This is a genomic window from Streptomyces flavofungini, assembly GCF_014650815.1.
GTDB lineage: Bacteria > Actinomycetota > Actinomycetes > Streptomycetales > Streptomycetaceae > Streptomyces > Streptomyces flavofungini.
In genome coordinates, this window is record NZ_BMVR01000007.1 from 246,319 (window position 1) to 303,037 (window position 56,719).

The window sequence follows — 56,719 nt, forward strand, 5'->3', positions numbered from 1 at the left end:
GGCCGTCCGGGGTGTGCAACGCGGCCTCGCCACCGACCCCGCGCCGTCGGGCGGCCGCTTCTCGCACCTGGAGCGCCCGCTGTGGCAGTTCCAGCGTTATCTGGCGGAGCGCCTGGCGGGGGTGGGCGCCGTGACGCCCTGAGCGAGGGGGCCGCGCTCTGATCAATATGAACGCAATCGCCAAGCGCTCGAACCTCACTTCCCCCGTGCCTAGCATCAAGCCCTCCGCGCGAGGGCCGCGTCCGGAGGCCCGGGGAAGGACGACTCATGGGCAATTGGCTGACCGCTCGACGACCACGCCGTTCCGGCACATCCCACCGGCGGGGGTACGCCTCCGTCCTCGCCGGTGGCGTCGCCGTGGTCCTCACGGCGGGCCTCGCCGGACCCGCACCTGCCACCGCGGCCGACCCGGGAGGGCCCCGCCCCGCGGACTGCCCGACGAGCATCGGCGCGAAGGCCACCTGCTACACCGGCAAGGACGCCCAGGGCGCGTACTACACGATCGCCGTCCCCCGGAACTGGAACGGCTCGCTGGTCCTGCACGCGCACGGCGGCCCGGACCTCGGCGCACGCTCCGATCCGCAGCGCAGCATCGACGACCTGGGCCGCTGGTCGGTGATGGTGGACGAGGGGTACGCGTGGGCGGGCTCGTCGTACCGTCGCGGCGGCTACGGCACGCGGATGGCGGCCGAGGACACCGAGAACCTGCGGAAGCTGTTCGTGCGCGAGTTCCGCAAACCGCGGAAGACCTACCTCCACGGCCAGTCCTGGGGAGGCGACGTCGCCGCCAAGGCCGTGGAGACGTACGGCTCGCGCGGCAGCCGCCCCTACGACGGCGCGCTGCTCACCAACGGCGTCCTCGGGGGCGGCTCGCGGGGCTACGACTACCGCGTGGACCTGCGCGTCGTCTACCAGTACTACTGCCGGAACCACCCCCGGCCGTCCGAGCCCCCGTACCCGCTGTGGAGCGGGCTGCCGAAGGACTCGACGATGACGGGCGGCGACCTCGAAGCCCGCCTGCAGGAGTGCACCGGCCTGAGCTCGGCCCCCGCGGACCGCACGGCTCGCCAGCAGCGCAACCTCGACGACATCCGCGCCGTCACCCGGATCCCGGAACGCACCCTGGAATCCCACCTGAAGTTCGCGACCTTCACCTTCCGCGACATCGTCGACAAGCGCCTAGGCGGCCGCAATCCCTTCAGCAACAAGGGCGTGCGCTACGTCGGCTCCCACGACGACAAGGCCTTGAACGCCGGGGTCCAGCGATTCTCGGCCGACCCCACGGCGGTCCGCGACCTGTCGTACGACGCCGACCTCACCGGAAAGGTCTCGATCCCCGTACTGACCCTGCACGCCATCGACGATCCGACCGCCTTCGTCGAACACGAGGCGGCCTACCGCGCCACGCTGCGCGGCGCGGGCCGGGCCCGGCACCTGGTGCAGACGTTCACGCGGGAGAACGAGCACAGCGGGCTGAGCGCGGCCGAGTACGCCAACTCCCTTGCGGCGCTGGACGGGTGGGTGCGCAAGGGCAAGAAGCCCACTCCGGCTTCCGTGGCCGCTTCGTGTCCCGACTTCGACGCGACGTACGGGACGGGCTGCTTCTATGACCGCCGGTTCGTGCCGGGGGAGTACGCCTCACGGGTGCGGGCGCGGCCCGGCGGGCATGCCTGGCCTGCGATGACGGCGGCGCAGGAGCGGGTGTGGGGGCGGGTGCCGGGGGTGGGGATCGCCCCCTGACGTCCGGCCCGGCAGCAAGGGGAGGTCGTGGGCGGCGGGGCAGCGGCGGCTGATCGCGCTTTGTCCTGGCTCAAGAAAAAGTCGCGTTCTTTGTCACGCAAGGGCTTCCGGCTTCGACGAAAGCTGACTAGCGTCCCGCCCCAATTCGCCCGCTCCACTCCACCCGCCTCAGCACCTGCCGGGAGCAGCAATGAGCGCACGGTCGCACCGAAGACTCCGAACTCGCCTGAGCTTATTGGCCGTCGGGTCCCTCCTCGCCGGGATCACCGGGGCCACGGGGGTGACCGGAGCCGCCTGGGCGGCCCCGGCCACCACCGCCGACGATCCGAGCCCCTTCGTCGAACTCCCGCCCCAGGAGCCCGGGGTCACGCAGCGCGTCTACGACATGCAGCAACCGCTGCAGAAGCTCTGCGAGCTGAAGCCGGGGCAGACCCCGAACGTCGACGAGCTGAAGCCGGTCATCGACTGGAAGGAGGCCGGGGACTTCGGCGGCCTCGCCGACAACTTCGTCTCGCACACCATCGCCAACCTCAACGTCCCGCGGGACGGCACCTACACCTTCCGCCTCACCAGCGACGACGGCTCCCGGCTGCTGATCGACAACAAGCGGGTCGTCGACCACGACGGCCAGCACGGGCCGAGCCCCAAGGAGGGCACGGTCGAGCTGACGGCCGGGTACCACGCCCTGCTGATCGAGCACTTCGAGGCAGGCGGGGAGCAGCAGGTCACGCTCTCCTGGAAGCCGCCTGGCGCCGGTGACTTCGCCGTCGTACCGAACTCGGTGCTCAGTACCGACGCGGGCGTCGTGCGCGTCACGGCGCCGGGCCGCAAGGAGTGCGCGAACTCCACGGAGACGCCGGGCGACGGGCTGCCGCTGACCGGCGTCCACCCCGACTACCGGCTCACCGACCTCAGGCCCAAGGGGTTCGAGCCGCAGGTCTCCGCGATGGACTGGCTGCCCGACGGCCGCCTCGCCGTCGCCACCTGGGGCGGCACCGACAACACCAAGGGCGAGGTCTACCTCCTCGACAACGTCACCGGCAGCACCGGCCCCGAGAAGGTGACCACCAAGAAGGTCGCCGAGGGCCTCAAGGAACCGATGGGCCTCAAGTACGTCGACGGGTCGCTGTACGTCTCCCAGAAGCACGAGCTGACCCGGCTCAAGGACGCCAACGGCGACGACGTCACCGACACGTACGAGACCGTCGCCACCTGGCCGTTCGGCAAGAACTTCCACGAGTTCGCCTTCGGCCTGCTCTACCGGGACGGCTTCTTCTATCTGAACCTGTCCGTCGCCATCAACCTCGGCGGCGCCACCACCGACCCGCAGCCCGCGAAGAACCGCGGCACCACCATCAAGGTCAACCGCGACACCGGCGCGGTCTCCTACGTCGCGGGCGGCCTGCGCACCCCCAACGGCATCGGCTGGGGACCCGACGGCGATCTCTTCGCCACCGACAACCAGGGCGGCTGGCTGCCGTCGTCGAAGCTCCTGCACGTCAAACAGGGCCGCTTCTTCAACCACCACACGAACCCCGACGGGCCTTACGACGACAAGCCCGTCACGCGGCCCGTGCTGTGGCTGCCGCAGAACGAGATCGGCAACTCGCCGAGCAACCCGATCCTGCTGAAGGAGGGCACCTTCGCCGGGCAGTTGCTCTTCGGCGACGTGACCTACGGAGGCGTGCAGCGGGCGTCCCTGGAGAAGGTCGGCGGCGAGTACCAGGGCGCGGTCTTCCGTTTCACCCAGGGACTTGAGGCCGGGGTCAACCGGATCAGCACGGGTCCCGACGGCGCTCTGTACGCCGGTGGTCTGGGTGCCGGTGGCAACTGGGGCCAGCCGGGCAAGCTGAAGCACGGCCTGCAGAAGCTGACGCCCCAGGGCGACGACGCCTTCGACATCAAGGCCATGCGCGCCACGCGGACCGGTTTCGAGATGGAGTACACCAAGCCCGTCTCCCAGGCGACGGCCGACAAGCTCGCCGCCCGCTACCAGGTCGAGCAGTGGCGCTACGTGCCGACCGCGGCCTACGGCGGCCCCAAGGTCGACGAGGAGACCCTGCCGGTGCGCTCGGCGACGCTCTCGTCCGACCGCAGGAAGGTCACACTGGAGATCCCGGGGTTGAAGCCCGACCGCGTCGTCCACGTACGCTCGCCCCGCCCCTTCACCGCCGAGGGCGGCAAGAGCCTGTGGAGCACCGAGGCGTGGTACACGCTGAACCGCATCCCCGGCGCGCAGCCCGCCCCGCAGTCCCGCTACGAGGCGGAGGAAGCCCGGCTCGACGGCGGCGCCAGGACCAACGACAACCACGCCGCGTACTCCGGCAGCGGCTTCGTCGACGGCTACGGCACCAAGGGCGCCAGCACCACCTTCGACGTCCGGGCGAAGAAGGCGGGCACCTACGACGTCGGCCTGCGCTACGCCAACGGACCGCACCCGGCCGCCGGGACCAAGACGTTGAGCGTCCACGTCAACGGCACGAAGGTGCGCCAGACGAAGCTCCTGTCCACGGGGACCTGGGACAAGTGGTCCACGCGGACCGAGCGGCTGAAGCTGCGGGCGGGCGCCAACACCATCACGTACCGCCATGACGACGGCGACACCGGCCACCTGAACCTGGACCTGCTCGCCGTCCACCCGCAGGGGGCCACGACCACCCTCTTCGACGGCGCCGACCGCTCGCCCTGGCAGCACACCGACGGCCGCACCCCCCAGTGGCCGCTCGTCGGGGACCGCGCGATGGAGGTCTGCTGCGGCGACATCCGCACCAAGGAGGCGTACCAGGACTTCAAGCTGCACGTCGAGTTCTGGCTGCCGAAGCTGCCGCCCGACGTGACCGGTCAGGACCGTGCGAACAGCGGCGTCTATCTGCAGGAGCGGTACGAGATCCAGATCCTGGACTCCTACGGCGACGACTCCCCGGCCAACGACGAGGCCGGCGCGATCTACAAGAAGAAGGCACCCGACAGCAACGCCGCCAGGCCACCCGCGACGTGGCAGACCTACGACATCTCCTTCCGCGCGGCCCGCTTCGACGACAACGGCAAGAAGACGGCGGACGCCCGCCTCACTCTGGTGTGGAACGGCGTCAAGGTCCACGACGACGTGGCCATCGACGGGCCGACCGGAGCGGGGGAGGCGGAGGGCCCGACGGCGGGAGCGATCCGGCTGCAGGACCACGCCAACGCGGTGCGGTACCGGAACATTTCGATACAGCCGCTGTAGGCCGCGCGGGCGTCGCGGACTCCGGAGGGAGGACATCCACCACGAGCCGGACGAGCGGCGACATCCAGGAGGCGGCGGCCTGGTCGACCAGGCCGGGCAGGTCGACCAGGCCGGGCATCGGCCCGCGGTGGGCTACCCGGCGTGGTGACGGTCGCCGCCGAGGTTCCAGGCGTCGACGTCGCGGTACCGGATGGGGCCCGGGCCCCGGCCGATGTTGCTGGCGACCAGGTGCAGTCGCTCGGTCTGCCAGGGGCGGCCGGTGAACCCGCGCAGACCGGCGGCGGCCTCGACCGCGCAGGAAGGCGTGTCGCGGCGGGCCCGGGCCAGGGTCAGATGCGGGCGCAACGGCCGCTCCACGAAGCTGATTCCGCACTCCTTGACCACGGCTCGCACCTCGGTGGCGAGCAAGGACAGCCCGTCGAGATCACCGTCGATCCCGCTCCACAGCACCCGCTCGTCGAAGTGCCCGCCGCCGCGCAGGGCCAGCGTGAGCGGGCGGTGGGCGGCCGCGAGGTCCGCCAGCGGCGGGCGCAGCACCGGCACCGCCGCCTGGGAGACCTCGCCGAGGAACGCCAGGGTGATGTGCCAGTCCTCGATGCGGTTCCAGCGCATCCGCGGATACGCGCGGTAGGCGGGGGCGAGTTCCTGAGCCAGTTCCTCCTTCGCGTCGTCGGGCGGGGAGAGCGCGATGAACACACGCACGGTCTCGGCTGGGATCTCTTGGTTCACACAGAGTTCGTACCGCACCCGGGTGACACGACGGCCATCGGCCCCGCCCGTGACCGCGAAGGACGCGCGCCCCATCCCCCTCCAGGGCCGACGCGGGCATAGGGTCCGACGGCATGCAGCCCTCACGCCTCGCGATGTCATGACCGGCCGCCGCAGCGCCGGACTGCTCCTCTACCGCCACCCGGGCCCCGCGCCCGAGGTGCTCATCGGCCACATGGGCGGCCCGTTCTGGGCCCGCCGTGACCAGGCGGCCTGGTCGATTCCCAAAGGCGAATACGGCGACGACGAGGAACCGCTGGCCGCCGCCGTGCGCGAGTTCGAGGAGGAACTCGGCCTGCCCGCCCCCGCCGCGCCCTATCAGCCGCTGGGCGAGGCGCGGCAGACGGGCGGGAAGACGGTGACCGTCTGGGCCGTCGAGGCCGACCTCGACCCGGGGACCGTGGTGCCGGGCACGTTCCGCATGGAGTGGCCGCGCGGCTCGGGCCGCGTCCAGGAGTTCCCCGAGCTGGACCGGGTGGCGTGGCTCCCGCTGGACCGGGCCGGGGACAGGCTCGTGGCGGGGCAGCGGGTGTTTCTGGAGAGGCTGGCTGAGCTGTTGGGCGCTTGAGCGGACGGTGGGCGTCGGGTGGCAGACCTCGGGCGTCGGGGCGGTGGTGCGGGGCCGTCTCGGTCAGTCGTCGTCTGGTTCGCGCCGCACGTCCCGCACCGACAGGTCGCCGTGCTGGTTCATGAAGACGCGCCCGTGGCCCTCCGCCCGGCCGTGTTGCTGGTACGTCGTCGTGGTGGGGTGCCCGGGCGGTGCCAGGGCGGCGATCGCGGCCTGGAGTTCCCCGGCCGCGTCAGGGTGTTCCGCCAGGAGGCGTTGGAGGAGGACGCGCCAGTCGTGGCGGGCCTGCGCCAGGTCCGCCTCGGCGTCGGGCCGCCGCGCCAGTTCCCGCAACGCGTCCAGACGCCGGGCCGCCGTATCGGTGCGGTCCGGGTCGTCCCGGCCGAACAGGCGCAGGAAGCGGTCGCGGGTGGTCTGCCAGGCGTCCGTACCGGCGGCGCCGACCAGCCCGGCGGCGCCTGCCGCAGCGAGGGTGGCGAGCCATTCGGGAGTCATACGGGTCCTCCTGGGGTCGGGCGTGGCTGCTCCGGGCCGTCAGTCGGCCCGCCGGGCGTCCCACCAGCCCGCCGCCCCCCGGCAGCCCGTGGCGAACTTGCCCTTCATCGAGTCGCCGTGGACGGTTCCGGTGAAGGTGATGGGCGCGGTGCCGGACCCCGAACCGAACGTGATGCGGTTGTCCTTGAGCGTGCCGGTGAGGGCGCCGCCCAGGTTGCAGCCGCCGGTGCCGAGCACGGTGAGACGGCCGGTGAGGCGATCGCCGTCCGCCTTCAGCTTCGCGTCGAAGGAGCCCGTGGCCGAGCCGATGGTCCAGGTCCCGTCCCAGTCCCCGTTCACCTGCGCGGTGTCGGTGGAGCCGGGCCCGGAGGACGCGGCCCCCGAGGGGGTGGGCGGTACGGACGGGGTGACGTCGAGGCCGAAGTGCGAATAGCGGGCGGTGAGGGCGGGGCTGCCGCCCGGCTGTCCCACGGAGGAGACGGTGAGGCGGACCAGGCGTCCACGGGTGTCGATGCGTGCGGTGAAGGGGGCCGAGGTGAGGGCGGGGGGTGTGGGGGGTGAGGGCTTTGGTGTGAGTATGGGTGTCGAGGGCTCTGGTGCGGGTGGGGCTGTGGGTGGGGTTGTGGGTAAGGGTGGGCTTGGGGTGTCGTTCGTGGCGGCCGTCAGGTCCTGCTTCTCGGCCGCCGGCGCGATCTTCTCGGCTGCCGGCGCGTTCCCCTCCGTCCCGGCCGGTCCACCCCACGCCCGCCTCGTGGCCCGCGCCCGCTCCGACGCCTTGCCGCGCGGCCCCGCCAACGTCCCCGTGAAGTCGCAGCCGGCGCGCTCGGCGGTGGACACCGACTGCACCAGCCGGGCGGCGGCGGTGGGGTCGACCGCGTCGGTGAAGGCACCGTCCGGCCGGACCAGGCCGTTGTCCGCCCCGGCGGGAGCGGTCGTGGCCTTGGGCAGCGTGACCTTGCCCCGCTCGATGGTTCCGGCCACGGCCGGTCCCTCGCCGACCTGTTGGGTGAACCAGGCGGAGCGGGCCCTGGGGTCGGCCGCGCCGATCACGCGGTGCGTGCCGCGGGTGACGGTGAAGCGGTAGCTCGTCAGGCCCGTGCGCCGGGCCGCCTCGGCCAACACCGTCGGCGCGGAACGGCCGTTGACGACGGAGTCGCACGAGGCGCGCTCGACGTTGCGGGTCACGACGACGGTCACGGTCGTGACGGCGACGACCACGACCGTCACCACGGTGACGACAGCCGGCACCCCGACCCCTCCGGCGCCCACGCCGAGGAGCGATGCGGCCTTGCCGATCACGGTCGAGGCGGAGGTGGCGACGGAGCCGCCCGAGACGGACGCTCCGGCACCCGCCGAGCCCCCGCCACCCGCCGAGCCTCCGGCGCCCGTGGCAGGCGGTGCGGACGGCGGTCCGCCGGTGGCATCAGGCGGATGGACGGATGCGGCGGGGTCGGCCAACGGTCCCTGCGGGAGATCATTCGCCCCCGCCTCGGCGGCCTCCTCGGCCAGGGAGCGCCGTGCCACCGCGACCCCGGCCCCTGCGGCCCCCAGGCCCGCGACACCGGCCACCGCCCCCGCGGCACCCCGACTCATCCGCCGTGGCCGCGCAACCTGGCCGAGCACGACTTGGTGGTAAATGTTGCCGTTCTGAACGGCGTTGACCGTGCCGTGATCCGTGGCGGTGGCGACCTGCGTGGCTCCTGTCTCCGCCGTCTCCGCCGCGCCCGGCGACGTCAGGAGCGCACGTACCATCTCCGTGAACTGCCGTGCCTGAGCGCTCCGTTGGGGATGCCCAGTGAGTGCCGACGTCAACGCCCCCTCCCAGCCGGGCACCGTGTCGAACAGGAAGTCGTCCCGCGCCGCGCCGTCGAGCCGCTCGGCCTCCGCGGCCCACGCCTGGACCCGCTCGGTCGCCGATCGTCCCGCTTCCCCGAGGAGGGCGGCCGCCCCGTCCCGGGCGACGGGCCAGGCGTCCGTACCGATCGCCGCGGCGAGATGCTCGGCCGCGTCGCCGGCCGCCTCCGAGGCCTCGTCTACAGCCAGGCCCGAGGCGGTGGTGGCAGCCAAGTCCGTGGCTTCGGTGGCAGTCACGGCCGCAGCCGCCTCCGCCCCTGCGGAGGCAACCACCTCCGAGCCCCGCTCACCCGTGCCGCGCGCTTCCTCCGTGCCACCATGCGTGCCTTCGCCCATCAACGCCGCCTCCCCCGATGCGCCACGCCGCCGACGTCGTGAAGCTAGCAGCCGTGGCCGAGCGCAAGGAGGCCCGTGGCGAGGCGCGGTCGGGCGGTGGCAGTGAAGGGGTCAGTGGAGCGCTCACGCAGGGCGGGAAGCGCCCTCTGATGGGGCGGGAGTGCGTGCTGCCGCGTGTGGGTACTGCTGGATGTTCCACCTGGACGCCACCGGCCCGCACGTGCCGGAAGGGGATACCTGGCCGCATGGCCCCGCGGAGCGCCCGGTCAGGAGGCGGGGATGTCGGGGGAGCCGCCGCGGTGGGCGAGGGCGCTCGGGGTGAGACGGCCGACGATCGCCGGGGCCTCCTGGACGAGCGCGTCGTCGATGAGGGCTTCGACCATGAACAGTGCGAAGTCCACCCGGCGCGTCAGGTCGCTGGCCAGGATCGGGTCGCCCACGTGTCGGCTCCACACGGGCAGGCCCTGGCTGTCGCCCTCCTTCAGGGTGCTGCCGCGCACCACGGTCCACCGGGTGTCGCTGGCGAACACCCGGCGGCACGCCTCGACTTGGTCGTCGATCTCGACGGCGCGGACGAGCTTGCCCAGGAGGGCGGCCACACGGACGCCGAGGGTGAACATCCGCGTGTACCGGTCCTTGCCGTCGCGCGTGATGTGCCAGCCGCAGGAGAAGACCAGGCGTGCGCCCGGCCGCGCGTGGTCGAGGACCGCCTGCGCCGTCCCCGACGCGTACTGCCGCACGCCCCAGGGCGCAAGGACCGTCAGCACCCCGTCGCACCCGGCGACCGCCCGCCGGATCACCTCCGGGTCGTCCGTGGGCCCGGGGACGACGGTCATCCGGCCTTCGAACGCGGTCAGCTTCGGCATGCTGCGCTCCCGGCACACGCCGACCACCTCGTAACCGCGCTCCAGCGCGTGCCGGACCAGGTACTGGCCGAGCTTCCCCGAAGCCCCGATGACGCAGACCTTCTTCACGTGATCCGTGTCCATGGCGCAGCCCTTCGCCGGAATGCGGACCTTATGGTGTAAGGCAAGCTAGCCTTATGCTGTAAGGCGGTCAAGGGGAGTGCTGAGGAGGTACGCATGCCTGAGACGGGCAAAGGGCGGCGCGAGACTCCGGCGCGCACTGAGCGCACTGAGCGCACTGAGCGCACTTCGCGTACTGAGCGCACTCCGCTCAGCCGTGAGCGGGTGATCCGTGCGGCGGTGGCGGTCGCGGACGAGAAGGGTCCGGCCGCGCTCACCATGCGGGCCGTCGCCGAACCGCTGGGCGTCGAGGCGATGTCGCTCTACCACCACGTCGCGGGCCGGGAGGACGTCCTCGACGGCATGGTGGACGTGGTGTTCGGCGAGATCGACCTGCCGCCGCGCGACACGGACTGGAAGAGCGCCATGCGCCACCGCGCGGCCTCCGCCCGCACCGTGCTCCGGCGCCACCCCTGGGCCGTCGCCCTGATGGACTCCCGTTCCCGGCCCGGCCCGGCGACCCTGCGCCACCACGACGCGGTCATCGGCGCGTTGCGCGCCGGAGGCTTCTCCGTCGCGATGACGGCGCACGCCGTCTCGCTGATCGACAGCTATCTGTACGGCTTCGTGATCCAGGAGCTGAGCCTGCCGTTCAGCGACTCGGCGGAACGGGACGAGGCCGCGGGCGCCCTCCTGAGTGACCTGCCGGCCGACACCTACCCCCACCTCACCGAGCTCGCCACCGAGCACGCCCTCAAGCCCGGCTACGACTACGCCGACGAGTTCACCTTCGGCCTCACCCTCATCCTCGACGCCCTGCACCCGGACGGGAGCGCGAGAGCCTAGGTGGTCTGCGCGACATGATCAACTCATCTGCGGGTTCTGATGACGCCGAGGTGGCGATAGCCGGGGCGCGTGCCGGCGCGGACGTGGTGCGGACCTTGTACGGTCAGCGGCTCACGCGCGTCGACAAGGGCGACGGGGACTTCGCCACCGCCGCCGACATCCAGGCGGAGCAGGCGATCCTCGACGTGATCCGGACCGCCCGGCCCGAGGACGCGGTGCTCGGCGAGGAGGGCGGCCGGCACGGCGCCGCCGACGCCGAGCGCCGGTGGCTGGTGGACCCCTTGTGCGGGACGTTGAACTACGCCGTCGGCAGCATGCTGGTGGCGGTCAACGTGGCACTGCGCGGCGGAGCGGCGGCGGTGGCCGACCCGTTCAGCGGCGAGGTGTTCGGCACCGACGGCACGTCCGCCTGGGTGCGGCAGGACGGCGCCGACGCCCCGCTGGTGCCGACGCCCGCCACGCAGTTGGTGGACGTCAACCTCGATCCGCCGTTCCCGGGCGCACCCGGGTTCCGGGCCGTCGACCTGCTCGCCCACCCCGACTTCAGCGCACGGTTCCGGCCACGGGTCGTGTCCACCACGCTGGCGCTGGCCTGGGTCGCGGCCGGCAAACGGGCCGCGTACGTCACCGACGGCGGTGACCTCTCAGGGAGCGTCCACTTCGCCGCCGGGATCGCACTCTGCCGGGCCGCGGGCTGCGTCGTCACGGGGATCGACGGCGCCCCGCTCGGGCAGGCAGGTCGCGGACTGCTCGCAGCCGCCGACGCCGACACCCACGGGCAGCTCATGTCGATGATCCGCGGCGGAGGCTGACGCGGCCTCAACGAGGCGGGTCACGAGTACGTCGACGTGGACGACTGGGCGGCGACAGCCATAGGTACGAACGACCGGCTGGATCGGGGTGGTCCGGTACTGCGGTGCGGGACGTAGGCTCGTGCGCCATGGGTGAACGCTCGCGCGTCCTGGGAGAGAGTTCGTGCGTCACGGGCGGGGGGCGACGCACGCGCCGCCTCGGCCTGGCGGCCCTGGTCGCGTTGCTCGTCACCGCGTTGCTGGGCGCGGGCCTGGCATCGGCCGAAGGGCGCGTACGCGGTGGCTCGACTGCCGGAGGCGGCGCCGGGATCGGGTCCGCCACCCCGGCCGCCGGCACCATCCCCCGTCTCACCGACGACCGAGGCCGCACCCTCACCCTGCGCGGCTGGAACGTCGAGGACAAACAGCACACCGGCCCGGACGCCCTCAGCGCCATCACCGAACGGCACTTCGCCGACCTGCGCGCCAACGGCTTCAACTTCACCCGTCTGCTGGTCTTCTGGGACGACCTGGAGCCGCGGCGCGGCCAGTACAGCGAGGCGTACCTGCGCAAGATCCGCCGGATCCTCGACTGGGCCGACACCTACGGGATCCACGTCCTCATCGACGCCCACCAGGACGTCTTCGGGCCGGCGTTCGGCCACCGCGGCATCCCGGCGTGGGCGACCCGCACCGACGGCCTGCCGTTCACGCCGCACCCCGACGACTGGTTCTCCGAGTACTTCGAGCCCGCCGTCCAGTGCGCCTTCACCCACCTCTACGAGGACGCCGACCTGCGCCGCGCCCAGGAACGCATGTGGCGCCTGCTGGCCGACCGCTTCGGCACCCACCCCGCCGTCCTCGGCTACGACCTGATCAACGAACCGATGGGGGAGCTGCGCGCGGGCGAGGACTTGGCGACCGCCGCCCGCCGCATCGAGGCCACGCACCTCACCCCGATGTACAACCGCCTCGCCGCCGCCATCCGCACCCAGGACCGCGAGAACTGGCTGTTCGTCGAGCCGACCCCGATCGTCGGCGAAGGCGTGCCCACCGGCCTCGGCCGCATCCGGGACAAACGGGTCGTGTACGCCCCGCACTTCTACAACGCCGCGATGGAGGCGGGCGCCGACTACGACCCCGCCGCGGGCTGGATCACGGCGTACGAGAACGCCGTCACCGCCTACCCGCGCCAGCAGTCGATCCCGGTCGTCGTGGGGGAGTGGGGCCCGCTGAACAGCGGACTGCCGAACATGCGCCGCTTCCACGACGACGCCCTCGCCTCGTTCACCCGCTACGCGTCGGGGTGGGCGGCGTACGTCTGGTGCTACGGCGGCGGCTACTGCGCCCTCGACGGCGACGGCCGCTTCCGTACGAACAAGGAGCGCACCGCCACGCCGTACGCCCCTGCGGTCGCGGGCGCGGTGCGGGCCGAGGCCCACGACGTGCGACGCGGCACGTACCGCCTCGCCTACCGGGCGGCGAAGCGGCCGGACACCACGTTGCTGTCCCTGCCGCCGAGCGCCGGCGGGTGGCGGATCGCCGTGTCGGGCCGCGAGGCGTGGGTCAGTACGCGGAGCGTGGCGCCCGGGCGGGCCCGGCAGGTGTGGGCTGGGGCGCCCGGCGGTACCGACGTGGTCGTGACGGTACGGCCGGGCGCCGCCGGACGTGACTGAGACTGCCCGCTCTCAGTGGCGGTGGTGGTCGCGCCGCACCCTGATCGACCCCGGCAGATGCAGCGACGACTCGCGCCGTCCGTCGGAGTTGATGGTGTGGTGCCCGTGCTTCCCGCCCAGCGTGATCGACCACTTGCGGCCGTTGATCTTCAGTCGGACACCCGGAAAGATCCGGAACGACTTGTGGAACGTGATGGACATGGCTCCCCCTCGAACTCCTATGACCGTACCGGGAGTTGCTCCGGCGCGGTGCATACCCCGTCCCGAACACCCTGGCGCACGCACCCCGCCCTGAGACGCTCCCGACGGAACCCGTAGCCAGCCCGTGACAATGCGTCGGGGCCTCGTCCTCGCTGTGGGCGTCCGCCGTCGACATCCCCGACGGCCGGCGCAGTCGGCCTGGTCAGCCGTTGTACGGGGCGGTGACGTCCAGGACCCAGGTCACGCCGAAGCGGTCGGTGAGCATGCCGTACAGCGGGGCCCACTGGGCGGGTTCCAGGGGCCGCACCACCGTCGAGCCCTGCGCCAGCCGCTGCCACAAGGTGGTGATCTCGTCGGCGTCGTCACCGCGTACGGAGACGAAGAACGGCTTGTCCCCCTGGTTCCACGGCAGCTCGGAGGGCACGTCGTAGGCCATGACGTGGAAGCCGTTGTCCCCGGCCACCTCGCCCCACATCACCCAGTCCGCCTCGTTCTCGTTCCGCACGTTACCGGCGTCCTTGTAGGTGATCGCGACGGTGCGGCCGCCGAAGACGGACTGGTAGAAGTCCAGCGCCTGACGCGCGTCGCCCCGGAAATTGAGGTGGGTGGTGGTCGTGACGGACATCTGGAAGCCCCTTGCTCTCGGTTCGATGGATGAGCGCCACACGCATACGTCCTCGGTGGCTGTGGTTCCACCGTCGCAGAGGTAGCGGACAGGATGTGTCCTGTACTGCGGGCACAATGGCGGGCATGCAGAAAACGTCCTCGCGGCTGCTCGCTCTGCTGTCGCTGCTTCAGGTGCGCCGCGGCTGGTCCGGCGCGGATCTCGCCGCGCGGTTGGAGGTCACCGAGCGCACGGTGCGCCGCGACGTCGACCGCCTGCGCGACCTGGGCTACCCGGTCGTCGCCTTCAAGGGGCCCGCCGGCGGGTACCGTCTGGACGCGGGCGCGGATCTGCCGCCGCTGCTGTTCGACGACGACCAGGCCATCGCGCTGGCCGTCGCCCTGCAAACCGTCACGGTCGGCGGTGCGGTCGCCCATGACGCCGCCCGCGCCCTGAGCACCCTTCAGCAGGTCATGCCGTCCCGACTGCGCCAGCGCATCGAGATGCTGTGTGTCACGGCCGTGCACCCGCCCGAAAGCCGGGACACGGCACCCGTCGACACCCAAGTCCTGGTGGACGTGGGCGCGGCCGTCCACGCCCACGCGGAACTCCGCTTCGACTACGCCGTAGACCGGGTAGCCGCAGACCGTCCAGCCGCCGACCGGCCATGCGCAGACGACCGGCCCCGCCGGGTGCAACCGCATCACCTGGTCACCTGGTACGGCCGCTGGTACCTCCTGGCCTGGGACCTGGATCGTGCGGACTGGCGGACCTTCCGCGTCGACCGTATCCACCCCCGCACGCCCACCGGCCCGCGCTTCACCCCGCGCGCACTGCCCGGGGGCACCGTGTCCGAGTTCGTCACCAGTCGCTTCCGCGGCAGCGACGGCACGAGTACTGAATGGCCCTGCACGGGCGAAGTCGTCCTCGACCTCCCCGCCCCCGCCGTCGCCGGCTTCGCCCGGGACGGCATCGTCGAAGCGCTCGCCCCCGGCCGCTGCCGCCTCGTCCTCGGATCCTGGTCGTGGACCGGCCTGGCCGCCGCCATCGGCCGCTTCGACGCCGACATCGAAGTCATCGGCCCGCCCGAACTCACCAGCGCGTTCGCGCACCTCGCCGAGCGCTACGCCAAGGCTGTCGGCAACTCCGTCGGCAACTCCGGATCGCGCACCGCCGGCTCTCGCATGCCCAACCTGCCCATAAATAAAGGCAGGTGACGGTTCCCGCATACGGGACGGCTCGCGCTGCGCCCGTACGCCGATCCGCACGCCGTCCGCGTCACGGGCGAGCTGGCCCGCGCGGCCGGGCTGGGCGCCCGCCAGGTGTTGGCGGTGGCGGAGGCGATGGAGCGCGGCCCTCGCGTCGCGGCGGCCCTGGCCGCGGCCCGCGGGCCGCGCGGACACGCCAGCCACCACGGCCCCGCTCACGCGCCGCGCGGACACGCCAGCCACCACGGCCCCGCTCACGCGCCGCGCGGACACGCCAGCCACCACGGCCCCGCTCACGCGCCGCTGACCCGGCTCGCGCAGGGCGCCGCCGGGTGACCCGGTCGCCCGTACGGGCCCGACGCTGGACTCTCCCACGGTGGGAAGGTCCACGATGAGGACGTGCACGACGACCTTCTCACCATCGGGCGCTTCGCCCGCCTGTGCCGGCTCAGCGTCAAGCAACTGCGGCACTACGACGACGTAGGGCTGTTGGCGCCGGTCCGCGTGGACGGCGCCTCCGGATACCGCTACTACGCGCCCGAACAGGCGGGGGACGCCCTGGCCATCGCCCTGCTGCGCGAGCTGGACCTCCCCTTGGCAGTGATCGCCCGGGCCCTGGCCGCCGGGCCCGAGGACAGGGCGCGGATCCTGCGCGCCGAGCGGGACCGGCTGGCCGAGCGGATCGGCCGGGACCAGGCGCGGCTGGGGCTTCTGGAGCGGCTGGCGGAGGGCGGCCTGCCCGGCTACGACGTGAGCTTGAGCAGGGAGCCGGAGCGACGCCTCGCCGTGGTGCGAGGGGTGTGTGCCCCCGCGGAGATCGGCGAGCGTTTCGCGGCGTGCGTGGGGCCGCTGTTCGCCGGGCTCGGCGCGGCGGGCACGGTGTGGGAGCCGCCGCTGTGGGGGCTGTACCCGCTGGACCTGGAGGACCGGATGGAGATCGCCGTCGGCGTGGAGCTGCCGCGGCACGGGGCGGAGCCGCCCGGCCAGGACGTCGAGACGCTGCCCGGCGCACTCGTCGCCGAGACCCTGCACCTCGGGCCCTACGCCCAACTGCCGTTGGCCTACAACGCGCTCTTCGCCGCCGTCCACGAGCGCGGCCTGAGCCCGCGGGCGCCCGTACGCGAGGCCTACCTCGTCGGACCGGCCGAGGCGCCGCCGGAAGAACTGATGACCCGGCTGATCGTCCCCGTAGAGGAAGAAGGCACGACATGACCACGGTCGGGGACATCGACGCCCGCGGTGGCCAGCACTGCGAGACGACGGCCCTGGGGGTACTGCTGCGCCACCAAGGCATCGATCTGTCCGAGCCCATGCTCTTCGGCCTCGGCTCCGGACTGTCCTTCCTCTACTGGGACAGCAAGAGCATGGGCTTCCCCTTCCTCGCGGGCCGGGTCAAGCCCTTCGACCTCACCAGGAACCTGGCCGCCGCCCTCGACCTGGAACTCCAGGTCGAGGAGACCACCTCGCCCCGCAAGGCCTGGCGGAACGTGGCAGCCGTGATCGACGCCGATCGCCCCGTGGGACTCCAACTCGACAGCTACCACTTGGAGTACTTCACGTCGAAGGTGCACTTCGGCGGCCATGTCGTAGCCCTCTACGGCTACGACGACCGCGACGCCCACCTGGTGGACACCGCTCAGCAGGGCGGAGCGGTGTCCACCAGTCTGACCAGCCTCGCCGAGGCCAGAGCTGCCCGCGGCCCGATGACCGCCGCACACCGCTCCTTCACCCTTACCGCCACCCGGAACCCGCCGCCCCCGCGAGAGCGGATCGTCCCCGCCATCACCGCGTGCGCCGACGCCTTCCTCGACCCTCCGATCGCCAACCTCGGCCACCGGGGGATCGAGAAGGCCGGGAAGCTCGTACGCACCTGGCTGCGGCGCGCCGACGACCCGCAGCGGGACCTGCCGCAAGCCGCCCTCCTCATGGAACAGGCAGGCACCGGAGGCGCCCTCTTCCGCAACCTCTACCGTGACTTCCTCGCCGCATGCACCCACCACCTCGACAGCGGCCACCTGCGCACCGGCCTCACCCTCTACACGGAGGCGGCCACGCTGTGGACGGAAGCAGCGACACTCATCGCGCGAGCGGGCACATCGGGCAGCGAGCAGGACCTCGTACAGGCAGGAGCCGTCCTCCACGACCTGTCACGAGTCGAGCGCGAGGCCATGCGGGCACTGAGCCGCCTGCGGCCCCGCGGGCCTCACTGAGCGTGACGTACGACTCCCGCAGCCGAGCGCGAGGCACCCACGGGCTTTTCGAGGAGCGTGAAGGACTTCGGCGGACCGCCCGGCTGCGGTTTGCCCTCCTTGCGCCCGACCACCTGGTAGCCGGCCTTGAGGTAATACGCACTGAGACGGTCGTTGCCGGCCAGGCAGTCCAGCCGGACCAGAGGTCGGCCGACCTCGGCGACGCGGCGCTCCGCGACGCGCAGCAGGTGCCGACCGGTCCCGGCCGGAACACTGCCGTGGTCCACCATCAGCCGGTGCACATAGCCGGCCGTCGGCGGCTGCGGCCCCCACGCGTCCTCGTCCTCCCACCACAACTCCCAGGCACCCACCACACGATCAGCAGCCTCCGCGAGCCACACCTCCCCGCGCTCCATGATCCGCCGGAAGTGTTCCGCACCCAGCTCACCGGGGCGCCACTGACCAGTAATGCCCTGGCCGATCATCCAACGGGCAGCGTCGTCACGGAGCCGGACGACAGCAGGGAGGTCGATGTCGTCAGCGAGACGGAAACGTAGATCATTCACGCCGCGATCCTCGCACAGGCGTTCATCCGCCCGTCTGTTGATCGCTCCTTGATCGCTCCCTGATCGCTCCTTGATCCGACGGGCGGACCGGCTTCCACTCGTCGTGACGGCGAGCAGACGCTCGACATCGGCGCCGTGCCCGTGGCGGTCGTCGCGCCAACAGCGGCAGACGCAGGATCTGCTGGTGCGGGCGAAGTGGGACGCGGGCGCAGTCCAACGCCGCCCGACAACCACGGCGAACACCGTGTGTGCTGGTCCCTGTATCGGAAATCGATCAACGGTTAAGGTGCGACAGTGGTCAACTCGCCTCTAACCCCTGACGATCTGGTGCGCCGCGTCTCGCAAGCGCACGCCCTGCTGCTGGAACTACTCGATCGCCTCGATGACCGGCAGAAGGATGCGGCTTCCGCCCTGCCGGGGTGGACCCGTGGGCATGTCCTCAAACACCTCGCAGACAACGCTCGTGCCTTCGAGAGGCAGGCACGGGGCGCGCTGCAGGGCGAGGTCATCGACATGTACGACGGCGGCCAGGACGGGCGTGACCAGTCCATCGACCAAGGTGCGGCCCGGCCTTTGGCGGAGCTGCGTGAGGAACTGAAGCTGGCCCAAGGGGCTTTGGAAGACGCCTGGAGCGGGCTGGCGGAGGGGGACTGGGGGCGCGCGGTCCGGTTCCGCCATGCCACGGTGGTGGACACCGCGCTGGCCCGGTGGAGGGAGGTGGAGATTCACGCCGTCGACCTCGATTTCGGCTACCGTGCCGGCGACTGGCCGCTGGACTTCGCCCTGCACGCTCTGGAGTTCTTGTCCGACCGCGCCCCGGCCGGCACTCGCCTGCTCTTGCGGGCCACCGACCATGAGTTCACCCAGGCCTTGGGCACGGGGACAACAGTCGAGGTCTCCGGCGCGGTGCGTGACCTCGCGGCCTGGATGGCGGGCCGCAGCATCGACGGTCACCTGAGCACGACCGGCCTCCACCTGCCCGAACTGGGGCCGTGGCCGCCTGATCCCGCGGATTGACGGGGCCCCGGTAGCACTTCGTCACGTCCTGGCTCTGGTGCTGCGCGTGGTGAGTCGGCGGTCGCAGGTGGTGCAGGGGCCGGTCCAGCACCGCAGGAGGTCATGGAGGGTGTCGAGACCTTGGTAGCGGGTCTGACGAAGCACTACCAATCGCCGATCCGCTCCAGGAGCGCGGGCAGCGCCGTCCCGATCGGCTCGCGTATGACCTCGTCGGCCTGGTCGTCGTACGGAGTCGGCTCGGCGTTGACGATGATGAGCCGGGCGCCGTGGTCGGCGGCGCGGCCCGCGAGCCCTGCCGCGGGCTGCACTTGGAGGCTGGTGCCGACCGCGATGAACACGTCGCAGGCCTCGGCGATGGCCACGGCCTCACCGAGGACGGCGGAGTCGAGACGCTCACCGAACATCACCGTCGCGGACTTGAGGATGCCGCCGCAGTCCAGGCACGGCGGATCGCTCTCGCCCGCCTCGACCCGAGCCAGCGCGTCTGTCATCGGGCCGCGTTTCTGGCACACGGTGCACACCACGGTCCGGGCGGAGCCGTGCAGTTCCAGGACCTTGCGGTCCGGCGTCCCGGCGAGCTGGTGCAGCCCGTCGACGTTCTGCGTGAGGACCCGCACCGGCACCCCGGAGCGCTCCAGCGCGGTCACCGCGTGGTGCGCCGCGTTGGGCTCCGCCTGGAGCGTCCGGTTCGCGCGCCGCATCTGCCACGACCGGCGCCTGATCCCCGCGTCGCCCATGTAGTACTCGTACGTCACGAGCTTCTCGGCCTCGGGGTCGTGCCGCCACAGCCCGTTGGGCCCGCGGTAGTCCGGGATGCCGGAGTCCGTCGAGACACCGGCTCCGCTGAGAAGGGCGACGAGGGGCTTGCTCATGCCGCCGAGCCTACGACGACCAGGACTCGGCCGGGGCCTCCGTGAGCGGCTCTGCGAAGCGGGGTCAGGGCGGCCTCGGCGGTGGGCGATTCCCCACCGCGCTGACCAGGGCCTGTCGCGCAAGTGGCCCGACTGTCAGACCTGCCTGGGACGCTCCGGGTATGGAGATGACGCTGCAGCTGACGATCGACTGCTCCGATCCGCAGAGATTGGTGAATTTCTGGGCCGAGGCCCTGGGCTACGTGCCTGAGCCTCCGCCGGGTGGGTACGCCACGTGGCGTGCTTACTGGGCGGCGGCGGGGGTGCCCGAGGCGGAGCTGCCGACCGGTGCCGGGGATGTTCCGGAGTCGATCATCGATCCTGTGGGACATGGGCCGAGGGTGTGGTTCCAGCAGGTTCCGGAGCCGAAGGCCGCCAAGAACCGGTGGCACTTCGACCTCAAGGTCGGTGGGGGCCGTGACGTGCCCCTGGACATCCGCGCACAGCGGGTCAAGGCCACGGTGGAGCGGCTGGTCAAAGCTGGTGCCACCGTGCTGCGGATCAACGATGAGCCGGATTTGGGGCAATTCGCCGTCGCCATGCAGGACCCCGAGGGCAACGAGTTCGACGTCGTCTGAGGGCCGTTGCAGCGGTCCTTGCCACACCCACTCGTTGCTGGCTGCGATCGGCGCGGTCGCTGCGTAGCGGACGGCCGGGCTTCTCAAGAGGCCGTGGGGGGCGCGGACCGGTCGGCCGTGGCGGATGTCGTGATCTGTGGGATGCCTGGCCGTACCGCCATGGCGGCGCACTCCGCCCGGCGTGATCCTTGAGGGGTGGGCAGGGAGTGTCGGACGGAGAGGTGGGCGACATGACGAGCGTTCGGGTGCTGGCGGGGGACGTGGTGGTTCCTGACACGAAGGTCGCGCGGGAGGCGACCGAGCTGATCCGTGACACCACGAGTGAGTTGATCTACCACCACTCGCGGCGGGTGTACTTCTTCGGTGCCCTGCAGGGCCGCAGCCGTGGCCTGAGCTTCGATCCGGAGCTGCTGTATGTCGGCGCGATGTTCCATGACGTGGGGCTCGGTGAGGGGGCGCGCCACAGTGGTCGGCGGTTCGAGGTGGACGGCGCCGACGAGGCGAAGCGGTTTCTGCGGGGGCACGGCGTGCCCGAGGACAGCGTGCGCCGGGTGTGGACCGCCATCGCCCTGCACACCACGCCCGGCATCCCCGAGTTCATGGAACCGGAGGTCGCCCTGGTGACGGCTGGGGTGGAGTACGACGTGCTCGGCCTCGGGTACGACGACATCCCCGAGGCCGACCGCGCGGCCGTCGTGGCGCTGCATCCGCGGCCGGACTTCAAGCGGCGGATCCTCGACGCGTTCACCGAGGGGATCCGCCCCAAGCCGGAGACGACCTTCGGCAACGTCAAGGCGGACGTCCTGGAGGCCTACGTCCCCGGGTTCGAGCGGGGCGACTTCGTGCGCACCATCCTGGATTCGCCATGGGCGGAGTAGCGCGCGCGGGCAGGGCGGGCCGCCGCGTCGTCGCCGTCGTCGCCTTCGACGGCGTGCAGCTCCTCGATGTGAGCGGCCCGGTCGAGGTCTTCACCACGGCCAACTCCTACGGTGCTCAGTACGACCTGCGTGTCGTGTCCCCGTCCGGACGCGATGTCCGTACGTCGTCGGGGGTGCGTGTGGGTGTGGACGGCACGGTGGCCGGGCTGCCGCGCAGGGTCGACACCCTGGTCGTCCCGGGGCGCCGTGACTGGCGGCGGGCGGTCGCGGACACCGACCTCGTCCAGCTGACCGCCGCGCTCGCCGCCCGCGCCACGCGGGTCACCTCCGTGTGCGCGGGGGCCTTCGTGCTGGCCGAGGCCGGGCTCCTGGACGGCCGTCGCGCGGCCACGCACTGGGAGCTGGCCCGGGAGCTGGCCGCCGCCTACCCGCGCGTGCGGGTCGCCAAGGATCCGCTGTTCGTCCGGGACGGGCCCGTCGTCACCTCCGCCGGCGTGACGGCGGGCATTGACCTGGCCCTCGCCCTGGTCGAGGACGACCACGGCGCGCACCTGGCGCGTGAAGTCGCCCGCCAGCTGGTCGTCTTCATGGCCCGGCCCGGCGGCCAGTCGCAGTTCAGCAAACGGCTGGCACCCGAGCCCTCCGAGGGCTCGGTCGTACGCCGCGTCCTGGACGCCGTCACCGCCGACCCCGCCGCCGACCACAGCCTCGACTCGCTGGCCCGGCAGGCCGGAGTGAGCGCCAGACACCTCGGCCGCCTCTTCCGGGCCGAGACCGGCATGACGCCCGGGCAGTACGTCGAAGCGGTCCGCCTCGAAGCCGCCCGGGCCCTGCTGGAGGCGGGGCCCGACACCGTCGAAGAGGTCGCCCGGCGCGCCGGGTTCGGCTCCTCGGAGTCGCTGCGCCGGGTGTTCCAACTGCACTTGGGGGTCGCGCCGACCGCATACCGGGCCCGGTTCCGCACGACCGCGGCCGGGGCCGGGCCTGTCGCCGTCACACCGTAGGCAGAGCCGATGCCGAAGTCGCGCGGGGCCGTCCAGCTCGCGGGGCCGTCGCGGTAGAGCACGAGATCGTGCCGCACCCGGCGCATGACCGAGGCCATGGAGGCCGCCGTCGGCGACTACCGCGAACTGTGGCCAAGGGGGCGCGGCGGGTGCCTGTCCAGGCGGGTGCGCGGTCGCGCGCGTCGCCGACGCTGGAGCACGTCGTGCGTCAACGCCTCGGTGAAACACGTCAGTTCGTGAGCGCGGCCCGCGCCGCCGCGACGGCCTGCTCGGCGTAGCCCCGGCCGAACAGCACGGCGTGCACCAGGAGCGGGAAGAGCTGATGCACGCCCAGGCGTTCCCGCCAGCCGTCGGCGAGCGGGGCCGCCTGCTGGTAGCCGTCCAGTACGGCGTCGAGGTGCGGGCAGCCGAACAGGTGGAGCATGGCCAGGTCGGTCTCCCGGTGGCCGCCGTGCGCGGCCGGGTCGATGAGCCAGGCGTGGCCGTCGGCGCTCCACAGGACGTTGCCGTTCCACAGGTCGCCGTGCAGCCGGGCGGGCGGCTCGGCGGGGCCCGCGAGTTCGGGCAGCCGCGCGCAGACCCGCTCGACCACGGCCGCCTCGTCCGGGCGCACCGTTCCGTCGTCGACGGCGCGCCGCAGGTAGGGGAGGACACGGTGCTCGGCATACCAGCGCGGCCAGTTGCCGCCGGGGGCGTTGCGCATGGGGGCGAGCCCGATGTACGCGTCCTCGGTGCCGCCGGGCGGCGGCGCGCCGAACGCGGGGGCGCCGGAGGCGTGCAGGGCCGCCAGGTCGAGGCCGAACCGCACGGCTGCCCCGGCGGTCGGCGTACCCGCCGGGACGCGGTCGGTCACCAGCCAGCGGTGGTCGTGCCCGCGCACGGCCGGGACGCGCACCGTGCCGGAGTCGGCAAGCCAGCGCAGCCCGGCCGCCTCGGCCCGCACCGCGCCCGGGGCGTCGGCGCGCTTGACGACGACCGACCGGCCGCCGTCGAGGGCGACTTCGGTGAGCGCGCCGGACATCGGGTGCTGGTCGGTCGCCGCGTGTCCGGTGAGGCGGGTGGCGGCGGCCGCCGGGCTCTCGGCCGGGTTCTCCGCCGGCTGGTCGGTCGGATTGCCGGTCGGGTGGTCGGGCTCTGCGTGGGGTGTCACCTCGTCGAATCCCTTCCGGTGCGGGCGAGTCAAGGGGAGCGGGTGCGGTCGGTCCGTGGCTCCGTCGGCCGCGTACCAGCGCCGCCGTCCTCGCGCCGTCGCCCTAGGGCCTGTCCCCGGCCGTCGCCGCGACCCGTGCGGTCGGCACGACGACCGGTGCACCGTCGGACGGCGCGAAGAGGATCTCCGTGTCGATGCCGTACAACTCGCGCACGAGCTCCGCGTCGATGGTCTCGCGCGGCGGGCCGCACGCCACGACGCGGCCGTCGCGCAGGGCGACGACGGTGTCGGCGTAGCGGGCCGCGGCGGCCAGGTCGTGCACGACCATGACGACGGTGCGGCCGCCCGCCGCGATGTCGCGGACCAGGTCGAGGACCTCCACGGCGTGGCCGATGTCGAGCGCGCTGGTCGGCTCGTCGAGCAGGACCACCGGGGTCTCCTGGGCCAGGACCATGGCCAGCCAGCAGCGTTGGCGCTGGCCGCCGGAGAGTTCGTCGAGGCGGCGCTCGGCGAGCGGGGTGGTGCCGGTGGCGTCCAGCGCCTTGGCCACCGCGGCCTCGTCGTCGCGGGACCACTGGCGGAACAGGCCCTGGTGCGGGTGGCGGCCGTACCGTACGAGGCCCGCCACCGTGACCGCCTCGGGTGCCTGCGGGGACTGGGGGAGCAGGGCGATGCGGTGCGCCGCCTCGCGCTGGCGCAGCCGCCACACGTCCGCGTCACCGGCGAGGACCCGTCCCGAGTCCGGGGTGTGGAGCCGGGCCATCGTCCGCAACAGGGTCGACTTGCCGCAGCCGTTGGGGCCGACGACGGCCACCACCTGTCCGGAGCCGATCGTGAGGTCGACCTGGTCGACCACGGTGCGGCCGGCGTATCCGGCGGTGACTCGCTCGACGCGCAGTTCCACTGTGTGCCTCGCCCTTCCCGGGTGATGAGGCAACCCCTTGCCTCGTATCTGTAAGGTAAGGCTAACCTTAGTCTGTGTGTCGAGGGGTGATGCGTCCGCATGGCCGCGCGCCTCGGCACAGCCATGTCCCATTGAACACGGAGCCCTCGATGAACCTGCCCCGCAGATCCCTTCCCCTCGTGCCGCGCCGCGCGGCGCAGGCAGTCGCAGCCCTCGGGGCGGCCGCGCTGCTGCTGGCCGGATGCGGATCCGACTCCGGCTCGGACAAGAAGGACTCCAAGGGCGCCTCGGCGGGCGAGGCCTCCGGGACGCGCACCGTGAAGGACGCCACGGGCGCCACCGTGAAGGTCCCCGCGCACCCCAAGCGCATCGTCACCCTGACCCAGGAGGACCTGGACGCGGTGCTCGCCCTCGGTGTCAAGCCGGTCGGCATCACCAACGGCCAGGGCCTCGACAAGCCCCCGGCCTACCTGGCCGACAGGGTCAAGGACATCGACGTCGTCGGCAACCTGCTCCAGCCCGTGATGGACAAGGTCGTCGCCGCCAAGCCCGACCTCATCCTGGCCGGTGACATGCAGGACGAGCAGGTCCTCAAGCAGCTCCGCGAGATCACCCCGGCCACCCTCGTCACGATGGCGCCCACCGACGAGTGGAAGCTCTCCTTCCGTGGCATCGGCAACGCCGTGAACAAGCTGGACAAGGCCAACAAGGTCATCGCCGACCACGAGTCCGCCGCCAAGGCCGCGGGCGCGAAGCTCGGCGCCGACAAGGGCGCCGAGGTGTCCATCGTCCGCTGGAACCCGGACGGCCCCAGCTGGATGGAGAAGAAGCAGTTCGCCAGCGGCGTCGCCCTGGAGATGGGCCTGAAGCGGCCCAAGGCGCAGAACAAGGACGGCAACGCGCACACCCCGTCGCTCAGCCTGGAGAAGATCGATCAGATCGACGGCGACTGGCTGTTCCTGTCGACCCTGACGTCCGACGGCGAGAAGGCCCTCAAGGACGTCCAGTCCAAGCCCGCGTACAAGGAGCTGGGCGCCGTCAAGAAGAAGCACGTCGTGACGGTCAACGGGTCGGTCTGGTCCACCCGCGGCGGGCCGCTGGCCAGCGACGTCGTGCTGAAGGACATCACCAAGGCGCTGTCCAAGTCCTGACTCCCCGAGTCCTGACTCTCCAAGTCCTGGCGTGCCGTCGGCGGCCGGTCGCCGACCGGTCCCGATGGGCCGTCGGTGGCCGTGGCCGCTCCCCGATGGAGCCCGGGGGCGGCCACATCGGCCACGTGGACGTCAGCGGCCGGATGTGTCCGCGGCGGCGCGGGCGCAGTCCACCGCCGTCCACGCCATCGCCGTCGCCCCGTCGAGCAGCGCCCGTTCCCCCGCCGGGGAGAGCGCCGCCTCGGCGAACTCCGGCTCGTGCGGGCCGCAGGCGCCGCCGCTGATGTCGAGCACCGGGTGGATGGACGGCACGGCGTGCGACACGTTTCCCATGTCGGTGCAGGCGAACGGCGGGCGCTCCACCGGCTCCGGCCGCCCCAGCGCCCGCGCGTTGCGCGTCCAGAGCTCGATGAGCGCGGGGTCGCCGCGGAAGTCCAGGTAGTCCGGTTCGGGCCGTTCCAGCGTGACGTCGCAGCCCGCGGCCAGCGCTCCGGCGCGGAAGCAGTCCTCCACGCGCGAGCGCAGCTCGGTGAGGTCCTCGGCGGCCAGTGCCCGCAGTTCGTACGAGGCCGTGGCGCGCGCCGGGACCGCGTTGGGGCTGGTGCCCGCCTCCGTGGTGATGCCGTGCACCCGCCACTGCGGCGGCAGGTGCTGGCGCAGCAGGCCGAGCGCGACCTGTGCGACGGTCAGGGCGTCGGCGGCGTTGCGGCCCTCGTGCGGATTGAGGCTGGGGTGCGCGGTGCGGCCGGTGTACGTCACCGACAGTGTGCCGAGCGCGAACGACCGGAAGTCGGACATCTCGAACGGGCACGGGTGCACCATCATCGCGGCGTCCACCCCGTCGAACGCCCCGGCGTCGAGCATCAGGGCCTTGCCCGCGCCCCGCTCCTCCGCCGGTGTCCCCAGCACGCGTACGCGCAGGCCGAGTTCGTCGGCGAACGGGGCGAGCCCGAGGGCGGCGCCGATCCCCGCGGCGGCGATCAGGTTGTGGCCGCAGGCGTGTCCCAGGCCCGGCAGCGCGTCGTACTCGCAGACGATCGCCACCGTCCGCGGCCCCGAGCCGATGGCCGCCGAGAACGCGGTGTCCAGGCCGTAAGCGGGGGAGTCGACCTCGAATCCGGCCGCCGCCAGGGCCTCGGCGCACCAGGCGGCCGCGCGGTGCTCGGTGAAGGCCGTCTCCGGGTGGCCGTGGATGCGGCGGCTCAGGGCGACGAGGTCGTCGCGGTGCCCGTCGACGCGGTGCCGCACGGCGGACTTGAGGTCGTCGTGCGGGGTGGTGGCGGCGCCGTGCGCTGCTGCGGCTTCGTCGTGGGTGGGGTGCGGCATCGGTCCTCTTCGGGTGCGGGGCGGACGGAACGGTTCGCGTCGTCGCCCCCGAAAACATAGCTTAGGCTTACCTAACTTCGCGCTGGTGGTCCGGTGCGCTCGATCCCCGAGGAGTTGTACGCATGCATCCGCGTCCGGACGACGTGTTCCCGCTGCTGACGCCGCAGGCCGGTATCCACTACGCGCAGCAACTGGACCCCGGCGGCACCGCGTTCCACACCGCGGACCTCATGGAGATCCACGGGGCCGTGGACGAGGACCGGCTGGAGCGCGCCGTACGCCGGACCGTCGCGGAGGCCGACACGCTCCGCCTGCGCGTGACCGAGGTGGACGGCGAGCCCCGACAGTGGGTGCGGGACGCGGCGGACGTACCGGTGCACCGGATCGACCTGCGCACCGACGCCCGGCCGGAGCAGACGGCCGACGCCTGGATCCGCGCCGACCTGGCCCGCCCCGCCGACCCCGGGGACGAGCACGGCCTGATGACGCAGGCCCTCATCCGGATCGCCGACGACCGCACGTGGTGGTACCAGCGTGTCCACCACATCGCCGTCGACGCCTACGCCCTCCAGCTCATCGGCCGCCGCGTCGCCGAGCTGTACACCGCGTTCACGGCCGACCCCGAAGCACCCGCCCCCGCATGCCGGTTCGCGCCCCTGCGGGAGCTCGTCGACGACGAGGCCCAGTACCTGGCGAGCGACCGCCTCGCCACCGACCGGGCCTTCTGGGCCGAGCGCATGGCCCACGCCCCCGCACCGGTGACCCTGTCCCGGCGCCCCGCGACCGGCGCCGCCCGCGCACTCCGCAAGGCGACGGCCGAGCTGGCGGGCCTCGACCGGATCTCCGCCGCCGCCACCGCCGCCAAGGCCACCTGGGCGGAGCTCGTCGTGGCCGCCGCGGCCGCCTACCTGCACCGCGTCACCGGCGCCCCCGAGGTCGTCCTCGGCCTGCCCGTCACCAACCGCCGCGGCCCCGCCGCCCTGCGCACCCCCGCCATGACGGTCAACGTGCTGCCGCTGCGCCTCGCCGTCCGCCCCCAGGACAGCGCCGCCGAACTGCTGCGCCGCGTCGTCCTGGAGATCCGCGCAGTGCGCCGCCACCAGCGCTACCCGCAGGCCGACCTGCGCCGGGACCTCGGCCTCGGCTCCGCCGCCGAGCCCCTCACCGGCCCCATGGTCAACGTCAAGCCGTTCGACGGCGACACCCTCGACTTCGCGGGCCTGCCCGGCACCGTACGCAATCTGGCGGCGGGCCCTGTCGAGGACCTGGCGATCGGGGCCTGGCCGAGCCGCGACGGCGGTCTCGCCCTCAGCCTCGACGCCGCCGCCGACCGCTACGACACCGACGAACTCGCCCGCCACCAGGCCGCGTTCCAGCAGCTCCTGCACGCCCTCACCGACCAGCTCCTGGCCGACCCGCACCGCCCCCTCGCCGCCCTCGACCTGCTGGACCCGGACGAGGTGCGCCGCGTGACGTCCGGCCGGACCGAGGAGCCGGTCACGACGACCGTGCCCGCCGCCTTCGCCGCGCAGGCCGCCCGCACCCCCGACGCCGTCGCCGTGCGCTCCGCCGACCGTGCCCTCGCCGCCCTCACCTTCGCCGAACTGGACGCCGCCGCCAACCGGCTCTCCCACGAACTGGCCGCCCGCGGTGTCACCGCCGAGACCGCCGTCGCCCTCGCCCTGCCGCGCGGCACCGACATGGTCGTCGCCCTGCTCGCCGTCCTCAAGGCGGGCGGCGTCTGCCAGCCCCTGGACCTCGGCCACCCCGCCGCCCGGACCCGCGCCGTCCTGGCGGACGCCCGGCCCGTGTGCGTCCTCGGCACCACGGACACCCTGGCCGCCCTGCCCTCGCATGCCGTGCCCGAACTCGCCCTGGACGACCCGGACCTGGGGGACGCGCTGGCGGCGAGACCCGGCCTCGTCCCCGCAGCCGCGCCCGCGCCGGACAGCGCCGCCTACGTCATCCACACCTCCGGCTCCACCGGCCGCCCCAAGGGCGTCGTCGTCACCCACGCCGCCCTGGCCAACCTCCTCGCGGGCCACGGCACCGACCACATCGCCCCGGCTCTCGCCCGCACCGGCGCGGCCCGGCTGCGCGTCGCCCACAGCGCCTCGTTCGCCTTCGACGCCTCCTGGGACCCCGTCCTGTGGATGGTCCACGGCCACGAACTGCACCTGCTCGACGACGTGACGTACCGCGACCCGGCGGCCCTCACCGCCTACGTCGACACCCACCGCGTCGACTACCTCGACGTCACGCCCTCCTACGCGGAGGCCCTGATCGCGGAGGGTCTGCTCGACGACGGCAGGCACCACCCGGCCGTCCTGGTCGTGGGCGGCGAGACCGTGCCGGAGCCGCTGTGGCGACGCCTGACCGCCGTCGCGGGCCTGCACCCGCTCAACCTGTACGGTCCGACGGAGACCACCGTCGACGCCTACTACTGGACCGGCGCCGACGCCGACGGGCGGCCCGTGCGCGCCAGCCGCCCGTACGTCCTCGACTCCAGCCTGCGCCCCGCCCCCGACGGCATGGCCGGGGAACTGTACGTCGCGGGCGCCTGCCTGGCCCGCGGCTACCTCGGACGGCCCGACCTGACCGCCGAGCGCTTCGTGGCGGACCCGTTCGGGGAGCCGGGCGGCCGGATGTACCGCACCGGGGACCTGGTGCGGCGCCGGGCGGACGGCACCCTGGAGTTCCTGGGACGCACCGACGACCAGGTGAAGATCCGGGGCTTCCGGATCGAACTCGGCGAGATCCAGAGCGTGCTGGCCGCGCACCCCGAGGTCGCCCAGGCGGCCGTCATCGCCCGCGAGGGCGCCACGGGCAAGCGGCTGCTCGCGTACGCGGTGCCGCGCACGGCGGACGGGAGCGGTGCGGGCCGGAACGAGGGGTCTGTCGCGGGCGGCGGCGGTACCGTCCCGAACGACAGCCCGTTCCCGCGTGCCGGTGCCGGTGCCGGTGCCGGTGCCGGTGCCGGAGCCGTCCCGCGTCCCGCCACCGCCGTCGACCCCGCCGCCCTGCGCGACCACCTCGCCGCCGTCCTCCCCGAGCACATGGTCCCCACGACCGTGACCCTCCTCGACGCGCTGCCGCGCACCGCCAACGACAAGCTCGACCACCGCGCCCTGCCCGAGCCGCAGACGCCCGCCCCCAGCACGCCCAACGCCGGGGCCGACCACGCCGATCCGCACACCGAGACCGTCTGCGGGCTCTTCGCGGACCTCCTCGGCCTCGGCGACCCGGTCGCCCTCGACGCCGGGTTCTTCGACCTCGGCGGCCACTCGCTGCTCGCGGCCCGCCTCGCCGCCCGCGTCCGGGAGACCTTCGGCGCCGCCGTCTCCCTCGCCGACGTCTTCCGCACGCCCACGCCCGCCGGGCTCGCGGCGCTCGTCCGGGCCCAGGAGGCCGAGGGCGCCCGGGACCAGGACACGGCCACCGTGACCGCGATCCCCCGCACCGGCGACCTCCCCCTGTCGCCCGCCCAGCAGCGCCTCTGGTTCCTCCACCGCCTGGAGGGCCCGAGCGCCACGTACAACATCCCGCTGGCCCTCAGCCTCGAAGGGCCCGTCGACCGGGACGCCCTCACGCTGGCCCTGCATGATCTGAGCGCGCGTCACGAGACGCTCAGGACCGTGTACCCCGTCGCGGACGGCGCCGCCGACGACCTGCCCTGCCAGCGGATCCTCGACGCGGACGACCCCGCCGCCCGACCGGTCCTGCACCTCGCCGCGCCCGGCGACGACCTGGGCGGCGCGGTTCGGCACTGCTTCGACCTCGCCGCCGAACCCCCGCTGCGCGCGACGCTGTTCACCACCGGCCCCGACCGGCACACGCTCCTGCTGCTCCTGCACCACATCGCCGGGGACGGCGCCTCCACCACCCCCCTCGCCCGGGACCTCGCCACGGCCTACGCCGCCCGGCTCGCGGGCCGCGCCCCGGAGTTCCTGCCGCTGCCCCTGCAGTACGCCGACCACGCCGCCCACCAGCAGCGCCTGCTCGGCCCCGCCCAGGCGCCGACGGCGCTCGCCGAGCGGCACCTGGCGTACTGGAAGCAGGCCCTCGCCGGGCTGCCCGACCAGCTGGAACTGCCCGTCGACCGGCCCCGCCCGGCCGTCGCCTCGCACCGGGGGGACACCGTCCCCTTCCACCTCGACACGGCGGCGCACACCGCCCTGGCCCGGCTCGCCCGCGCCACCGGCACCAGCGTGTTCATGGCCGTGCAGGCCGGGCTCGCCGCCCTGCTCACCCGCCACGGCTGCGGCACCGACATCCCCCTCGGCACGCCGGTCGCGGGGCGCGCCGACGACGCCACCGCCGACCTCGTCGGCTTCTTCACCAACACCGTCGTGCTGCGCACCGACACCTCCGGCGACCCGACGTTCCGCGACCTCCTGGAGCGGGTGCGCGCCACCACTCTCGGCGCCCACGAACACGACGCGCTGCCCTTCGACCACCTCGTCGAGGCCCTCAACCCGGCCCGCTCACTGGCCCGGCACCCCCTCTTCCAGACGATGCTCGCCTGGCAGTCCGTCCCCGACACCGCCTTCGCGCTCGCCCCCGGCCTCGGCGCCCGCATGACCGCCGTGCCGTCCGGCACCGCCAAGTTCGACCTGACGCTCAACGCCGGGGAACTGACCGGCGGCGGCATCGGCGGGTTCCTCGAATTCCGCACCGACCTGTTCGACCGCGCCACCGTCCAGGCGCTCGCCGACCGCCTCGCGCGGCTGCTCACCGCCGCCGCCGACACCCCCGACACGCAGCTCGGCCTGCTACCGCTGCTCGGCGCCGAGGAACTGCGCCGCGCCCTGGTCGACGGCAACGCCCAGGCCCTGCCCGGCGGCCCCGCCACGCCCGCCACCCTCGCCGAGCGCTACGAGGAAGCCGCCCGCACCCACCCCGACCGCACCGCCGTCAGCCACGACGGGCAGCGGCTCACCTACGCCGAACTGTCCGCCCGCGCCCACCGCCTGGCCCGGCTGCTCGCCGCCCGCTCCATCGGCCCGGGCTCCATCGTCGCCCTCGCCCTGCCCCGCTCGACCGAACTCGTCACCGGCCTCCTCGCGGTGTCCCTGTCCGGCGCCGCGTATCTGCCGCTCGACCCGGACTACCCGGCCGAGCGCCTCGCCTACATGCTGGAGGACGCCCGGCCCGCCGCCGTCGTCACCGACACGGCCACCGTGCCCCGGCTGCCCGCCCACGACCTGCCGGTCATCACCGTCGACGGCGAGCCGACCACCTCGTACGCGGACACACCGCTGCGCGACGAGGACCGCACCAGACCCCTCGCGCCCCAGGACCCGGCGTACGTCATCTACACCTCCGGTTCCACCGGCCGGCCCAAGGGCGTCGTGGTCTCCCACCACAACGTCACCCGGCTCCTGACCGCAACCGACCACTGGTTCGGCTTCGGCCCGGACGACGCCTGGACGCTGTTCCACTCCTACGCCTTCGACTTCTCCGTGTGGGAGCTGTGGGGTGCGCTCCTGTACGGCGGCAAGGTCGTCGTCGTACCGCACCTCACCAGCCGCGACCCGGGCGCCTTCCTGTGCCTGCTCGCCGAGGAGCGCGTCACCGTCCTCAACCAGACGCCGTCGGCCTTCTATCAACTGGCCGCCGCCGACCGCGACGACCCCGGGCGCGAACTCGCGCTGCGCTACGTCGTGTTCGGCGGCGAGGCGCTGGAGCTCGGGCGGCTCGCCGACTGGTACGAGCGGCACGCCGAGGACGCGCCGACCCTGGTCAACATGTACGGCATCACCGAGACCACCGTGCACGTCACCCACTTCCCGCTCGACCGCGCCACCGCCGCCGCTGCCACCTCGTCCACCATCGGCGTCAACATCCCCGACCTGCGCGTGTACGTCCTGGACGACCGTCTCCAGCCGGTGCCGCCCGGCGTCACCGGGGAGATGTACGTCGCGGGGCAGGGCGTCGCCCTCGGCTACCTGGGGCGGCCCGAGCTGACGGCCACCCGGTTCGTCGCCGACCCGTACGCCGGCCTCTTCGGGGAGCGCGGCAGCCGCATGTACCGTTCCGGCGACCTCGCCCGGCGCCGCGCCGACGGCACGCTCGAGTACTTCGGGCGCGCCGACCAGCAGGTGAAGATCCGGGGCTTCCGGATCGAACTCGGCGAGATCGAGGCGGTCCTGGCCGCGCACCCGGACGTCGCGGACGCGGCCGTCGTCGTCCGCGAGGACACCCCCGGCGACCAGCGCCTCGTCGGCTACGCCGTGCCCACCGCGGGGGCCGTCGGCGCGGCGGACCTGCGTGAGCACGCCGCCCGGCACCTGCCCGTCCACATGGTCCCCGCCACCGTCGTGTCCCTCGACCGGCTGCCCCTGACCGGCAACGGCAAGCTGGACCGCAAGGCGCTGCCCGCGCCCGGCGCGCCCGCCGTCACCGGTGGCGGACGCGCGCCGCGCACCCCGCGCGAGGAACAGCTCTGCGTGCTCTTCGCCGATGTCCTCGGTCTCGAACGGGTCGGCGCCGAGGACAACTTCTTCGACCTCGGCGGGCACTCGCTGCTCGCCGTGCGCCTCGCGGCCCGCGTCCAGGCGGCGTTCGGCACCCCCGTCTCCATCGGCACCGTGTTCCAGTCGCCCACCGTCGCCGCCCTCGACGCCGTGCTCGACGCCGACCGCGAGGACGACCCGCTGGACGTCCTGCTGCCGCTGCGCCCGGCCGGGGACCGCGCCCCCTTGTACTGCGTACACCCCGCCGGCGGGCTCAGTTGGTGCTACGCGGGCCTCATCCGGCACCTGCCCCCGGACGTACCGGTCTACGGCCTCCAGGCGCAGGGCGTCGGCCCCGCCACCGCCGCCGAGCCGCTGCCCGCCACCCTCGAAGAACTCGCCGCGCACTACGCGTCCCGCCTCCGCGAGGTCCAGCCGCACGGCCCCTACCGGCTGCTCGGCTGGTCCACCGGCGGCATCATCGCGCACGCCGTCGCGGCCCACCTCCAGGCCGCGGGCGAGGAGGTGCAGCTCCTCGCGATCCTCGACGCCTACCCGGCCGAGGGCTTCCGCGACCTGCCCGAGTCCGACCACGCCGAAGCCCTCGAATCGCTCCTGACGATGGGCGGCTACGGGCCCGACAGTCTGGAGGGCAAGGCCCTCACGACAGCCAACGTCGTCGAGGTCCTCCACCGCGAGCACAGCCCCCTCGCCGCCCTCTCCACCGCGACCATCGAAGCCCTCGCCGACACCTACCTCAACACCAACGACCTGGTACGGCGCTACGACCACCGCCGGTTCGACGGCGACGTGCTGTTCTTCCGCGCGACCGTCGACACCATCGACGACGCCCTGACGCCCGACACCTGGACGCCCTACGTGAGCGGACGCATCGACAACACCGACGTCGCCTGCTCCCACAAGGACATGACCCTGCCCGAGCCGATCGCGCACATCGCCCGCGTGGTCGCCGACCGCCTGACCCAGCTGGAGAAGTGACCCCATGTCCGTGACCGGCGAAGCCCCCGCCAACCCCTTCGACGCGGACGGCCCCACCAGCGTCTTCGTCGTCCTCGTCAACGAGCGGCGCCAGCACTCCCTGTGGCCGCTGTTCGCGGATGTTCCCGACGGCTGGATGGTGGTGTACGGGCCCTGCGCCCGTGCCGCGGCGCTCGAGTGGATCACCAGTCGTGACGCAGGGGCGCTGGCCCGGTGAAGGACAGCCCCGCGCCTCCGGCGAAGGACAGCCCGGCGCCTTTGGCGAAGGACCGCTCCGCCCGCCTGCTCTCGCCGAGAGCCGCCGTCGTGGTCGTCTACGTCGCCGCGATGTGCATGAACGGCCTGGACTCCACCATCGTCAACCCGGCGCTGTTCACCATCGCCGAGGACTTCGGCCGTCCCGTCTCCGCCGCCAACGCCGTCGAGACGGCCTTCCTCGTCGCCCTCGCCCTGACCCTGCCGGTCGCGGGCTGGCTCGGCGACCGCTGCGGCACCAAGCGCGTGTTCCTCGGCTCGCTCGCGGTCTTCACCGCCGCCTCCGCGCTGTGCGGACTCGCCCAGGACCTGCCGACGCTGATCGCGGCCCGCGCGGTGCAGGGCCTCGCGGGCGGCCTGCTCACCCCCGTCGGCATGACGCTGCTGTTCCGTACGTACGCCCCGCACGAACGCGGCAAGCTGGCCAAGGCGCTCATCGTGCCCACCGCCCTCATGCCCGCACTCGGCCCGCCGCTCGGCGGCCTGCTCACCGAACACGCCTCCTGGCACTGGCTGTTCTTCGTGAACGTGCCCGTCGGCCTCGCCGCGCTCCTCATCGGCGTCCTCGGCCTGCGCGAGCACGTCGAGGGCACCACGGGCCCGTTCGACCGCACCGGCTTCTGGCTGGCGACGCCGGGCCTCGGCCTGCTGACGTACGCCCTCGGGTACGGCCCCGCACACGGTTGGAGCAGCCCGCCGGTGGCCGCCGCCGGAGTCCTCGGAGCGGCCCTCCTCGTCGCCGCGGTCCGCCACCTGAGCCGCACCCCCGAACCTCTCCTGCGCCTCGGCCTGCTCACCGACCGGAACTACGGGACGGCGTCGGTGCTCGCCGTCCTCACCGCCGCCGGGCTCATGGGTCTGCTCTTCGCCTTCCCGCTGCTCTACCAGGCCGCCCTGGGCGCGTCCGCGCTCGACGCCGGCCTCAGCGTGTTCCCCGAGGCACTCGGCCTGATGCTGGCCTCCCAGCTCGTTGACCGGCTCCTGCCACGCCTCGGCCCCCGCCACCTCACCGTGCCCGCGTTGCTCCTCGCCACCGTCGTCTTCGCCCTCCTCGGCGTGCCCGGCGTCGCCGACAACGCGTGGGCGGTCCGGCTCCTGATGTTCCTGGTCGGCCTGGTCCTCGGCACCGCCGTACTCACCGTGCAGCTCGCCGGGTTCGAGTCGATCGCCCCGCCCGACATGGGCCAGGCCATGGGCCTCTTCCAGATCGTGCGGACCCTCGGCGGAGCCGTCGGGATCGCGCTGTGCGCCGCCGTGATCGGAGGCGGCGGCCACGGCGGCACTCCGGACGCCGGACCGTTCCGGGCGGCGGTGTGGGGGACGGCGGCGCTCGTCGCGGTGGGCGCGCTGGTGGCGCTGCGCCTCCCGGCCGGGGCGCCGCAACCGCCGCCGTACGAGGACGAGCCAGACGAGGCAGAGGAGGGGGAAGGGGACGCGGTGGTGGTCTGAGTTGTCCTGGTCCGAGCACCGCCGTGTGGCGCGGGTGTGGCACGTCGTCCCCGTGACCACGACGGTGCTCGGACCACGGCGTCAAGGCGGGGTCCGCGCGGTGGGCGTCCGCCCGCCGTTCCTAGACTCGGCCCATGGAGATCACCGATATCGTCGCCCTCGCCCGTGACCTCGCCCCCACCGGCGTGCTGCGCGCTTCCGTCAATCTCGGCAATCCCGTCCTCGCCCAGGGCACCCCGGACGCGCCCCGCGGGGTCACGGTCGACCTCGCCGGTGAGCTGGCCCGGCGCCTCGGCCTGCCCGTGGAGTTCCAGTGCTTCGACGCGGCCCGCAAGTCCTACGAGGCCATGGCCACCGGCCACGCCGACCTGTGCTTCCTCGCCGTCGAACCGGCCCGCGAGGCAGAGGTCGCGTTCACCGCCCCGTACGTGCACATCGAGGGGATGTACGCCGTCCCTGCCGACTCCGCGCTGCGGACGCCGGAGGACGTGGACCGGGCGGGCGTCCGCATCGGGGTGAAGCAGGGCTCCGCCTACGACCTGTACCTGACCCGCACCCTGCGCCACGCCACCGTGGTCCGGGGCCCGGAGGGCGTCGATGTCTTCCACGCCGAGAAGCTGGAGGTCGCGGCGGGTATCCGGCAGCCGCTCACCGCCCACGTCGCCGAGCGGCCCGAACTGCGGTTGGTCGAGCCCGCGTTCATGACCATCCGGCAGGCCGTGGGGACCACCAAGGACCGGCGTCCGGAGACGGTGCGATTCCTGAGCGGGACGGTGGCCGAGCTGACGGCGTCCGGGTTCGTCGCCGAGGCGCTCGGCCGGTCCGGTCAGGATCCGGCGCTCGCCGCCCCCGAGGCGTAAACAGCCCCGATTGAGCCTCACATGACAATCCCGGCGAAGCCTCCGTGCGGCCAGCGGTCCCTGGCCTGTCGTCGACCGGCGACGACCGTCCCCGCGCAGGCGGCACTGCGAAACCGCTGCCGCTACCCAATGCGGAGGATCACCCGGCCGTGGCCTCGTGCATGTACGCCGCTGCAGCCGACAAGAACGCATCAAGGGCAGCGCGGGAGGCTCGGTCCTTGTCGTACAGATCACCTTCGTCCTGTGCCCAGTGGATGGCCCTGACAGTCTGGTATGCATGCTGCGCAGACCGCACCAACTCGGGTTCCTCCACGAGCAGTTGTAGGCGAGTGAGCGCGGACCAGGCAGCGGGGCGGAGCTGGATCGATCTTTCCCGCGCCTCGATGGCTTCGGCTCCCCCGGGGCTCTCCTGTTCGTGCCTCCACCGATCGTGCTCCGCACGGCGGACGCTGTGCAACGCATCTGCGACCGCACAGAATGCTGTGAGTCGCTCCTGCCTCAGCTGTTCCGTGTTGCGATTTCGTTCACCGTGTTCAGCGGTGCGCACCTGGAGCAGGTATGTGATCACTGAACCCATCAAGGTCCCGACTACGGCGACGGCAGCGGCCAGCACGACTTCCATTCGCATAGAGGACCACAGCGGACAGGTCCCCGGAGTCGGACCCGATGCCCCGACTCCAACGCGTCACGGCTCGGGGGCGGTTCCTCCAAAGGCACCTGAGTCGGCCGGAGGAGGCTGTCGATCAGCGCCGCAGCAGTTCGGCAAGGTGGTGTCTGGCCTCCACGGGATGAAGTCCCAGTGGGTTGAGGTCGTCTGCCGTCGCCCAGGACAGTTCGAACCGGTTGTCCGGTGCGTTCGCCTCGGCCTCCGGGCCGGACAGCCGCGCACATCCCTCGACATCGGCCATCAGGAAGTACGTGGCCGGACGATCATTGTGCAGCCCCGTCCACAGGACCCGCTCGACCCGGGCAACCAGCGTCGTTTCCTCACGCAGCTCCCGCACCGCGGCCTCTGCCATGGTCTCGCCCGGCTCGACGTGGCCGCCGGGCAGCACCGCGTAATCGTGGCCCCCGCAATCCGGCCCGCTCCACCCGACAGCGGCACACACCGCGCACGCCGCAGCTGTTCGATGGCGCCGGAAGCGTTTCATCAAGAGAACTCGTGGCCCATCCAGGACGACACTCACCGCGCGAGGGGTCGGCATCCTCATATCCTCCCAGCGTTCCACGGAGGATTCAGCCGGACTTCTCTCTCCCCCCGCCGAAGCCCGCACCTCGGGGGCGTTCGGAAAGCGATGTGCCAGGTTCCGACCGACCCGACTGCTCAGCGCCCGGACAGCAGCGCCGCCAGACCGGACGCCAGGCCGCCCCGCCAACAGGCGTAGTCGTGGCCGCCGTTGAACTCGGTGTACGACACGTCGTAGCCCCGCTCCAGGAGGACGTCCCGCAGCCTGCGGTTCTCCTGAAGGAGCAGCCACTCCTGGAGGCCGACTTCGAGGAGCAGGCGGACCGGTCGGCGCGGGGCGGACGCGTACTGCCGGGTCAGCCACTCGGTGCCCCGTTCGTCGTCGGGCCACCAGAACGACCCCGACTGGGACAGCGCGAGGCCGAACCGGTCCGGCCGGTGGTGCGCCGCGAACGCCGCGGTGAGGCCGCCCGCGCTCTGCCCGGCCACGACCGTGCGCTCCGGCCGCGTGTCCGCGCCGTACCGCTCGGCCGCCCACGGCAGCAACTCGTCCGCCAGCCAGTCGACGAACGGCCCGCTGCACGACAGGTCCTCCATGCGGCGGCCCATCGTGTCCACGAGCAGGGCGACCGTCGGCGGCAGCGCGCCGTCCGCGTGCAGGTTGTCGAGGACGTCGCCGACGCCCAGCACGGGACCCCACATCTCCCCGTCGAGGAGGACCGCCACGGCGTACGGGCCGCCCTCCGGCGCATGACCGGGCGGCAGGTGCACGGTGACGCGCCGCCCCCGCACCTCCGCGTCGACGCTCCGTCCCCGGGGCACGCCGGGCCTGCGGCCGGTGTGCGGCTCCGCGGGGGCGTCCTGGAGGGACAGGACGGAGGCGGGGGAGCGGCCGTCGCGGGACGGCAGGACGGGGGCGGGGTTCAGGGGGTCGGGAACCGCCGCGTCCAGTACGGACATCCAGGACCCCCGGTCGGTGCGCAGGACGTCCTCGCGGGAGCCGCTGTGCGGCAGGAACTGGTACGAGGCGCGGTGGTCGGCGCGCAGCCGGTGGCTGATCGCCCAGACGGAGGTGGCGTCCACGCGGTGCATGAGATGGGTGGACAGATCGCCGCTGTGGCGGGCCCGGTCGGTGACCGTGTGGAGCAGCGCCAGGACGTCCGACGCGGGCGCGGCGGGGTCGTCGCGCCACACGAACGTGACGAGGCGGTGCGCGGGGTCGCCTTCGGGGTCGGGCTCGACGAGCGGGGCGCCCAGCGCCTCCACACGGAGCCAGAACTCGGCTTCCGCGCCCGCGACCTGGGCGCGGACGGCCTGGCGCAGGGTGCGGAGGAGGGGGCTGCGGGGGTGGGTCACGTGGGGGTACCTCTCACGGGCGGGGTGGGAAGGCCGGGCAGATCGGGGGTGTCGGGAGGGGCGATCGGCGGGGCTGCGGGGAGGGGCGGTGGCGTCGGGCGCGGTGGAACGGGGGCCGTCTCAGACACGCGTCGCCGCAGAGCGCCCCAGCAGCACCCACAACAGGAACGGCCCGCCTAGAACGGTCGTTACAATGCCCACGGGCAGTTCGGAACCCGAGAACGCGATCCGCCCGAGCGTGTCCGCGGCCACCACCAGCACGGCCCCGGTGAGCATCGAGCCGATCAACGGCACCCGCAGCGGCCCGGCGAGACGCGACGCGATCACCGGCGAGGCCAGCGCGACGAACCCGACCGGGCCGCAGACGCCGACGGCCAGACCGGCCAGCGCCACCGCGAGCAGCAGACAGATCACCCGGGTACGGGCGGGCGTCGAACCCAGGGACGCGGCCGTGTCGTCGTCGAACCGCAGCACCGACAGGTGCCGGGCGACGGCTAGCGCCACCGGAATCAGCACCGCCAGGCCGATCAGGACCGGCACGGCGACGGAGTAGCCGCGGCCGTTCAGGCTCCCGGAGGTCCAGACGTACAGCGAACTCGCCGAACTGAGGGAGCGCCGGGACAGCACGACCTGGGTGACGGCGGAGGCGAGCGCCGACATCGCGAGGCCCACGACCAGGACCCGGTAGCCGCGCTGCCCGACACCGCCGGACACGGCGGTCACCACGATCACGGCGACCAGCGCGCCGAGCGGCCCCGCCCACCAGGAGCCGAACGAACCGGACGCGCTGAAGGTGGCGGAGAGCAGGACGGCCGCGGTGGCGCCGTCGTTGACGCCGAGCAGTTCGGGGGTGGCGAGGCGGTTGCGGGCCAGGGTCTGGGTGAGGCAGCCCGCGAGGCCGAGGGCCGCACCCGCGACCAGCCCGGCGACGATCCGGCCGAGCCGGAACTTCTGCACCAGGAGCACGTCGAAGCGGTCGCCCTGGCCGAGGACGGCGTGGAAGGTACGGGAGATGCCCATGTCGCTCTGCCCGGCGTACGCGGACAGGACGACGGCGCACGCCAGCAGGGCGGCGAGGCCCAGGGCGGCGAAGGCGGGGCGGCGGGCCACGAGGAACGACATCGGGCCGGCGCGCAGCGCGATGAGGCCGTCGGCGCGTTCGGGGCGGAGGGGGCGAGGGGGGCGGGTGGCACTGTCGGGACGGGCAGGGCGACCGGGACGGCTGGGGTGATCCGGACGGCCGGGGTGAGCGGGGTGGTCATGGCAAACGGGGCGGTCACGATCACCGGAGCTGCCGTCGGGGCTGCCCGTGGCCGCCGAGTCATCCGTGCGGCCCGCGCGGCCGAAGCGCACGGCCCGCGACGCCAAGGCCCGCAGCGGCACTACGAGTCGGCGCCTGCCCCCGCCTCTCTCCTCCACGGCCGGTTCCGTCATCCCCATCGTCGCGACTTGCTTGGAGCGCACGATGCCGATGAGGACGGGCGCGCCGATGAGCGCGACGATGACGGACACGGGCGCCTCGAACGGCCGGGACACCACACGGGCGGCGACGTCGGCGGTCGTGAGGACACCGGCGCCGACGAGTCCCGCGAGGGCGAGGCGGACCGCGAGCCGGGGCCCGGCGAGCGAGCGGGCCACGAACCCGGCGAGCAGGCCGAGGAAGGAGATGGGGCCCGCGAGCGCCACGGCCGCCGCGGTGAGCAGCGTCACGGCAGTGGCGACGACGGTACGGGTGACGGCGGGCCGGTGGCCGAGGCCGCGGGCCAGGTCGTCGCCGAGGGCCAGCGCCGAGAGCGGCCGGACGACCAGCGCGGCGACGAGCAGTCCGAGACCCAGGACCGGGGCGAGGCGGGCGAGTTCGCCGTACCCCTCGACGCCGGCGAACGAGCCGAGCACCCAGAAACGGAAACGGTCGTACGTCTCGGCGGAGTTGACGACGATGACGCTGGTGAGCCCGCCGAACGTGGCGCCGAGCGCCGACCCGGCGAGCACGAGCCGCATCGGCGAGCCGCCGCCGCGCCCGGCGATGAGCAGCACCAGGGCGCTGGCGACCACCGCGCCGACGAACGCGCAGACCAGATAGGCGTATCCGGAGTCGAACCCGAGCAGCGCGATACCGGCGACAACGCCGAGTGAGGCCCCGGCGTTCACGCCGAGCAGCCCCGTCTCGGCGAGGGGGTTGCGGGTGACGGCCTGGAGGAGGCACCCCGCCACGCCGAGCGCGGTGCCGACGAGGACGGCGGTGAGGGTGCGGGGCAGCCGCAGGTCGCCGATGACGAGGGCGAGCCGCGCGTCGTCGCGGGCACCGCCCCGGTCGAGCAGATAGTCCAGGGCACCGCCCGGTCCCACCTCACCGGCTCCGATGGAGAGGGACAGGGCGCACAGGACCAGGAGGAGGACGGCGAGGCCCGCGAGCCACAAGCGGATTCTGCGGCGCGCGGGGTCCGGTCCCGCAGTCCGCACGCCGTCCACCGCCGGCGGCACCGTGCTGGCCGAAACTCGACCCTGTGCGGGCGTGTCGGCCAACTGCCCCGGTGGCGGGTCCTCTTCGGCTGCGGGATGTGACGTACCCGTGTGCTGCGACTGCATGAAGTGAGGTTAGCCTAACCAAACAAGCCGCCCGAGGTGGGGCAGTGTCCGACGCTCGTCTCATCTAAGGTTAGGCTTACCTAAGAACAACGGGGGGAGTTGATCATGCCCGTACCCATATCCGGCGACCGCACGGAATTGGCCGACCGGACCGCCCTGGTCACCGGAGCCGGACAAGGGATCGGCGCGGCCGTGGCCCGGCTGCTGGCCGCCGAAGGCGCCCACGTACTGGCCACCGACCGCACCGCGGACGGCCTGGAAGAGCTGTCCGCCGAGCCGGTGGGGGAGCCGTCCCCGCACGGCGCCGCCGCTACGGGCACCATCACCGCGCAGGTCATGGACGTCACCGACGCCGCGGCCGTCGAAGCCGCCGTGAACGCCGTCGAACGCGACCGCGGCCCGCTCGACATCCTGGTCAACGTGGCCGGAATCCTTCGCCCGGGACCGGCCGCGCACCTCAGCGACGAGGACTGGGCGGACACCTTCGCCGTGAACACCACCGGCGTCTTCCACACCTCCCGCGCCGTCGCGGCCCGCATGGCCGCGCGCGGCAGCGGCAGCATCGTCACCGTCGGCTCCAACGCCGCCGGAGTGCCGCGCACCGGCATGGCCGCCTACGCCGCCTCCAAGGCCGCCGCGGCGATGTACACCAAGTGCCTCGGCCTCGAACTCGCCCGCAGCGGCGTGCGCTGCAACATCGTCGCCCCCGGATCCACCGACACCGCGATGCAGCGCGCCCTGTGGACCGACGACGCGGCCCCGCAGCGGGTCGTCGACGGCGATCCCGCCACGTTCCGCACCGGCATCCCGCTGGGCCGCATCGCCGCACCCCGCGACATCGCGGAGGCGGTGCTCTTCCTCGCCTCCGACCGGGCGCGGCACATCACCATGCAAGAGCTCTACGTCGACGGCGGCGCCACGCTGCGCTGACGCGCCGCCGCCCCCTCGCACCCGCACGTCCGGCCGCCACCGGCAGGACACACGTGCCCCACACCCACCCCCCCGCACCCGCGGCCGTACCTCTCCTCGGAGGCGCGGGCCCCGGGAGAAACGGAGCCCTCCGTGTCGACGGCACCCGATGTCGCCACACACGTCCCCGCCCTGGCCGACCCCGCCCACCCGGCCGTAGGAGCCGCGACCGCGCTCCTGGCCGACTACCGCCCGGGCGCCCGCTTCCTCGGCACCCCCACCCGCACCCTGCTCGGGCAGGGCGCGCACAGTGAAGTGCCGTACGACGAGAGACCGTTGGCGGCGCGGGTCGCCCAGACCCTCGGGCAGGCGCGCGCGGACGGGGCCGAGTCGCCCGTCGTCGTCGGGGCGGTGCCGTTCGACCAGACGGCCCCGGCCGCCCTTGCGGTGCCCGCCGTACTGCGCGCCGCGCCGCCGCTGGCCGCCGACCCGCTGATCGCGCTGCCCGCCGAGTCGCCCGCCCGCGTGGACTGGCGCATCCGGCAGGTCCCGGCCCCCGAGGTGTACGGCGCGTCCGTGGCCGCCGCCGTCGACCGCATGTGGCGCGGCGAGTTCAGCAAGGTCGTGCTCGCCCGCACCCTCGAACTCGACTGCGCCGAACCCCTCGACGTCCCCGCCATGCTCCAGAGCCTGGCCCGCCGCGACGCCACCGGCTACACCTTCGCCCTGCCGACCGGACCCGGCCGCACGCTCATCGGCGCCAGCCCCGAACTCCTGGTGTCCCGGCGCGGACGGCGCGTCATCGCCAACCCGCTCGCCGGTTCCATACCGCGCAGCGACGACCTCGCCGAGGACGTGCGCCGGGCGGCCGCGCTGCTGCAGTCGGCCAAGGACCTGCACGAGCACGCCGTCGTCGTCGACGCCGTCCACCAGGCCCTCGCGCCCCACTGCGCCGACATGAACGTCCCGGCGAAGCCCACCCTGATCCGCACCGCCGCCATGTGGCACCTGTCGACGACCGTCACCGGCACCCTCGCGGGCCCCGGCGCCTCCGCCCTCGAACTCGCCTGCGCGCTGCACCCGACGCCCGCCGTCTGCGGCACGCCCACCGCGACGGCCCGCGAGGTCATCCGTGACAGCGAGCCCTTCGACCGGGGCTTCTTCACCGGCATGGTCGGCTGGGGCGACGCCGCGGGCGACGGCGAATGGGTCGTCACCATCCGCTGCGCGGAGGCCGAGCGCGACTCGCTGCGGCTGTTCGCGGGCGCGGGCGTCGTCGCCGCCTCCGAGCCGGAGGCCGAGACGGCGGAGACCGCCGCCAAGTTCCGCACGTTCCTCGCCGCGGTGGGGGCCGAGCTGTGACCGCCGCATCCGGGACCGCGCAGGACGGCCGGTCCGGCGCCGCGGGCGAGACCCGGTCCGGCACCGCGGGCGATGCCCGATCCGGCACCGAGCGGGAGGCCCAAGCGCCCACCTGGCCGCAGGAGTTCGCCGAGCGCTACCGTGCCGCGGGCTGGTGGCGCGGCGAGACCTTCGGGGGCGTGCTGCGCGAACGGGCCGCCGCCCACCCCGACCGGATCGCCGTCGTCGACCCCGCCACCGACCGCCGCTGGACCTACGGCGAACTCGACGCCCGCGCCGACCGGCTCGCCGCCGGAATGGTGGCGCGCGGCATCACGGCGGGCGACCGCGTGGTGGTGCAGCTCCCCAACATCGCCGAGTTCTTCGAAGTCGTCTTCGCGCTGTTCCGCATCGGGGCGCTGCCGGTGTTCGCCCTGCCCGCGCACCGCGAGACGGAGATCACCTACTTCTGCCGCTTCACCGAGGCCGCCGCCTACGTCATCGCCGCCGAACACGGCGGCTACGACTACCGGACGCTCGCGGCGAAGGTCCGCGCCGAGGTGCCCGCGCTGCGGCACGTGTGGGTGGCGCAGGGCGAGCCGGGGGAGTTCGAGGCCCTGGCCGACGTACCCACCGAGGCCGTCGACCCGGCGGCGCCCGTGGACCCGGCCGAGCGCCTCGACCTGGCCGGGCCCGCCCCGCACGACCTCGCCTTCCTCCAGCTGTCCGGCGGCTCCACCGGCGTGCCCAAGCTCATCCCGCGCACCCACGACGACTACATCTACTCACTGTGGGGCTCCAACGAGCTGTGCGGCGTCGACGAGAACAGCGTCTACCTGTGCGCGCTGCCCGCCGCCCACAACTTCCCGCTGTCCTCGCCGGGCACCCTCGGCGCGCTGTACGCCGGGGCCCGGGTCGTGCTCTGCCCCCAGCCCGCGCCCGAGACCGCGTTCCCGCTGATCGAGGCCGAGGGTGTCACCCTCACCGGCCTCGTCCCGCCGCTGGCGCTGCTGTGGACGGAGGCCGCCGCGACGACGACCCACGACCTCAGCAGCCTCGACGTGCTCCTCGTGGGCGGCGCCAAGTTCAGCGAGGAGGCGGCCCGCCGGGTGCGCCCCGCGCTCGGCTGCACCCTCCAACAGGTCTTCGGCATGGCCGAGGGGCTCGTCAACTACACGCGCCTGGACGACCCCGAGGAGACCATCGTCAGCACGCAGGGCCGCCCGATCTCCCCGGACGACGAGATCCGCGTCGTCGACGACGAGGACAACGACCTGCCCGTCGGCGCCACCGGCCACCTGCTGACCCGCGGCCCGTACACCATCCGCGGCTACTGGAACGCGCCCGAGCACAACGCGCGTTCGTTCACCGCCGACGGCTTCTACCGCACCGGCGACATCGTCCGGCTCACCCCGACGGGCCACCTGGTCGTCGAGGGCCGCGCCAAGGACCAGATCAACCGGGGCGGGGAGAAGATCGCCGCCGAGGAGATCGAGAACCACCTCCTCGCCCACCCCGCCGTCCACGACGCCAACGTCGTCGGCGAACCCGACCCGTACCTCGGCGAACGCACCTGCGCCTATGTGATCCTCAAGGCAGGCGCGGAGCCCCTCAGGCCCGTCGCCGTCAAACGCTTCGTCCGCGAGCGCGGCCTCGCGGCGTACAAGGTCCCCGACCGCGTGGAGTTCGTGGCCGCCTTCCCGCGGACGGGAGTCGGGAAGATCTCCAAGAAGGACCTGCGGACCCACGCCGGGACCCGTCCCGACACCCCCTGAACGAACCGAAACGGAAAGCCCAGCATCATGGCCCTGCCCGCCATCACCCCCTACCCCCTGCCGACCGCCGCCGAGCTGCCCGCCAACCGCGTGGACTGGCGGGTCGACCCGGCCCGCGCCGTGCTGCTCGTGCACGACCTGCAGAACTACTTCCTGTCCGCGTACGACGCCGGTGCCGCGCCCGTGCCCGGGCTGCTGGCCAACGTACGCGCCCTCAAGGAGCGCGCGGCCGCCCTCGGCGTGCCCGTGCTCTACACCGCCCAGCCCGGCGGGCAGACCCCCGAGGAGCGCGGCCTGCAGCAGGACTTCTGGGGCTCGGGCCTGCCGGACGACCCGCACGCCGCCGCCATCGCGGACGCCGTCGCGCCCGCGCCGGGGGACCAGGTCCTCACGAAGTGGAAGTACAGCGGGTTCGTCCGCACCGGCCTGGCGGACCACCTGCGTGAGCTGGGCCGCGACCAGCTGGTCATCACGGGGATCTACGCCCACATCGGCGTCCTCATGACGGCCTGCGACGCGTGGATGCGGGACATCCAGGCGTTCGTCGTCGCCGACGCCGTGGCGGACTTCTCCGCCGACGACCACGCGATGGCGCTGCGCTGGGCCGCCGGGCGCTGCGCCGTGGTGACCACCACCGACTCCGTACTCGAAGGGAACTGACCGCCATGACCCCGACCCTGACCCTGGATCAGCTCCGCCAGGACATCGCCGACGTCCTCGGCGAGGAGCCCGCCGACATCCCCCTGGACGAGAACCTCGCCGACTACGGCCTCGACTCGGTGCGCCTGATGACGCTGGTCGGCCGCTGGCGCGAGACGTACGGAGTGGACGTGGCGCTCACCGACCTCGCCGAGCGGCCCGCCGTCGAGCAGTGGGCGGCGCTGCTGAAACTCCCCTGACGCCGGGGCCGGCACCCGTACGCAGGCAGCGGGCGCGCGGCGGGGCCGCCAAGTGCCCGCCGCCGCAGGGCGGTTGTTAGCGTGCGCGCATGAAGGCGTTTCCTGAGAACGTGCGCGATGAAACCCTCTCGCGCGGACTTGCGGCCTACGGCATCACCCCGACCGCTGTGACCTACGCGCCCGTCGGCTTCGGCGACTACCACTGGCACGTCACCGGCGACGACGGGCGCGACTGGTTCGTCACCGTCTCCGACCTGGAGCACAAGGCGCACTGCGGGGCGGACGCCGCGACGGCGCTCACCGGGCTGCGCCGGGCCATGGACACGGCGCTGACGCTGCGCACACGCGAGGTCCTGCGGTTCGTCGTCGCGCCCGGCGCGGCCGCGGACGGCAGCTCGGTCGTCCCGCTGGACACCCGGTACGCCCTCACGGTCTTCCCTCAAGTCACCGGCCGCACCGGCGACTTCGGCGATCCGCTGGACGACGCGGACCGCGACCGCGTACTCGGCCTGCTCGCCCGGCTCCACGACCGGACGCCGCCGGGCACCACCCCCGCCACCACCCTGGAGCCCGCCGGACTGACCGGCATCCACACCGCCCTCAACGACCTCACCGGCACCTGGTCCGGCGGCCCCTACGCCGAACCGGCCCGCCGCCTGCTCGCCACCCACGCCGCACCCCTGCGCGCGGCTCTCGCCGACTTCGACGCCCTCGCCGACCGCGTACGCCGCAGCGGCGCCCCGCTCGTCGTCACCCACGGCGAGCCGCACCCCGGCAACCTCATCCACGGCGACGACGGTTTTCTGCTCGTGGACTGGGACACGGTGGGACTCGCCCTGCCCGAACGGGACTTGTCGCTCCTCGCGGCCGAACCCGCCGCCCTGGCCCACTACACCGGGCTGACCGGCCGGACTCCCGACGCGGCCGCGCTGGCGCTCTACCGGCTGCGGTGGAGCCTGCTGGACGTGGCCGAGTTCGCCGACTGGTTCCGCGCTCCGCACGAGGGGAGCGACGACACACAGGTGGCGTGGGAGGGCTTCGCCGAGACGCTGGAGCAGTTGGCCGATCAGGGCCGGGGCGCGGTGATCGATTCGAACTGAACAGACAACAATGCTGAATTGCCATAAACTGGGGCAAGGGTGGGCGTCACTGGATGTAGTGGCGACGTCTATATGAGGAGGCACCGATGCTTGCTCAGCACACACCGCTTCTTGTCGCTCCGACGGACGCCACGGCGCTAGGCACGGCCATGGTGGAGCCTGAGGCGGTCCTGAGCGACGCGCCGACGTATGCGCCCGAGGCAGGGGGATTCCTCCTGCTCCTCGCGCTCATCTCGCCGAAGGAGCCGAAGGAGCCGAAGGGCAAGTGAGTCCTGATCGGTCGCAGACGGCGTACGCCGCTTCAGCGGCTGACCTGGCTGTTCGTGCCCTCGATGCCCTCCGTGGCATCGGGGGCACCGCCATGGTCGCCGAGCATGTCGAGCGCGCGGAGGACCCCAAGGCGGCGCTGGCCGCCATCCGGGTCGTCGGCGCCGACACCTTCGCCCCCTATCTTCTGGCCGACGCGGTCTTCCACCCCCAGGACGCGGCCGCCGTCACCCAGTCCTTCGCCCTGTTCCCACCCCCGGTGAGCACCCCCGACCCGCCGCCCGCGGGGGCCGCCGAGCCCTGGCTTGTGGCCTGGCGGGACTGGGCCATGGCCGCGCTGCTCGCCCGGCTCGCCGAGGCGGAGCCCGACGGGGTGCGTGCGCCCCGGCCGACGGGCGCCCCGGTGCTCACGGACCCGGACCACTCCCAGGTCAGCGATGCTCCGGCCGGGCAGGGCTCCGACTCCCACGCGGCGCACGGTGACGGCCTCCCCACCCCGGACAGCGGCGCTCCCGACGACAGCGGCCCCCGCGACACCGACTGGCAGCGCTGGTCCGTCCGCATGGGCCAGCTCTCCCCGCTCGCCCTGCCCGGGCTCGACGGCCCCGTGCACAGCGCGGCCCGCGCCGCCCCGCTCGCCCTCGCGCGCGGCGCCACCCGCGCCGTGCTGCGCCGCGACTTCCCCACCGCCGCCCGCATCACGCGCTGGCTCGCCCTGCTCGGCGCCGAGGGCGTGGCCCTGCCGCTCGACCCCGTGCCCCTGCTCGCCCACCTCCGCCTGCACGGCGGCGGCCCGCGGCTCGCGCTCGACGTCGCGATCGCCCGGCGGCTGCTCGGACTGGAGACCGTATGACGGCGTCCGTGACGCGGACCGCGCACCAGGTGAGCGCGCGAGCCCTGACCTGGCTCCACACCCACCGGGAACGGGGTGCGCTGCCCGCCGACACCACCGCCGACCTCGGCGATCCCGACAGCGTCTACAAACCCCTCGGCGAGAGCGCTCTCGCCGCCTCGCTGGTGCTGCGCGAGGCCGCCGCGGGCGGCACCGAGCTGCGCCTGGCCCGCGAGCTGATGGACTTCTGCTGGCGGCAGTTCGGCGACGGCGACATGCTGTACGAACGGCTGCTGCGGTACTCGATGATGACCGACCCGCTGGAGACGTACGCCCCCTTCGCCCGCTGCGGAATCCGCCACGAACCCCTGGACCGGCTGCTCGCCCACACCAGCGGGCTGCGCTCGGTGCGGGGCGCCGAGGTCCTGCCCAACCGCAGGCTCGCCGTCGCCAACGCGGCCCGGGTGGCGGGCCTCGACCAGGGCGCGCACGCCTACGACTGGTCCGCCCTGGCCCGCGCCACCTGGCTCGGCGCCGTCCCCGAGCCCTGGCTCATCGACTGGATGACCGGCTACTGCCTCACCCACACGGTCTTCCACCTCACCGACTGGGGCGCCGACCCCACCGGCCTGCCCGCGGACCTCGCCGCGTACGTGACCACCTGGCTGCCCGTCTGGATCGACATCTGGGCCGAGATCGAGCAGTGGGACCTCGTCGCCGAGCTGATGATCGTCGGCTGCTGTCTGCCCGAGCCGTACTGCGCGCCCGCCGACTGGGAGCGCCTGGCCCGCGCGCAGCACCCCGACGGCCTGGTGCCGCGCGACGGCGACCCGGTCGCCGACGACCCCGGCCGCCGGTTCGAGGACCACCAGCACACCGCCGTGGTCGCCGCCATCGCCGGAACCCTCGCGGTCTCGCGCACCCTGGGCGGGGCGGCGGGGCAGCGGTGAGTCCCGGGGAGCCCGCTTGGGCGGTGGGGCAGGGTGAGCCCGGCGGAGCCCGGGTGGGCGGTGAGGCAACGGTGACCGCGAGGGAGTCCGCGTGGGCGGTGAGGCAATGGTGAACCCGAGGGAGCCCGCTTGGGCGGTGAACCTGCTCGCCGCCCTGCGCGCCGCCGCCCCCGGCGCCAGCACGGTGGCACTCGCCGTCCGCCGTGGCCCCGACCACGCCGTCCTCGTCACCGGCGCCACCGCCCGGCGCGGCGGCGCGGCGGCCGGGCCCGACACCCGCTTCGAGATCGGCTCCCTCACCAAGACGTTCACCGCCCTGCTGCTGGCCGAGATGGTCGCCCGCGGCGAGGTCGCCTACGACGACCCGATCACCCGCTTCCTGCCCCGCGCGGCGACCCCGCACCTGCGCGGGGCCCCCATCACCCTGCTCCACCTCGCCACCCACACCTCCGGCCTGCCCCGGCTGCCCCCCGGCCTGCTGCGCGACGGCGCGCCCGCCTGGTTCAGCAACCCGTACGCCACCTTCTCCCCGACCGATCTGCGCGCCGCCCTCGCCCGCACCCGGCCGCGCGCCGCCCCCGGCACCCGCGTGCGCTACTCCAACCTCGGCGTCGGCCTGCTCGGCGCGCTCCTCACCCGCGCGGCCCACGGCCCCGAAGGCACCTTCGCGCCCCTGCTCGCCGCCCGCGTCCTGGACCCGCTCGGCCTGACTCGCACCAGCTGCGCCACCGACCAGCCGCAGGCCACCGGCTACTGGCACGGCAGGGAACGCCCCACCTGGCAGATCCCCGCCCTGCCCGCCGCGGGTGCGGGCCGGTCCAGCGCCCGCGACCTGCTGACCGCCCTCGACGCCCTGCTCGACCCGGCCTCGGCACCCGCCACCGTCCACGCCTCGCTGCGGACCGCGCTCGCCGACGTCCGCGTGCCGCGCGTCGCCCTGCCGCGCACCGGCCGCCGCATCGCCCTGATCTGGAACATCCGTCCCCGGCCGACCCATGACCTGTACCACCACTCCGGCGGCACCCGCGGCTTCACCGCCTTCGCGGGCTTCAGCCCGCAGCGGCACGTGGCCCTCGTGGCCCTCGCCAACACGAGCCCCGCCCTGACCGGAACCTTCATCCAGCGGGCGTACCTGGAGTTGTGGGCGCTCGCTCAAGCCTCGGGCGCGCACCGGGACGCCTGAGCCGCCGAGCCGGCGGCGGGCGATCCTGACGGCGACCGGGCGTTCGCGCCGGACCCGCCGTCGTCCCGCCGCGGTGGCCGTGTGACCGACGGCGTCACCGACACGGCGTCAGCCAGTCGGCCGATGGCGTGTTCTTGCCGGTCACCGCGTCCTGGTAGGCGTCGCGCAGCGCCGCGGTGACGGGCCCCGGGGCGGGCAGCGCCGTCGGGCGGTCGTCCAGGGACTCGACGGGGACGACACCGATGGCGGTGCCGGTGACGAACAGTTCGTCGGCCGTGTACGCCTCGGCGTGGGCGAGCGGGCGCTCCAGCGTGGGGATCCCGGCCGCGCGGGCGAGGTCGAGGACCGTGGCCCGCGTGATGCCGGGGAGGATGCCGTCCTGCACCGGAGGGGTGTGCAGAACGCCGGACCGCACGACGAAGACGTTCGCGGCCGAGCCCTCGGAGAGATGACCGGCCGACGTCAGCATGAGCGCGTCGTCGTAGCCCGCGCGCAGCGCCGCAAGCTTCGCGAGTGAGGAGTTCAGGTACGCGCCCGTCGCCTTCGCCAGCGGTGGGATGGTGTCCTGGTGGTTGCGCCGCCAGGAGCTCGTCATCAGCCGCCAGGAACGCGCCGGTTGGTCCTCCCACGCCCAGGCCGCGAGCGTGACCCGTACGGCGGACAGGTCCAGGGCCACCCCCATGCTGCCGTAGCCGAGGTACACCAGCGGGCGGACATAGCGCGGACCCCCGCCGCCCGCGGCGATCAGTTCGGTCGTCGCGGCGGCCAACTCGTCCGCGCTGTAGGGGATGTCCATCTGGTACACGCGGGCGGAGCGGACCAGTCGCGCGAGGTGGTCGCGCAGCCGGAACACGGCGAGGCCGCCGTCCGTCGTCGGGTGCGCGCGGATGCCCTCGTACACCGCCCAGCCGTAGTGCAGGGACTGGGTCAGGACGTGCACCTTGGCCTCGTCCCAGGCGACCAGGCGGCCGTCCATCCAGATGTGCTCGGCGGGGGAGAGGGCGCTCATCGGGTGCTCCTCGTCATGGGGTGCCCTTCGTCATGGGGTGTGCCGGGGGAGAGGGGGTTCTCCTCGGGCGGGGCGCAGGATCGGTGCGGGCAGGCCGTGGCGGCGGGCGAGTCGTTCCAGGGCGCGTGCCGTGTCGGTGTCTAGGGCGATGCCGGACCGGGCGGCCGCGCGCTCGCTGCGTCGCTCCGGGTCCCCGGGGCACAGCACCGCCGAGCCGTCGGCGGGCGGGGCCGCCCGGGTCGTGTCGACGAGTTCCCGCAGCCGTCCGTCGAAGGCGCCCCGGCCGCCGAAGAAGGCCGGGTCCAGGCAGAGCAGGAAGTGTGCGACGCCCCGGCCGCCGCCGGGCCCGGCCTGCTCGATGTGGTCCAGCTCCCAGTCGAGCGGGGCGTCGGCGAGCCCGGCGGTCAGCAGGGCCACGACCATGCCGAGGCCCTGCCCCTTGTAGCCGGGGCCGAGCGGGGACAGCGCCGCCGCCAGGGCGGGGTCGAGGGTGCCGTGCCCGTGGTCGTCCAGGGCCCAGCCGGCATCGAGCGGACGGCCGCGGCGCCCCCGTTCCCGTACCGTCCCCAGACACACCTGGCTCGTCGCCATGTCGAGGACGAACTCGTGGTCGCCCGCCCCGGCCGCGACGCTGACGGGATTGGTGCCGAGCAGCGGATCGCGCCCGTGGAACGGCGCCACCCGCGCCGACGCCGACGTCATCGCCCAACCGACAAGACCCGCCCGGGACATGACCCGGCTGTGGATCGAAGCGGCCGCGAAGTGGTTGGAGTTGCGCACCACCACGGCCCCGACCCCGTACCGTGCGGCGCGCCGCACGGCCTCCCGCGCGCCCGCCGTCCCCGCCACCACCCCGAGCGCCGCGTCCGCGTCGAGCAGCGCCGAAGGGCCGCTCTCCCGGACCACGGCGATGCGCGGCGCCGGATTGGCGATCCGCCGCGCGAGGTCGTCCAGATAGCCGGGCAGCAGCCGCAGCCCGTGGGTGGTGACCCCCCGCATCGACGTCTCCACGAGCGCGTCGGCGACGAGCGCGCAGGCCTCGTCGTCGACGCCGTGCGCGCTCAGGGCACGCACCGCGATGCCGCGCGCGGCGTCCGCGTCGATGAGGTACGTCGAGGTGTCCGGGGCCCGCGCGCCGGACACGGCCCCACACGTGCCCGAAGCCCCCGAGTCCGGCGCGGACCCGTGCGTGTCCCGTTTCCCCTGCTCCGGCAGTGACACGGTCGCGTCTCCTTACAGGACGTACGGCAGTTGGCCCGACACCTGCACGCTCGACCAGTCGAACTCGATCCGGTCGAGGACGTCGAGTTCGGCGAGCACCTGGTGCAAACCGCTGTAGTCCCGCAACAGCGCCGTGCGGCCCGCCGACCGGCAGTCCTGGAGCATGTCCGCGCCCCCCTCGACCCCGACGAGGCGCATGATCGCCTCCCAGGCGCGGTAGTCGTTCGCCGAGTACGCGCGCAGCGCCCGGCACAGCGCGTCAAGCAGGAACCGCTGCTGTTCCCGGGTGAGTTGGGGATAGAGGACCTTCAGGAGTTCACCGCTGATCGAGCCGTGGCACACCTCGTCGTGGCGGTGCAGCCGCGACAGTGTCACGTTCATCGGCTGCACGCCCTCGGCCTTGGCGACCAGTTCGAGGTACGCGCCGATGGACAGCTCGGTCGTGGTGGAGAACGCGAGCGTGAGCAGGCTGCGCTGCCAGCGCTCCACCGCCTGCTCGGTCAGCTCACGGTGTGTCACGGAGACGTAGGGCAGGGGGAGTTCCTTCTCCCGGTACTGCTCGCCGCGCCGGGCCCGGGTCACGTCGCTGGCCATGCGGTGCATGAGGATGTGGTACTGCTCGTCCACCATGGCCTGCATCAGCGAGACCTCCAGGGCCTCGCCCCACAGACCGGGGAACTCGCCGCGCAGGATCAGCCCGAAGGCCGGGTTGACCACGTGGGTCTCGGAGTACTCGGTATTCCGGTTCAGGGCGATCATCGCCCAGGTGAGGATGGACGCCCGCTGCTCGGGCGGGAGTTCCGTGTACGTGGGGTGGTCGGCGAAGGGGACGATCTCCTCGGGGTAGTCGGGCAGCGCGGGGTCGAACAGGTCGAGCAGGTCCGTGTCGTCGCGCTTGACGGTGGCCCGCCGCCTCCAGTTGGCGGCGAGGCGGTGGATGACCGGGTTGTCGACGGCCCCGAACACCGCGGAGCCGAAGGCGTCTTCCTCGGAATTGCTGACGAAGCGCTCGTCCATCGTTCAGGTTCCTCTCGGGCTCTCGTGGGGTTCTGTCGCCACCGGCAGGGCCGGATGCGCCGGCCGGCCCGGTGGGGGAGGCTCCGCCGGAGGAAGGGGATCGGCGCGCCGCCCGTCCCCGCCCGCGCGGGCGGTCCGCATCGACCGCTGCGCGAGCGCCACCCCCGCCAGGACCGTGCCGACGCCCGCGCACTGCACCGGCGTCAGCGTCTGGCCGAGGAACAGGTACGCGGCCCCCGCCCCCGCCACCACCTCCAGCGTCGCGAACAGGCTCGCCGCCGACGGCACCAGGAATCGCTGGGCCGCGATGCCGCTGACGTACGCCACGAGCGTCGCGACGACCGCCGCCCACACCACGACCACCCAGACCGGCGCGGACACCGACTCGTAGCGGACGGTGTCGCCGAGCATGCCGTAGGGGAAGCCCGTCACCGGCGAGACGACGTTCAGGGCGACCGCGCCGACCCCGATGCCGAGGGCGGTCACGGTCACCGGGTCGTGCCGGACCAGCGCCCGCCCCGCGACCAGGAACCGCACCGACAGCGCCGCCGCCGTACCCAGCGCCGCCAGCACCCCCACCACATCGAGCCGCAACCGCGACCACACCTCGCCGACCAGGAGCAGCCCCACGAGCACCACGACCGTCCCCGTCCACACGAGCCGGGGCTGCGGCACCCGCCGCACGCACCGCAGCCAGCCGACGACGATGACCGGCGCCAGGAACTGCAGCACCACGAACACGCCGACGGGGATGCGGGCGACGGCGACACCGCAGAGGGTCTGCAGCGTGGCGAAGGAGAAGACGCCGAGCACCGCGATGACGCCCCACGACTCCCGGGCCGCCGCGGCCAGCGCGCGGGGCCGGGTGACGGCGACGAACGCCACCAGGAGCACCGCCGCGACGGACAGGCGCGCCTGGGCGATCTCCATCGCCGTCAGGCCCGCCGAGTCCAGGACCTTCGTGGCCGGGCCGACCGTGCCGAAGGTGCAGGCGGACACCGCGGCGAGCGCGACGCCCGTCGCGGGGCCCGCCACCGGCCGCGGGGCGGCGTTCAGCACGGGTCCCCTTGTCGTACGGGCACCGGCGCCGTGCCCTCGGGGAAGAACCGCCGGTCGTGCTCCGCGGCCGGTACCAGCTCGGAGAACCACTGCGCGTCCGGGTCCCAGCGGGCGTGGAAGGGGCGGCCCACCAGGTCGGGGTCGCGGGCCTGGAGGAAGCGCAGCGCGAACGCCCGCTCCCCGCCCGGAAGCCGCGTCGGCCCGTCCACGGTCACCTTGCCCTCGGTCGTCGACATCACCGGCCCGCGGGCGGTGCGCCCGAGCCCGGAGAGTCGCGTCGTGGCAGCGCGGTGGATCTCGTACGCACGCTGGATCGGCAGCCCGAAGTAGCGCCGCGCCCCGGTGTCCCGCTCGACGAACAGGTAGTACGGGTGGATGCCGAGCGCGAGCTGCGCGCGCCAGGAGTCCGCCCACACCCCGGCGTCGTCGTTCACGTGCCGGACGACGGGCGCCTGCGAACGCAGTTCGGCGCCCGCCGAGCGCAGGGCGGCGACGGCGAGCCGCGTCAGGTCCGGCTCCAGCTCGCGCGGGTGCGAGACGTGCACCATGACGGCGACGTGCCGCCCCGCCCGCGCCAGCCGCTCCAGCATCCGCAGCAGCGGCGCGGCGTCCGGATCGGTGACCAGGCGCGCCGGGTGGAAGGAGAGCGCCTTGGTGCCGATGCGCACCGTCGTGATGTGCTCGAGTCCCGGCCGCAGCAGGGCGTCCACGTACGGTTCGAGCAGGTCCGTGCGCATCACCAGCGGATCGCCGCCGGTGAACAGGACGTCGCTGACCTCGGGATGGCGCCGCAGGTAGTCGGTGACCCGGCGCGGCCCGTCGTCGGCGATGCGCAGCTCCGGGTCGCCCACGAACTGCGCCCAGCGGAAGCAGTACGAGCAGTAGGCGTGGCAGGTCTGGCCGTGCCGGGGGAAGACGAGTGCCGTCTGGGCGTACTTGTGCTGCACTCCCTCGACTGCGCCGCCCTCGCCGCCCTCGTCGTGGCGCGGGATGTTCCGGGTGAGCTGCTCACCGGGGTGCGGGTTGAGGTCGCGGCGGACGGCGGCCACGGCGGCC

Annotated in this window: 49 protein-coding genes (2 of these 49 running past the window's edge); 29 read left to right on the plus strand and 20 right to left on the minus strand. The window is 73.5% G+C overall.

Annotated features, from left to right (window positions below):
- The 3 genes from IE274_RS20275 to IE274_RS20285 all read left to right on the plus strand — a co-directional run.
- Positions 1–142 carry the final stretch of an aromatic ring-hydroxylating oxygenase subunit alpha gene (locus tag IE274_RS20275; protein ID WP_190117238.1) on the plus strand. 1,061 nt of this gene lie to the left of the window's left edge, so only the last 142 of its 1,203 coding nucleotides appear in the window; its start codon lies off the left edge, out of view; the stop codon is at positions 140–142.
- A gap of 125 nt (positions 143–267) precedes the next feature.
- Positions 268–1,740: a hypothetical protein gene (locus IE274_RS20280; RefSeq protein WP_190117239.1), complete on the plus strand. Its 1,473-nt coding sequence runs from the start codon at positions 268–270 to the stop codon at positions 1,738–1,740.
- A gap of 190 nt (positions 1,741–1,930) precedes the next feature.
- Complete coding sequence (locus IE274_RS20285; RefSeq protein WP_190117240.1) at positions 1,931–4,966, plus strand: 3-keto-alpha-glucoside-1,2-lyase-like domain-containing protein; 3,036 nt, start codon at positions 1,931–1,933, stop codon at positions 4,964–4,966.
- Positions 4,967–5,098: 132 nt separating this feature from the next.
- On the opposite strand, the gene thpR is transcribed toward IE274_RS20285, so the two are convergent.
- Positions 5,099–5,695: an RNA 2',3'-cyclic phosphodiesterase gene (gene thpR / locus IE274_RS20290; RefSeq protein ID WP_229909681.1), complete on the minus strand. Its 597-nt coding sequence runs from the start codon at positions 5,693–5,695 to the stop codon at positions 5,099–5,101.
- A 139-nt stretch (positions 5,696–5,834) separates the two neighbouring features.
- Between thpR and IE274_RS20295 the strand changes: the two genes are divergently transcribed.
- The gene (locus IE274_RS20295; RefSeq protein ID WP_190117242.1) at positions 5,835–6,302 is read left to right on the plus strand and encodes an NUDIX hydrolase; all 468 of its coding nucleotides are present in this window, start codon (positions 5,835–5,837) and stop codon (positions 6,300–6,302) included.
- Positions 6,303–6,365: 63 nt separating this feature from the next.
- On the opposite strand, the gene IE274_RS20300 is transcribed toward IE274_RS20295, so the two are convergent.
- The 3 genes from IE274_RS20300 to IE274_RS20310 form a co-directional block, all read right to left on the minus strand.
- Entirely contained in the window at positions 6,366–6,797 is a 432-nt protein-coding gene (locus IE274_RS20300; protein WP_190117243.1) for a hypothetical protein, read from the minus strand.
- Positions 6,798–6,836: 39 nt separating this feature from the next.
- Positions 6,837–8,888, minus strand: a complete 2,052-nt coding sequence (locus IE274_RS20305; RefSeq protein WP_190117244.1) for a hypothetical protein — start codon at positions 8,886–8,888, stop codon at positions 6,837–6,839.
- Between the two features lie 365 nt (positions 8,889–9,253).
- On the minus strand, positions 9,254–9,976 hold the full coding sequence (locus IE274_RS20310; protein ID WP_190117245.1) for an NAD(P)-dependent oxidoreductase: 723 nt from the start codon (positions 9,974–9,976) through the stop codon (positions 9,254–9,256).
- Positions 9,977–10,069: 93 nt separating this feature from the next.
- Here IE274_RS20310 and IE274_RS20315 point away from each other — a divergent pair, with 93 nt between their 5' ends.
- The 3 genes from IE274_RS20315 to IE274_RS20325 all read left to right on the plus strand — a co-directional run bounded on the left by IE274_RS20315 (position 10,070) and on the right by IE274_RS20325 (position 13,265).
- A complete protein-coding gene (locus tag IE274_RS20315) occupies positions 10,070–10,798 on the plus strand; it encodes a TetR/AcrR family transcriptional regulator (protein ID WP_190117246.1) in 729 nt (242 codons plus the stop codon).
- A 14-nt stretch (positions 10,799–10,812) separates the two neighbouring features.
- Complete coding sequence (locus IE274_RS20320; RefSeq protein WP_190117247.1) at positions 10,813–11,610, plus strand: inositol monophosphatase family protein; 798 nt, start codon at positions 10,813–10,815, stop codon at positions 11,608–11,610.
- 128 nt (positions 11,611–11,738) lie between these two features.
- On the plus strand, positions 11,739–13,265 hold the full coding sequence (locus IE274_RS20325) for a glycoside hydrolase family 5 protein (RefSeq protein ID WP_190117248.1): 1,527 nt from the start codon (positions 11,739–11,741) through the stop codon (positions 13,263–13,265).
- 12 nt (positions 13,266–13,277) lie between these two features.
- Here IE274_RS20325 and IE274_RS20330 read toward each other — a convergent pair whose 3' ends face one another.
- Positions 13,278–13,466, minus strand: a complete 189-nt coding sequence (locus tag IE274_RS20330) for a DUF4236 domain-containing protein (protein ID WP_190117249.1) — start codon at positions 13,464–13,466, stop codon at positions 13,278–13,280.
- A gap of 202 nt (positions 13,467–13,668) precedes the next feature.
- Positions 13,669–14,091, minus strand: coding sequence for a VOC family protein (locus IE274_RS20335; RefSeq protein WP_190117250.1), 423 nt, complete (start codon positions 14,089–14,091; stop codon positions 13,669–13,671).
- A 125-nt stretch (positions 14,092–14,216) separates the two neighbouring features.
- Between IE274_RS20335 and IE274_RS20340 the strand changes: the two genes are divergently transcribed.
- The 3 genes from IE274_RS20340 to IE274_RS20350 all read left to right on the plus strand — a co-directional run bounded on the left by IE274_RS20340 (position 14,217) and on the right by IE274_RS20350 (position 17,488).
- Positions 14,217–15,287 carry a helix-turn-helix transcriptional regulator gene (locus tag IE274_RS20340; RefSeq protein ID WP_190117251.1) on the plus strand — a complete coding sequence of 357 codons (1,071 nt, stop codon included), beginning with the start codon at positions 14,217–14,219 and terminating at the stop codon, positions 15,285–15,287.
- Between the two features lie 390 nt (positions 15,288–15,677).
- Positions 15,678–16,490, plus strand: a complete 813-nt coding sequence (locus IE274_RS20345) for a MerR family transcriptional regulator (protein ID WP_190117252.1) — start codon at positions 15,678–15,680, stop codon at positions 16,488–16,490.
- Positions 16,487–17,488 carry a BtrH N-terminal domain-containing protein gene (locus IE274_RS20350; protein ID WP_190117253.1) on the plus strand — a complete coding sequence of 334 codons (1,002 nt, stop codon included), beginning with the start codon at positions 16,487–16,489 and terminating at the stop codon, positions 17,486–17,488. The genes IE274_RS20345 and IE274_RS20350 overlap by 4 nt, the downstream gene beginning before the upstream one ends.
- Here the strand turns inward: IE274_RS20350 and IE274_RS20355 are convergent.
- Entirely contained in the window at positions 17,482–18,033 is a 552-nt protein-coding gene (locus IE274_RS20355; protein WP_190117254.1) for a GNAT family N-acetyltransferase, read from the minus strand. The two genes, IE274_RS20350 and IE274_RS20355, sit on opposite strands and share 7 nt — an antisense overlap.
- A gap of 294 nt (positions 18,034–18,327) precedes the next feature.
- On the opposite strand from IE274_RS20355, the gene IE274_RS20360 reads away from it, so the two are divergent.
- Positions 18,328–19,050 carry a maleylpyruvate isomerase family mycothiol-dependent enzyme gene (locus IE274_RS20360; RefSeq protein ID WP_190117255.1) on the plus strand — a complete coding sequence of 241 codons (723 nt, stop codon included), beginning with the start codon at positions 18,328–18,330 and terminating at the stop codon, positions 19,048–19,050.
- Between the two features lie 143 nt (positions 19,051–19,193).
- On the opposite strand, the gene IE274_RS20365 is transcribed toward IE274_RS20360, so the two are convergent.
- Positions 19,194–19,922, minus strand: a complete 729-nt coding sequence (locus tag IE274_RS20365) for an SIR2 family NAD-dependent protein deacylase (RefSeq protein ID WP_190117256.1) — start codon at positions 19,920–19,922, stop codon at positions 19,194–19,196.
- Between the two features lie 161 nt (positions 19,923–20,083).
- Here IE274_RS20365 and IE274_RS20370 point away from each other — a divergent pair, with 161 nt between their 5' ends.
- The 3 genes from IE274_RS20370 to IE274_RS20380 all read left to right on the plus strand — a co-directional run bounded on the left by IE274_RS20370 (position 20,084) and on the right by IE274_RS20380 (position 22,421).
- Positions 20,084–20,539 carry a VOC family protein gene (locus IE274_RS20370; protein WP_190117257.1) on the plus strand — a complete coding sequence of 152 codons (456 nt, stop codon included), beginning with the start codon at positions 20,084–20,086 and terminating at the stop codon, positions 20,537–20,539.
- A 230-nt stretch (positions 20,540–20,769) separates the two neighbouring features.
- The gene (locus IE274_RS20375) at positions 20,770–21,417 is read left to right on the plus strand and encodes an HD domain-containing protein (RefSeq protein ID WP_190117258.1); all 648 of its coding nucleotides are present in this window, start codon (positions 20,770–20,772) and stop codon (positions 21,415–21,417) included.
- Complete coding sequence (locus IE274_RS20380; RefSeq protein WP_190117259.1) at positions 21,405–22,421, plus strand: GlxA family transcriptional regulator; 1,017 nt, start codon at positions 21,405–21,407, stop codon at positions 22,419–22,421. Before IE274_RS20375 ends, IE274_RS20380 begins: the two co-directional genes overlap by 13 nt.
- A gap of 229 nt (positions 22,422–22,650) precedes the next feature.
- On the opposite strand, the gene IE274_RS20385 is transcribed toward IE274_RS20380, so the two are convergent.
- Together IE274_RS20385 and IE274_RS20390 are read right to left on the minus strand one after the other, a co-directional pair.
- Positions 22,651–23,571, minus strand: coding sequence for a fructosamine kinase family protein (locus IE274_RS20385; RefSeq protein WP_229909683.1), 921 nt, complete (start codon positions 23,569–23,571; stop codon positions 22,651–22,653).
- Between the two features lie 103 nt (positions 23,572–23,674).
- Entirely contained in the window at positions 23,675–24,475 is an 801-nt protein-coding gene (locus IE274_RS20390; protein ID WP_190117260.1) for an ABC transporter ATP-binding protein, read from the minus strand.
- A gap of 149 nt (positions 24,476–24,624) precedes the next feature.
- Here IE274_RS20390 and IE274_RS20395 point away from each other — a divergent pair, with 149 nt between their 5' ends.
- Complete coding sequence (locus IE274_RS20395; protein ID WP_190117261.1) at positions 24,625–25,626, plus strand: ABC transporter substrate-binding protein; 1,002 nt, start codon at positions 24,625–24,627, stop codon at positions 25,624–25,626.
- Positions 25,627–25,758: 132 nt separating this feature from the next.
- Here IE274_RS20395 and IE274_RS20400 read toward each other — a convergent pair whose 3' ends face one another.
- Positions 25,759–26,952 carry a M20 family metallopeptidase gene (locus tag IE274_RS20400; protein ID WP_190117262.1) on the minus strand — a complete coding sequence of 398 codons (1,194 nt, stop codon included), beginning with the start codon at positions 26,950–26,952 and terminating at the stop codon, positions 25,759–25,761.
- 122 nt (positions 26,953–27,074) lie between these two features.
- Here IE274_RS20400 and IE274_RS20405 point away from each other — a divergent pair, with 122 nt between their 5' ends.
- The 4 genes from IE274_RS20405 (at position 27,075) to IE274_RS20420 (ending at position 36,970) form a co-directional block, all read left to right on the plus strand.
- Positions 27,075–34,406 (plus strand): non-ribosomal peptide synthetase, encoded by a 7,332-nt coding sequence (locus IE274_RS20405; RefSeq protein WP_190117263.1) that lies wholly within the window; start codon positions 27,075–27,077, stop codon positions 34,404–34,406.
- Positions 34,407–34,410: 4 nt separating this feature from the next.
- Positions 34,411–34,623 (plus strand): MbtH family protein, encoded by a 213-nt coding sequence (locus IE274_RS20410; protein ID WP_190117264.1) that lies wholly within the window; start codon positions 34,411–34,413, stop codon positions 34,621–34,623.
- Positions 34,624–34,664: 41 nt separating this feature from the next.
- Positions 34,665–36,110: an MDR family MFS transporter gene (locus IE274_RS20415; RefSeq protein ID WP_229909705.1), complete on the plus strand. Its 1,446-nt coding sequence runs from the start codon at positions 34,665–34,667 to the stop codon at positions 36,108–36,110.
- Between the two features lie 134 nt (positions 36,111–36,244).
- A complete protein-coding gene (locus tag IE274_RS20420; protein WP_190117265.1) occupies positions 36,245–36,970 on the plus strand; it encodes a transporter substrate-binding domain-containing protein in 726 nt (241 codons plus the stop codon).
- Between the two features lie 139 nt (positions 36,971–37,109).
- On the opposite strand, the gene kilB is transcribed toward IE274_RS20420, so the two are convergent.
- The 4 genes from kilB to fhuB form a co-directional block, all read right to left on the minus strand.
- Positions 37,110–37,598, minus strand: a complete 489-nt coding sequence (gene kilB, locus IE274_RS40600) for a plasmid transfer protein KilB (protein WP_504740276.1) — start codon at positions 37,596–37,598, stop codon at positions 37,110–37,112.
- Positions 37,599–37,713: 115 nt separating this feature from the next.
- Positions 37,714–38,181, minus strand: coding sequence for an NUDIX domain-containing protein (locus tag IE274_RS20425; RefSeq protein WP_307822154.1), 468 nt, complete (start codon positions 38,179–38,181; stop codon positions 37,714–37,716).
- 113 nt (positions 38,182–38,294) lie between these two features.
- On the minus strand, positions 38,295–39,512 hold the full coding sequence (fes, locus tag IE274_RS20430; RefSeq protein WP_190117267.1) for an enterochelin esterase: 1,218 nt from the start codon (positions 39,510–39,512) through the stop codon (positions 38,295–38,297).
- 120 nt (positions 39,513–39,632) lie between these two features.
- Positions 39,633–42,101: a Fe(3+)-hydroxamate ABC transporter permease FhuB gene (fhuB, locus tag IE274_RS20435; RefSeq protein ID WP_190117268.1), complete on the minus strand. Its 2,469-nt coding sequence runs from the start codon at positions 42,099–42,101 to the stop codon at positions 39,633–39,635.
- A 105-nt stretch (positions 42,102–42,206) separates the two neighbouring features.
- Between fhuB and IE274_RS20440 the strand changes: the two genes are divergently transcribed.
- From IE274_RS20440 to IE274_RS20485, 10 genes are all read left to right on the plus strand, one after another.
- Positions 42,207–43,031, plus strand: a complete 825-nt coding sequence (locus IE274_RS20440) for a 2,3-dihydro-2,3-dihydroxybenzoate dehydrogenase (RefSeq protein ID WP_190117269.1) — start codon at positions 42,207–42,209, stop codon at positions 43,029–43,031.
- A 132-nt stretch (positions 43,032–43,163) separates the two neighbouring features.
- The gene (gene dhbC, locus IE274_RS20445; protein ID WP_190117270.1) at positions 43,164–44,372 is read left to right on the plus strand and encodes an isochorismate synthase DhbC; all 1,209 of its coding nucleotides are present in this window, start codon (positions 43,164–43,166) and stop codon (positions 44,370–44,372) included.
- Entirely contained in the window at positions 44,369–46,126 is a 1,758-nt protein-coding gene (locus IE274_RS20450; RefSeq protein WP_190117271.1) for a (2,3-dihydroxybenzoyl)adenylate synthase, read from the plus strand. Before dhbC ends, IE274_RS20450 begins: the two co-directional genes overlap by 4 nt.
- A gap of 27 nt (positions 46,127–46,153) precedes the next feature.
- The gene (locus tag IE274_RS20455) at positions 46,154–46,786 is read left to right on the plus strand and encodes an isochorismatase family protein (RefSeq protein WP_190117272.1); all 633 of its coding nucleotides are present in this window, start codon (positions 46,154–46,156) and stop codon (positions 46,784–46,786) included.
- Positions 46,787–46,791: 5 nt separating this feature from the next.
- Positions 46,792–47,025, plus strand: a complete 234-nt coding sequence (locus IE274_RS20460) for a phosphopantetheine-binding protein (RefSeq protein WP_190117273.1) — start codon at positions 46,792–46,794, stop codon at positions 47,023–47,025.
- An 89-nt stretch (positions 47,026–47,114) separates the two neighbouring features.
- Positions 47,115–48,125 carry a phosphotransferase gene (locus IE274_RS20465; RefSeq protein ID WP_190117274.1) on the plus strand — a complete coding sequence of 337 codons (1,011 nt, stop codon included), beginning with the start codon at positions 47,115–47,117 and terminating at the stop codon, positions 48,123–48,125.
- Between the two features lie 86 nt (positions 48,126–48,211).
- A complete protein-coding gene (locus IE274_RS20470; RefSeq protein ID WP_190117275.1) occupies positions 48,212–48,394 on the plus strand; it encodes a hypothetical protein in 183 nt (60 codons plus the stop codon).
- A 92-nt stretch (positions 48,395–48,486) separates the two neighbouring features.
- Complete coding sequence (locus IE274_RS20475; RefSeq protein WP_229909685.1) at positions 48,487–49,245, plus strand: hypothetical protein; 759 nt, start codon at positions 48,487–48,489, stop codon at positions 49,243–49,245.
- The gene (locus IE274_RS20480; RefSeq protein WP_190117277.1) at positions 49,242–50,174 is read left to right on the plus strand and encodes a DUF6895 family protein; all 933 of its coding nucleotides are present in this window, start codon (positions 49,242–49,244) and stop codon (positions 50,172–50,174) included. Before IE274_RS20475 ends, IE274_RS20480 begins: the two co-directional genes overlap by 4 nt.
- Before the next feature lie 91 nt (positions 50,175–50,265).
- Positions 50,266–51,357: a serine hydrolase domain-containing protein gene (locus IE274_RS20485; protein WP_229909686.1), complete on the plus strand. Its 1,092-nt coding sequence runs from the start codon at positions 50,266–50,268 to the stop codon at positions 51,355–51,357.
- A 94-nt stretch (positions 51,358–51,451) separates the two neighbouring features.
- On the opposite strand, the gene IE274_RS20490 is transcribed toward IE274_RS20485, so the two are convergent.
- The 5 genes in view from IE274_RS20490 to IE274_RS20510 are tightly spaced (at most 30 nt apart) and all read right to left on the minus strand, a layout consistent with a single transcriptional unit that may run on beyond the window.
- Positions 51,452–52,366: a branched-chain amino acid transaminase gene (locus IE274_RS20490; protein WP_190117278.1), complete on the minus strand. Its 915-nt coding sequence runs from the start codon at positions 52,364–52,366 to the stop codon at positions 51,452–51,454.
- A 30-nt stretch (positions 52,367–52,396) separates the two neighbouring features.
- Positions 52,397–53,587: an Ldh family oxidoreductase gene (locus tag IE274_RS20495; RefSeq protein WP_190117279.1), complete on the minus strand. Its 1,191-nt coding sequence runs from the start codon at positions 53,585–53,587 to the stop codon at positions 52,397–52,399.
- A 12-nt stretch (positions 53,588–53,599) separates the two neighbouring features.
- Complete coding sequence (locus IE274_RS20500; RefSeq protein WP_190117280.1) at positions 53,600–54,604, minus strand: diiron oxygenase; 1,005 nt, start codon at positions 54,602–54,604, stop codon at positions 53,600–53,602.
- 3 nt (positions 54,605–54,607) lie between these two features.
- Positions 54,608–55,663 carry an EamA family transporter gene (locus IE274_RS20505; protein ID WP_190117281.1) on the minus strand — a complete coding sequence of 352 codons (1,056 nt, stop codon included), beginning with the start codon at positions 55,661–55,663 and terminating at the stop codon, positions 54,608–54,610.
- On the minus strand, positions 55,657–56,719 hold the 3' portion of the coding sequence (locus IE274_RS20510; protein ID WP_198897835.1) for a KamA family radical SAM protein. The gene runs 272 nt beyond the window's last position; only the last 1,063 of its 1,335 coding nucleotides appear in the window; its start codon lies beyond the right edge, outside the window; the stop codon is at positions 55,657–55,659. Before IE274_RS20510 ends, IE274_RS20505 begins: the two co-directional genes overlap by 7 nt.

What these genes read in the sequence shown, in the direction of transcription:
- IE274_RS20280 (WP_190117239.1), top strand. Translation starts at nt 268, where the DNA reads ATGGGCAATTGGCTGACCGCTCGACGACCACGCCGTTCCGGCACATCC.
- IE274_RS20285 (WP_190117240.1), top strand. Translation starts at nt 1,931, where the DNA reads ATGAGCGCACGGTCGCACCGAAGACTCCGAACTCGCCTGAGCTTATTG.
- IE274_RS20295 (WP_190117242.1), top strand. Translation starts at nt 5,835, where the DNA reads ATGACCGGCCGCCGCAGCGCCGGACTGCTCCTCTACCGCCACCCGGGC.
- IE274_RS20300 (WP_190117243.1), bottom strand. Translation starts at nt 6,797, where the DNA reads ATGACTCCCGAATGGCTCGCCACCCTCGCTGCGGCAGGCGCCGCCGGG.
- IE274_RS20310 (WP_190117245.1), bottom strand. Translation starts at nt 9,976, where the DNA reads ATGGACACGGATCACGTGAAGAAGGTCTGCGTCATCGGGGCTTCGGGG.
- IE274_RS20315 (WP_190117246.1), top strand. Translation starts at nt 10,070, where the DNA reads ATGCCTGAGACGGGCAAAGGGCGGCGCGAGACTCCGGCGCGCACTGAG.
- IE274_RS20320 (WP_190117247.1), top strand. Translation starts at nt 10,813, where the DNA reads ATGATCAACTCATCTGCGGGTTCTGATGACGCCGAGGTGGCGATAGCC.
- IE274_RS20325 (WP_190117248.1), top strand. Translation starts at nt 11,739, where the DNA reads ATGGGTGAACGCTCGCGCGTCCTGGGAGAGAGTTCGTGCGTCACGGGC.
- IE274_RS20330 (WP_190117249.1), bottom strand. Translation starts at nt 13,466, where the DNA reads ATGTCCATCACGTTCCACAAGTCGTTCCGGATCTTTCCGGGTGTCCGA.
- IE274_RS20335 (WP_190117250.1), bottom strand. Translation starts at nt 14,091, where the DNA reads ATGTCCGTCACGACCACCACCCACCTCAATTTCCGGGGCGACGCGCGT.
- IE274_RS20340 (WP_190117251.1), top strand. Translation starts at nt 14,217, where the DNA reads ATGCAGAAAACGTCCTCGCGGCTGCTCGCTCTGCTGTCGCTGCTTCAG.
- IE274_RS20350 (WP_190117253.1), top strand. Translation starts at nt 16,487, where the DNA reads ATGACCACGGTCGGGGACATCGACGCCCGCGGTGGCCAGCACTGCGAG.
- IE274_RS20365 (WP_190117256.1), bottom strand. Translation starts at nt 19,922, where the DNA reads ATGAGCAAGCCCCTCGTCGCCCTTCTCAGCGGAGCCGGTGTCTCGACG.
- IE274_RS20370 (WP_190117257.1), top strand. Translation starts at nt 20,084, where the DNA reads ATGGAGATGACGCTGCAGCTGACGATCGACTGCTCCGATCCGCAGAGA.
- IE274_RS20375 (WP_190117258.1), top strand. Translation starts at nt 20,770, where the DNA reads ATGACGAGCGTTCGGGTGCTGGCGGGGGACGTGGTGGTTCCTGACACG.
- IE274_RS20380 (WP_190117259.1), top strand. Translation starts at nt 21,405, where the DNA reads ATGGGCGGAGTAGCGCGCGCGGGCAGGGCGGGCCGCCGCGTCGTCGCC.
- IE274_RS20395 (WP_190117261.1), top strand. Translation starts at nt 24,625, where the DNA reads ATGAACCTGCCCCGCAGATCCCTTCCCCTCGTGCCGCGCCGCGCGGCG.
- IE274_RS20400 (WP_190117262.1), bottom strand. Translation starts at nt 26,952, where the DNA reads ATGCCGCACCCCACCCACGACGAAGCCGCAGCAGCGCACGGCGCCGCC.
- IE274_RS20405 (WP_190117263.1), top strand. Translation starts at nt 27,075, where the DNA reads ATGCATCCGCGTCCGGACGACGTGTTCCCGCTGCTGACGCCGCAGGCC.
- IE274_RS20410 (WP_190117264.1), top strand. Translation starts at nt 34,411, where the DNA reads ATGTCCGTGACCGGCGAAGCCCCCGCCAACCCCTTCGACGCGGACGGC.
- IE274_RS20420 (WP_190117265.1), top strand. Translation starts at nt 36,245, where the DNA reads ATGGAGATCACCGATATCGTCGCCCTCGCCCGTGACCTCGCCCCCACC.
- kilB (WP_504740276.1), bottom strand. Translation starts at nt 37,598, where the DNA reads ATGCGAATGGAAGTCGTGCTGGCCGCTGCCGTCGCCGTAGTCGGGACC.
- IE274_RS20425 (WP_307822154.1), bottom strand. Translation starts at nt 38,181, where the DNA reads ATGAGGATGCCGACCCCTCGCGCGGTGAGTGTCGTCCTGGATGGGCCA.
- fhuB (WP_190117268.1), bottom strand. Translation starts at nt 42,101, where the DNA reads ATGCAGTCGCAGCACACGGGTACGTCACATCCCGCAGCCGAAGAGGAC.
- IE274_RS20440 (WP_190117269.1), top strand. Translation starts at nt 42,207, where the DNA reads ATGCCCGTACCCATATCCGGCGACCGCACGGAATTGGCCGACCGGACC.
- IE274_RS20455 (WP_190117272.1), top strand. Translation starts at nt 46,154, where the DNA reads ATGGCCCTGCCCGCCATCACCCCCTACCCCCTGCCGACCGCCGCCGAG.
- IE274_RS20460 (WP_190117273.1), top strand. Translation starts at nt 46,792, where the DNA reads ATGACCCCGACCCTGACCCTGGATCAGCTCCGCCAGGACATCGCCGAC.
- IE274_RS20465 (WP_190117274.1), top strand. Translation starts at nt 47,115, where the DNA reads ATGAAGGCGTTTCCTGAGAACGTGCGCGATGAAACCCTCTCGCGCGGA.
- IE274_RS20470 (WP_190117275.1), top strand. Translation starts at nt 48,212, where the DNA reads ATGCTTGCTCAGCACACACCGCTTCTTGTCGCTCCGACGGACGCCACG.
- IE274_RS20475 (WP_229909685.1), top strand. Translation starts at nt 48,487, where the DNA reads ATGGTCGCCGAGCATGTCGAGCGCGCGGAGGACCCCAAGGCGGCGCTG.
- IE274_RS20480 (WP_190117277.1), top strand. Translation starts at nt 49,242, where the DNA reads ATGACGGCGTCCGTGACGCGGACCGCGCACCAGGTGAGCGCGCGAGCC.
- IE274_RS20490 (WP_190117278.1), bottom strand. Translation starts at nt 52,366, where the DNA reads ATGAGCGCCCTCTCCCCCGCCGAGCACATCTGGATGGACGGCCGCCTG.
- IE274_RS20500 (WP_190117280.1), bottom strand. Translation starts at nt 54,604, where the DNA reads ATGGACGAGCGCTTCGTCAGCAATTCCGAGGAAGACGCCTTCGGCTCC.